The organism is Promicromonospora sp. NPDC019610, from assembly GCF_044389365.1.
In the GTDB taxonomy this organism is placed as follows: domain Bacteria; phylum Actinomycetota; class Actinomycetes; order Actinomycetales; family Cellulomonadaceae; genus Promicromonospora.
The window spans coordinates 557,709-615,379 of the sequence record NZ_JBIRXX010000003.1; the positions used below are offsets into that span (position 1 = coordinate 557,709).

The 57,671-nt window shown below is 74.7% G+C and carries 40 protein-coding genes (1 of these 40 only partly in view); 20 read left to right on the top strand and 20 right to left on the bottom strand.

The window, feature by feature from the left end:
• Window positions 1–295: 295 nt before the first annotated feature.
• Entirely contained in the window at window positions 296–1,633 is a 1,338-nt protein-coding gene (locus tag ACH45N_RS23695; protein ID WP_397398412.1) for an MFS transporter, read from the bottom strand.
• Between the two features lie 72 nt (window positions 1,634–1,705).
• On the opposite strand from ACH45N_RS23695, the gene ACH45N_RS23700 reads away from it, so the two are divergent.
• The 3 genes from ACH45N_RS23700 to hemQ all read left to right on the top strand — a co-directional run bounded on the left by ACH45N_RS23700 (window position 1,706) and on the right by hemQ (window position 4,624).
• Window positions 1,706–2,584: a LysR family transcriptional regulator gene (locus tag ACH45N_RS23700; RefSeq protein ID WP_397398413.1), complete on the top strand. Its 879-nt coding sequence runs from the start codon at window positions 1,706–1,708 to the stop codon at window positions 2,582–2,584.
• 93 nt (window positions 2,585–2,677) lie between these two features.
• Window positions 2,678–3,832 carry a ferrochelatase gene (locus ACH45N_RS23705; protein ID WP_397398414.1) on the top strand — a complete coding sequence of 385 codons (1,155 nt, stop codon included), beginning with the start codon at window positions 2,678–2,680 and terminating at the stop codon, window positions 3,830–3,832.
• A 42-nt stretch (window positions 3,833–3,874) separates the two neighbouring features.
• On the top strand, window positions 3,875–4,624 hold the full coding sequence (gene hemQ, locus ACH45N_RS23710; protein WP_397398415.1) for a hydrogen peroxide-dependent heme synthase: 750 nt from the start codon (window positions 3,875–3,877) through the stop codon (window positions 4,622–4,624).
• Window positions 4,625–4,765: 141 nt separating this feature from the next.
• On the opposite strand, the gene ACH45N_RS23715 is transcribed toward hemQ, so the two are convergent.
• The 3 genes from ACH45N_RS23715 to ACH45N_RS23725 form a co-directional block, all read right to left on the bottom strand.
• Window positions 4,766–5,785: a putative protein N(5)-glutamine methyltransferase gene (locus ACH45N_RS23715; RefSeq protein WP_397398416.1), complete on the bottom strand. Its 1,020-nt coding sequence runs from the start codon at window positions 5,783–5,785 to the stop codon at window positions 4,766–4,768.
• 84 nt (window positions 5,786–5,869) lie between these two features.
• The gene (locus ACH45N_RS23720; RefSeq protein ID WP_397398417.1) at window positions 5,870–7,177 is read right to left on the bottom strand and encodes a Glu/Leu/Phe/Val dehydrogenase; all 1,308 of its coding nucleotides are present in this window, start codon (window positions 7,175–7,177) and stop codon (window positions 5,870–5,872) included.
• A 458-nt stretch (window positions 7,178–7,635) separates the two neighbouring features.
• On the bottom strand, window positions 7,636–8,406 hold the full coding sequence (locus ACH45N_RS23725; protein WP_397398418.1) for an AraC family transcriptional regulator: 771 nt from the start codon (window positions 8,404–8,406) through the stop codon (window positions 7,636–7,638).
• Between the two features lie 121 nt (window positions 8,407–8,527).
• On the opposite strand from ACH45N_RS23725, the gene ACH45N_RS23730 reads away from it, so the two are divergent.
• Window positions 8,528–12,076 (top strand): bifunctional proline dehydrogenase/L-glutamate gamma-semialdehyde dehydrogenase, encoded by a 3,549-nt coding sequence (locus tag ACH45N_RS23730; RefSeq protein WP_397398419.1) that lies wholly within the window; start codon window positions 8,528–8,530, stop codon window positions 12,074–12,076.
• A gap of 86 nt (window positions 12,077–12,162) precedes the next feature.
• On the opposite strand, the gene ACH45N_RS23735 is transcribed toward ACH45N_RS23730, so the two are convergent.
• The 7 genes from ACH45N_RS23735 to ACH45N_RS23765 all read right to left on the bottom strand — a co-directional run bounded on the left by ACH45N_RS23735 (window position 12,163) and on the right by ACH45N_RS23765 (window position 20,575).
• Complete coding sequence (locus ACH45N_RS23735) at window positions 12,163–13,155, bottom strand: LacI family DNA-binding transcriptional regulator (RefSeq protein ID WP_397398420.1); 993 nt, start codon at window positions 13,153–13,155, stop codon at window positions 12,163–12,165.
• Between the two features lie 29 nt (window positions 13,156–13,184).
• Window positions 13,185–14,783 (bottom strand): GH1 family beta-glucosidase, encoded by a 1,599-nt coding sequence (locus ACH45N_RS23740; protein WP_397398632.1) that lies wholly within the window; start codon window positions 14,781–14,783, stop codon window positions 13,185–13,187.
• A 5-nt stretch (window positions 14,784–14,788) separates the two neighbouring features.
• Window positions 14,789–15,706 (bottom strand): carbohydrate ABC transporter permease, encoded by a 918-nt coding sequence (locus ACH45N_RS23745; RefSeq protein WP_357486326.1) that lies wholly within the window; start codon window positions 15,704–15,706, stop codon window positions 14,789–14,791.
• A complete protein-coding gene (locus ACH45N_RS23750) occupies window positions 15,703–16,719 on the bottom strand; it encodes a carbohydrate ABC transporter permease (protein ID WP_397398421.1) in 1,017 nt (338 codons plus the stop codon). The genes ACH45N_RS23745 and ACH45N_RS23750 overlap by 4 nt, the downstream gene beginning before the upstream one ends.
• A gap of 168 nt (window positions 16,720–16,887) precedes the next feature.
• A complete protein-coding gene (locus ACH45N_RS23755; RefSeq protein ID WP_397398422.1) occupies window positions 16,888–18,210 on the bottom strand; it encodes an ABC transporter substrate-binding protein in 1,323 nt (440 codons plus the stop codon).
• A 203-nt stretch (window positions 18,211–18,413) separates the two neighbouring features.
• On the bottom strand, window positions 18,414–19,757 hold the full coding sequence (locus ACH45N_RS23760; RefSeq protein ID WP_397398423.1) for an ABC transporter substrate-binding protein: 1,344 nt from the start codon (window positions 19,755–19,757) through the stop codon (window positions 18,414–18,416).
• A gap of 293 nt (window positions 19,758–20,050) precedes the next feature.
• Window positions 20,051–20,575: a DUF2505 domain-containing protein gene (locus ACH45N_RS23765; protein WP_397398424.1), complete on the bottom strand. Its 525-nt coding sequence runs from the start codon at window positions 20,573–20,575 to the stop codon at window positions 20,051–20,053.
• Between the two features lie 160 nt (window positions 20,576–20,735).
• On the opposite strand from ACH45N_RS23765, the gene ACH45N_RS23770 reads away from it, so the two are divergent.
• Window positions 20,736–22,217, top strand: a complete 1,482-nt coding sequence (locus ACH45N_RS23770; protein ID WP_397398633.1) for a sensor histidine kinase — start codon at window positions 20,736–20,738, stop codon at window positions 22,215–22,217.
• Between the two features lie 97 nt (window positions 22,218–22,314).
• On the opposite strand, the gene ACH45N_RS23775 is transcribed toward ACH45N_RS23770, so the two are convergent.
• Window positions 22,315–22,563: a WhiB family transcriptional regulator gene (locus ACH45N_RS23775; protein WP_026365970.1), complete on the bottom strand. Its 249-nt coding sequence runs from the start codon at window positions 22,561–22,563 to the stop codon at window positions 22,315–22,317.
• Between the two features lie 287 nt (window positions 22,564–22,850).
• Between ACH45N_RS23775 and ACH45N_RS23780 the strand changes: the two genes are divergently transcribed.
• Window positions 22,851–23,273: a hypothetical protein gene (locus ACH45N_RS23780; RefSeq protein ID WP_397398425.1), complete on the top strand. Its 423-nt coding sequence runs from the start codon at window positions 22,851–22,853 to the stop codon at window positions 23,271–23,273.
• On the opposite strand, the gene ACH45N_RS23785 is transcribed toward ACH45N_RS23780, so the two are convergent.
• Window positions 23,221–26,388, bottom strand: coding sequence for an FtsK/SpoIIIE domain-containing protein (locus ACH45N_RS23785; RefSeq protein ID WP_397398426.1), 3,168 nt, complete (start codon window positions 26,386–26,388; stop codon window positions 23,221–23,223). The two genes, ACH45N_RS23780 and ACH45N_RS23785, sit on opposite strands and share 53 nt — an antisense overlap.
• A 402-nt stretch (window positions 26,389–26,790) precedes the next feature.
• Between ACH45N_RS23785 and ACH45N_RS23790 the strand changes: the two genes are divergently transcribed.
• The 3 genes from ACH45N_RS23790 to ACH45N_RS23800 are packed head-to-tail and all read left to right on the top strand — an operon-like array spanning window position 26,791 to window position 32,970.
• A complete protein-coding gene (locus ACH45N_RS23790) occupies window positions 26,791–27,603 on the top strand; it encodes an ABC transporter ATP-binding protein (protein WP_397398427.1) in 813 nt (270 codons plus the stop codon).
• Between the two features lie 41 nt (window positions 27,604–27,644).
• The gene (locus tag ACH45N_RS23795) at window positions 27,645–30,218 is read left to right on the top strand and encodes an ABC transporter permease (protein WP_397398428.1); all 2,574 of its coding nucleotides are present in this window, start codon (window positions 27,645–27,647) and stop codon (window positions 30,216–30,218) included.
• Window positions 30,219–30,273: 55 nt separating this feature from the next.
• Entirely contained in the window at window positions 30,274–32,970 is a 2,697-nt protein-coding gene (locus ACH45N_RS23800) for an FtsX-like permease family protein (protein WP_397398429.1), read from the top strand.
• Between the two features lie 5 nt (window positions 32,971–32,975).
• On the opposite strand, the gene ACH45N_RS23805 is transcribed toward ACH45N_RS23800, so the two are convergent.
• Entirely contained in the window at window positions 32,976–33,671 is a 696-nt protein-coding gene (locus tag ACH45N_RS23805) for a response regulator (protein ID WP_377227852.1), read from the bottom strand.
• Window positions 33,664–35,124: a sensor histidine kinase gene (locus ACH45N_RS23810; protein ID WP_397398430.1), complete on the bottom strand. Its 1,461-nt coding sequence runs from the start codon at window positions 35,122–35,124 to the stop codon at window positions 33,664–33,666. Before ACH45N_RS23810 ends, ACH45N_RS23805 begins: the two co-directional genes overlap by 8 nt.
• 153 nt (window positions 35,125–35,277) lie before the next feature.
• Between ACH45N_RS23810 and ACH45N_RS23815 the strand changes: the two genes are divergently transcribed.
• The 4 genes from ACH45N_RS23815 to purE are packed head-to-tail and all read left to right on the top strand — an operon-like array spanning window position 35,278 to window position 39,122.
• Complete coding sequence (locus ACH45N_RS23815; RefSeq protein WP_026366105.1) at window positions 35,278–35,961, top strand: response regulator transcription factor; 684 nt, start codon at window positions 35,278–35,280, stop codon at window positions 35,959–35,961.
• A gap of 4 nt (window positions 35,962–35,965) precedes the next feature.
• Entirely contained in the window at window positions 35,966–37,321 is a 1,356-nt protein-coding gene (locus tag ACH45N_RS23820; RefSeq protein WP_397398431.1) for a sensor histidine kinase, read from the top strand.
• Between the two features lie 11 nt (window positions 37,322–37,332).
• Window positions 37,333–38,616, top strand: a complete 1,284-nt coding sequence (locus ACH45N_RS23825) for a 5-(carboxyamino)imidazole ribonucleotide synthase (RefSeq protein WP_397398432.1) — start codon at window positions 37,333–37,335, stop codon at window positions 38,614–38,616.
• On the top strand, window positions 38,613–39,122 hold the full coding sequence (purE, locus tag ACH45N_RS23830; RefSeq protein ID WP_397398433.1) for a 5-(carboxyamino)imidazole ribonucleotide mutase: 510 nt from the start codon (window positions 38,613–38,615) through the stop codon (window positions 39,120–39,122). The genes ACH45N_RS23825 and purE overlap by 4 nt, the downstream gene beginning before the upstream one ends.
• Before the next feature lie 81 nt (window positions 39,123–39,203).
• Here the strand turns inward: purE and ACH45N_RS23835 are convergent, their stop codons facing one another.
• From ACH45N_RS23835 to ACH45N_RS23845, 3 genes are all read right to left on the bottom strand, one after another.
• Window positions 39,204–40,793 (bottom strand): LCP family protein, encoded by a 1,590-nt coding sequence (locus tag ACH45N_RS23835; RefSeq protein WP_397398434.1) that lies wholly within the window; start codon window positions 40,791–40,793, stop codon window positions 39,204–39,206.
• A gap of 4 nt (window positions 40,794–40,797) precedes the next feature.
• Entirely contained in the window at window positions 40,798–42,126 is a 1,329-nt protein-coding gene (locus tag ACH45N_RS23840; RefSeq protein ID WP_397398435.1) for an LCP family protein, read from the bottom strand.
• 162 nt (window positions 42,127–42,288) lie between these two features.
• Complete coding sequence (locus tag ACH45N_RS23845; RefSeq protein WP_397398436.1) at window positions 42,289–43,023, bottom strand: TIGR03089 family protein; 735 nt, start codon at window positions 43,021–43,023, stop codon at window positions 42,289–42,291.
• Between the two features lie 476 nt (window positions 43,024–43,499).
• Between ACH45N_RS23845 and ACH45N_RS23850 the strand changes: the two genes are divergently transcribed.
• The 3 genes from ACH45N_RS23850 to ACH45N_RS23860 all read left to right on the top strand — a co-directional run bounded on the left by ACH45N_RS23850 (window position 43,500) and on the right by ACH45N_RS23860 (window position 49,153).
• A complete protein-coding gene (locus tag ACH45N_RS23850) occupies window positions 43,500–43,841 on the top strand; it encodes a WhiB family transcriptional regulator (protein ID WP_397398634.1) in 342 nt (113 codons plus the stop codon).
• Window positions 43,842–44,030: 189 nt separating this feature from the next.
• The gene (locus ACH45N_RS23855) at window positions 44,031–47,504 is read left to right on the top strand and encodes a glycosyltransferase (RefSeq protein ID WP_397398437.1); all 3,474 of its coding nucleotides are present in this window, start codon (window positions 44,031–44,033) and stop codon (window positions 47,502–47,504) included.
• Entirely contained in the window at window positions 47,501–49,153 is a 1,653-nt protein-coding gene (locus tag ACH45N_RS23860) for a DUF5719 family protein (protein ID WP_397398438.1), read from the top strand. Before ACH45N_RS23855 ends, ACH45N_RS23860 begins: the two co-directional genes overlap by 4 nt.
• Before the next feature lie 21 nt (window positions 49,154–49,174).
• On the opposite strand, the gene ACH45N_RS23865 is transcribed toward ACH45N_RS23860, so the two are convergent.
• Window positions 49,175–49,822, bottom strand: a complete 648-nt coding sequence (locus ACH45N_RS23865; protein ID WP_397398439.1) for a metallopeptidase family protein — start codon at window positions 49,820–49,822, stop codon at window positions 49,175–49,177.
• Between the two features lie 86 nt (window positions 49,823–49,908).
• Between ACH45N_RS23865 and ACH45N_RS23870 the strand changes: the two genes are divergently transcribed.
• Window positions 49,909–51,546, top strand: coding sequence for a DUF2142 domain-containing protein (locus ACH45N_RS23870; protein WP_397398440.1), 1,638 nt, complete (start codon window positions 49,909–49,911; stop codon window positions 51,544–51,546).
• 1,414 nt (window positions 51,547–52,960) lie between these two features.
• Here ACH45N_RS23870 and ACH45N_RS23875 read toward each other — a convergent pair.
• Entirely contained in the window at window positions 52,961–54,607 is a 1,647-nt protein-coding gene (locus ACH45N_RS23875) for a phospholipid carrier-dependent glycosyltransferase (protein WP_397398441.1), read from the bottom strand.
• 166 nt (window positions 54,608–54,773) lie between these two features.
• On the opposite strand from ACH45N_RS23875, the gene ACH45N_RS23880 reads away from it, so the two are divergent.
• The 3 genes in view from ACH45N_RS23880 to ACH45N_RS23890 are tightly spaced (each overlapping or abutting the next) and all read left to right on the top strand, a layout consistent with a single transcriptional unit that may run on beyond the window.
• Window positions 54,774–55,784, top strand: a complete 1,011-nt coding sequence (locus tag ACH45N_RS23880) for a glycosyltransferase family 2 protein (RefSeq protein WP_397398442.1) — start codon at window positions 54,774–54,776, stop codon at window positions 55,782–55,784.
• Entirely contained in the window at window positions 55,781–56,959 is a 1,179-nt protein-coding gene (locus ACH45N_RS23885; RefSeq protein WP_397398443.1) for a glycosyltransferase, read from the top strand. Before ACH45N_RS23880 ends, ACH45N_RS23885 begins: the two co-directional genes overlap by 4 nt.
• A protein-coding gene (locus ACH45N_RS23890; protein ID WP_397398444.1) for a lysylphosphatidylglycerol synthase domain-containing protein crosses the window boundary here: on the top strand, window positions 56,956–57,671 show its 5' portion. Its footprint extends 370 nt past the window's final position; 716 of the gene's 1,086 nt are visible here — the first part of the coding sequence; it begins with the start codon at window positions 56,956–56,958; its stop codon lies off the right edge, out of view. Before ACH45N_RS23885 ends, ACH45N_RS23890 begins: the two co-directional genes overlap by 4 nt.

Below are 57,671 nucleotides of genomic sequence, written 5' to 3' on the forward strand. Positions count from 1 at the left end.
GGCCAAGCTGCCGACCCTGCGGCCAAGTCGTTGACCCTGCGGCTCAGTTGCTGCGCCTGCGGCCAAGCTGCCGACCCTGCGGCCGACCCTGCGGCCGATCCTGCGGCCCCTGCGGCCAAGTCGTTGACCCTGCGGCTCAGTTGCTGCGCCTGCGGCCAAGCTGCCGACCCTGCGGCCAAGCTGCCGACCTGCGGCCAAGCTGCCGCCCCTGCGTCAGTTGCCGATCCTGTGGCCCAGTTGCCGATCCTGTGGCCCAGCCGCCGACCCCATGGGTGGGCCGTCGACGCCGCCGGCCTCAGGTCAGCAGGTCGCTCGCCTGCGCCGGTGCGGGCGTGCGGGCCGGCGACCGGCGGGCGCGCAGCCAGAGCACGGCCGCGACCGAGGCGAGCACCTGGAACGCGCCGGTCACGACCAGGACCGGCCCGGCCCCGAACGCGCCGATCAGCGCCCCGCCCGCGAGCAGCCCGGCCGAGGCGCCGCCGGCGTGCAGCACGGTCTCCGCGGTGAACGCCGTGCGGCGCGCGGCGCCCGTCGTGCTGTCCACGATGAGCGCGTTGAGCGCGGCGATGCCGAACGGCATGGCCAGACCACCCAGCGCCGACACCACGCCGACGGCGAGCAGGTTCGGCGCGGCCGCGGGCAGCGCCAGGTACGCCAGGCCGAACACCACCCACGACGCCACGATCGCCGGGATGCGCGGCACCCGGTGCACCACGAGCGGCACCACGAACGAGACACCCACGGTCGCGACGCCGTACCCCGCCATCCCGGCCGCGATGAGCTCGCCCGGCCGGTCCAGCTCGACGCCGAGCAGGGCCAGGCCCAGCGCGAACGCGAACCAGGTGACACCGCCGACGCCCGCCAGGGCCAGGCCGACGGCCAGCTCCGGGTTGCCGCGCAGCACGGTACGCAGGGAAGGGGCGGGCTCGGGCTCGGGAGCGGCGCCGAGAGCTGCGTCGGGAGCGGCGCCCCCGGAGGCCGGGGCCGCGCCCGCCGTGCCCTGGTGCGCCGCCGTGCCCGAGCCCGCCGCCGTGCCGGAGCCCGCCGCCGTGCCCGGGTGCGCCGCCGGGACGGTGAGCATCGCGACGGCGGCCAGCGCCACGGCGGCCGCCTCCCACCACAGCAGCGGCTCGGCTCCCCAGGCGACCAGCAGCCACGCCCCGAGCGCGGGCGCGAAGATCATGGATACCCGGTGCGCCAGGTCCTGCCAGGCCAGCGCCTTCGCGCCGACACCGGGCGCGTTGCCGGGCAGCTCGGCCAGGTCCGCGGTCAGCGCCCGCTGCGCCGGCGACAGCAGGGCCGACGTCGCGCCCGTGACCAGGCCTGTCGCGCACAGCACCACCGCGCCGACGCCCACGGTCGCCGCGGCGACCGGCACCAGCGCGAGCCCGAGCACCTGGACCGCGAGCAGCAGCGCGAGCGCGCGTCCCGACACCAGGTGCGCGCGCAGGCGCCGCCCCCACCACCCGGAGGTGAGCAGCGGCAGGCCGGCGAACCCGCCGACCAGGCCGGTGGTCCAGGCGTCGCCGGTCTGGTCGAGCGCGACCAGCGGCAGCGCGACGGCGGTGATGCGCTGGCCGGTCCAGGTGATGAACGTGGTGGCGGTCAGCGTGACGAGGTGTGGGTGGCGCACGCCGCCATCCTGCGGCCGCCGCGGCAGTCCCGGTAGACGGCTGCCGGACATGGCGGACCATAGGCTGTCCCTATGACCACATACCCCACGGTCGAGGACCTGCGGCTGGTCGACGCCGTCGCGCGGCACGGGTCGCTCGGCGCCGCGGCCCGCGAGCTGCTGGTGAGCCAGCCGTCGGCGAGCCAGCGGCTGGCCGCGCTGGAGCGGCGCGTGGGGACGAGCCTGTTCGACCGCGACACCACCGGCGCCCGGCCGACGGCGGCGGGGCGGGAGTTCTGCGACCAGGCCGCCCACGTCCTGGACCACCTGGGCACCATCGTCGAGCGCGCCCTGGCGGCGGCGCAGTCGCGCACCGTCTCGGTCGGCGCCTTCCCGAGCATCGCGGGAACGCTGTTCGCGGCGCTCGACGTGCTGCTCGACGACGTCGTGGTGCAGCCGGAGGTGGACCACGGCCCGCGGCTGCTGGAGTGGGTCGAGCGGGGCACCCTCGACGCCGCGTTCACGGGCATCGCCAAGCAGGTCCCGATCGCGCGCGGCCTGGTGGTCACCGAGGTGGGGCGGCACGACCTGGTCACGCTGCTGCCCGCCGGCGCCCCCGCGCCGGCACCGGGCCGGCGTCCGTACGAGGGGCAGACCGTCGTGTACTGCCCGCTCGACCTGACGGGCGACGTCCTGCACCGGCGGCTCACGGAGCTGGGCGCGCACGCGCGGCCGGGGGCGACGGCGGAGGCCGCCGTCCGGACGGCCCGGGAGCGGCGGTGCGCCGCCGTCGTGCCCGACATGGTGGCCCGCTGGTACGCCGCGCCCGGCGACCGCACCGTGCCGGCGCCGTTCCGCGGGCGTGTCACGCTGTCCATGGTGACGCGGAGCCCCGTGCCGCCCGCCCTGCTGGACACCCTCCCGGGCCTGCGCGAACGGCTGCGGGAGGGCAACGCGCACGCCCGTGCCTGAGCGGCTGGTTCTGACAGGGCGTCGGTTCGATGTCACGTCCCGTTCGCGCCTCTCCGGTCGGTCCCGCGCGCCCGACGGTGGAAGGATGTGCCCATGCCCGCGATTTCCCCCCAGCCTGCGGCGCACGACGCCGCGCCGTATGACGCCCTCCTGCTCTACTCCTTCGGTGGCCCGAACCAGCCCGAGGACGTGGTGCCCTTCCTCCGCAACGTCACCGCGGGCAAGGGCATCCCGGACGAGCGGCTCGAGGAGGTGGGCGAGCACTACTACGGGTTCGGCGGCAAGAGCCCCATCAACGAGCAGAACCTCGCGCTGAAGGCGGCGCTCGAGGCCGAGCTCGCCGCCCGCGGCCTCGACCTTCCGGTCGTGTGGGGCAACCGCAACTGGGCCCCGTACACGAACGACGCGGTCGACGAGCTGGAGGAGCTGGGCGCCATGCGCGCCGTCGCGCTCGTCACCAGCGCCTTCTCCTCGTACTCCGGCTGCCGCCAGTACCGTGAGGACCTCGCCGTCACGCTGGACAAGCGCGGGCAGCTCGGCCCCGACGGGTCCACGGGTGTGCAGTTCGACAAGATCCGCTCGTACTTCAACCACCCGGGCTTCGCGCAGGCCAACGCCGAGGCCGTCGTCGAGGCGTACGCCGCGCTCGCAGCCGACGGCGGGTCGCCGGCGGCCGCGCGGCTGGTCTTCGTCACGCACTCCATCCCGGACACCATGGAGGCGGCGTCGCGGGTCTCGCACGCCACGTACTCCGCGCAGCACCTGGACCTGGCCGCCGTCGTGGCGGCGCAGGTGGCCGAGCGCCTCGGGCACGAGGTCCCGTGGGACCTCGCCTACTGCTCGCGCTCCGGCCCGCCCAGCCAGCCGTGGCTGGAGCCGGACGTCAACGACCACCTGGAGTCGCTCGCCGCCGACGGCGTCCGCGACGTGGTCCTGTCCCCGATCGGCTTCATCTCCGACCACATGGAGGTCGCCTACGACCTCGACACCGAGGCGCTCGCCACGGCGAAGGACCTCGGCATCACCGCCGTGCGAGCCGGTACCGTCGGCGTGCGGCAGCCGTTCGTGAGCGGGCTGGTGGACCTGCTGCTGGAGCGCGCCGCACTGGCTCGCGACGAGCCGGTCACCGAGGCGACCGTGGGGTCGCTCCCGCCCTTCCGCTCGGTCTGCGCGCCGGGCTGCTGCCTGCGACGGGACGGCGAGCCGAGCGGCATCCCGGCGCTGTGCAGCCAGGACGTGAACTCCTGAGGCCCGCCCGGCGCCGCGACCGCCCATGACAGAGAGGCAGACATGAACGACACGCACGTGCACGGGGACACCGGGCACGAGATCGACACGACCGCGATCAACGAGGGCATCCGCTACACGATGTTCTCGGTCTTCTCGCTGACGGAGACGCTCCCGGCGGACGAGAACGAGCGCAAGGCCGTCGTGGCCGACGCCGAGGCCGCCGTCGGCGGCGCCGTCGACCCGGCCGCCACCTCCGGCGACCTCGTGGTCCGCGGCTGGTACGACGTGGGCGGCCTGCGCTCGGACGCCGACCTCATGCTCTGGACCCACGGCCCGACGATCGAGGCCGTGCAGGGCGCCTACCAGCGCCTGCGCGCGTCCGAGCTCGGCCGCTCCCTGGAGCCGGTGTGGTCGGTCGCCGCCCTGCACCGTCCGGCCGAGTTCAACCGCGGGCACGTGCCCGCGTTCCTCGCCGGCGAGGCGCCGCGCGACTACCTGTCCGTGTACCCGTTCGTCCGGTCCTACGACTGGTACCTGCTGCCCGACGAGGAGCGCCGCACCATGCTGCGCGACCACGGCATGGCGGCGGCCCCCTACAAGGACGTCCGGGCCAACACCGTCTCGGCGTTCGCCCTGGGCGACTACGAGTGGATCCTCGCGTTCGAGGCCGACGAGCTGCACCGCATCGTCGACCTCATGCGCGACCTGCGCGCCACCGAGGCCCGCCGGCACGTGCGCGAGGAGGTCCCGTTCTTCACGGGCCCGCGCACCCTGCTGGCCGACTGGGCGGACCGCCAGCCCCTGAGCTGACGCGGCGGAGCCTCCGGCCCGGCTCCGGCCGGCCCGCGGCTCCGGGAGTCACTCACCTCACCTTTGAGGCCCGGGTTTCTTCGCTTTCGACCGGTCGAAAGCGAAGAAACCCGGGCCTCTAAGGGCATCTTGGCCGCGGCCTCAGGCGAGCGGGCGGGTTCCGGCCAGGGCCGTGGCGCCCAGGTCGTCGTCCGACAGGACGGTGGGGAGCAGCCCGGCCGCCTCCAGGTGCCCGACGGCGGCGCTCACCTGGGCCTCGCCCGTCTCGACAAGCAGGTGGCCGCCCGGGCGCAGCAGCGCCGGCGCGAGGTCGATCACGCGGCGCAGGATCGCCAGGCCGTCGCCCCCGCCGTCGAGCGCGGTGTGCGGCTCGTGCTCGCGGGCCTCCGGCGGCATCATCCCGATCGCCTCCGTGGGCACGTAGGGCGCGTTCGCGACGAGGACGTCGACGCGGCCCCACAGCTCGGCGGGGAACGGGTCGGCCAGGTCGCCGGCGGAGGTGTACGCGGTGAGCAGCCCGGGCGCGACGTCGTCCGGCGGCAGGCCCGTCCTGCGGGCGCGCGCGGGCAGGCCCGTCCCCCCGGCGTGTCCGGGCAGGTCCGTCCCCGCGGCGCGGGCGGCGAAGGCCTCGGCGGCCAGCGCCTCCAGGTTCTCGTGCGCGCAGGCCACGGCGACGGGGTCGACGTCGGCGGCGTGCAGCTCGACGTCGTGTCCCGCCGCCAGCAGCCGCGCCGCGACGGCTCCGCCGAGCGCGCCGCAGCCGCAGCACAGGTCGACCACCAGGACGGGGCCGGCCGCCACACCGGCCGCGACGGCGCCGACGGCGTCGGCAGCACCGACGGCGTCGGCGTCGGCGCCGCCGACACCGACAGCGGCGTGGGCGGCATCCGACAGGGCGCGCGCCGCCGCCTCCCGGATCAGCAGCTCGGACCGCTGCCGCGGGACGAACACCCCGGGCGCCACGACCCAGCGGCGGCCGTCGAGCTCGGCCCAGCCCACCAGGTGCTCCAGGGGGAGCCCGTCGACCCGCGCCGCGACGAGGGACTCCAGCCGGACGGGATCGGTCGCGCCGTCCGACGTCGCGGCCTCCAGCAGGATCCGGGCCTCGTCCTCGGCGAACACACAGCCGGCGGCGCGCAGGCGCGCGACAAGTTCATCCACGCCGCAAGCGTAGGTGTACGTGTCAGACCCCCAGGTCACCCGCGGGACCTGGGGGTCTGACACGTGCACGGGCCGGAGGCCGGATCAGGGGTAGAGGCCCCGGATCTGGTGCGCCTCGGCGACGCGCTTGACGCCGATCACCAGGGCGGCGTCGCGCAGGGACAGCGCCTCGCGCCGGGCCAGCGCCGACACCTCGGCGTACGCCGTGGTCATGCGGTACTCGAGCTTGTCGGCGATCTCCTGCTCGGTCCACCAGTAGGTCTGGTTGGCCTGGACCCACTCGAAGTACGAGACGACCACGCCGCCCGCGTTCGCGAGGACGTCGGGGACCACGGTGACGCCGTTCTTCGCGAGGATCGCGTCGCCGGCCGCCGTCGTCGGGCCGTTGGCGCCCTCGACCACCCAGCGCGCCTTGACGGAACCCGCGGTGGTCTCGTCGAGCACGCCCTCGATCGCGGCCGGGACCAGCACGTCGACGGGGAGCGCGAGCAGCTCGGTGTTGGTGACCGGGTCGGCGGCGTCGAACCCGACGACCGAGCCGGTGCGGCGCACGTGCTCCATGAGCAGGGGCACGTCGAGGCCGGCGTCGTTCCGGATGCCGCCGTACTGGTCGCTGACGGCGACGACGCGCGAGCCGCGTGCCGCGAAGATCTCCGCGGCGTGCGAGCCCACCTTGCCGAAGCCCTGGACGGCGACGGACACGTCGCCCAGGTCGACGCCGGCCTCCGCGAGCGCGGCACCCGTGACGTGCACGATGCCGGCCGACGTCGCGGTGCCGCGGCCCAGCGACCCCCCGACCGCCAGCGGCTTGCCCGTGACGACCGCGGGGATCGTGTACCCGCGGTTGACCGAGTAGGTGTCCATCACCCAGGCCATCGTCTGGGCGTCGGTGCCCATGTCGGGCGCCATGATGTCGGTGTCGGGGCCGATCATGGGCATGATCTCCGACGTGTACCGCCGGGTCACCCGCTCCAGCTCGGCCTGCGAGTAGCCGCGGGGGTCGATGGCGACGCCGCCCTTGGCGCCGCCGTACGGCAGGTTGACCACCGCACACTTCCAGGTCATCCACATGGCCAGCGCCCGCACCTCGTCGACGTCGACGGAGGGGTGGTAGCGCAGGCCGCCCTTGCCCGGGCCGAGGCTCACGTTGTGCTGCACGCGGAAGCCGTGGAACAGCACGGTCTCGCCCGTGTCCCGCCGCAGCGGCACCGCGACGTGGATCTCGCGGCGCGGCGTCGCCAGCATGCGGTGCAGGCCCTCGTCGTAGCCGAGGATCTCGGCAGCGGTGGCGAGCTGCGCGTGCGCGGTCGCGAGCGCGGAGCCCTCCGCGGGTGCGTCGGACGGGGCGAAGGCGGGCGGTGCGGTAGTGGTGGACGTCGTTGTCGTCGTCACGTGGGTCCTCCGTGGAGAACGGCGTCTCCCGCTTCGTGGGGGCGGGGGCGCGGGTTGCGCGGCGCGGGGTTTGCGCCTCGGTCTCACCGTATCGCTTCGATGGGCGAATGTGCTCGGCCGTGGGGTGTTGGCCGATGATTTTCCGGTGTCGGTGCCATTGCTTGGGAATCAGCGTTCCGTGACCCGCCAAGCGCAGGGGAGAAGGGCGTCCGTGAGGGCGGCCTTGAACGCGTCACAGGTTACGCCGGTCGCGTGGCCGGTCGCTCCACCGGTGCCGTCAGCCCGCGGCGGCGCCGACCCGCCCGGCGAGCGGGTACTCGCGGCCTGACATCACCACGCCCAGCTCGTCGGCGTTCGCCGCCCACCAGGAGGCTCTGCTTTTCTGTCGCCCGAGCCTGCGGTTCCGCTCCGGGCGGGTGCCTCGTTCCTCGGCCCCCACCCTGCGCTGCACCTCCGGCTCAGGCGCCCAACCGCCGCGACCGCCTCCGGAACGACGACGGCGTCTCGCCCGTCAGCCGCGCGAACGTGCGCGTGAACGAGGGCTGGTCGTAGAAGCCCGCGGCGGTCGCGACGTCGGCGAGCGGCACCGTGGTCGACGTCAGCAGGTGGGCCGCGCGGTCCACGCGCAGCCGGAGCACGAGCTGGCGCGGCGAGAGGCCGAAGACCCGGCGCACCCGGCGGTCCAGGGACGCGGGGGCGCACCCGGCGAGCACGGCGAGGTCCGCCACGGACGGTACCTCGCCGTGCTCCAGGAGATCCTCGACCTGGCCGCGCAGGCGGGCCATGGCCTGGATCGTCGCGTCGTCGGCGTCGCCCGAGCGCAGGTCCTGCGAGACGGAGACGAGGCCCACGTAGGCGCCGGACTCGTCGTGCAGCGGCAGCTTGGACGTGAGGAACCAGCCGGGCGCCCCGCCGACGTGCCGGATCAGCTCCAGCTCGCCCCGCAGCGGCTTGTCGGTGGTGCGGACCAGCTCGTCCTGGCTCTCGTAGCGCTCGGCCAGCTCGGGGACGAACAGGTCGACGGCGCGCTTGCCGATCACGTCGCGCCGCGACCGCTCGCGCGTGCGCCCCACGAAGACCTGGTTGACGAGCACGTACCGGCCGTCGGCGTCCTTGGCGCAGAACATGACGCCGGACAGCTCGTCCATCAGGGCGACCATGGCGGGGTGCAGTGCGGCCAGCAGGGCCCGCGCCTCGGGCCGAGCGGCGCCGTTCGGCGGGTTGCTCATCGGGTCCCGATCGTACGCGGCCCGGCGCTCCGACCCGCGGCCGAACCCTTGGCCGAAACCGGCGCGGATCGCGAGTGATCCTGCCAATACACGCGAGCCGCACCGGGTGCACCCTGGTGTCATGAAGACCTCTGCCCGGCGCGGGAGCGCCGACACCGCCGACGTCCCGACCGGGGGCGCAGGCGCACCGGACAGCGCGACGCCGCAGGCTCCGACCGAGCCGCCCGCGAAGCCCGCCGCCGACACCCTCGTCGAGGACGCCGTAGCCCTCGCCCGGACCTGGATCGGCACCGCCACGGGAGCCGCCGCTGGCACCACCGGCGGAACCACGACCGGCTCGAAGACCGACAAGGCCGTCGCCCGCGCCTCCGCCGCCCTCGGCGCGCTCGTCTCCGACCCCGCGGGCCTGGAGCTCGCCGTCGGCTTCGTCGACGACGTCGCCCGCCCGCAGGACGTCCACGTCGCGGCCAAGGCCCTGGCCCGGCTCGGCAAGAAGGCCGGCAGCGCCACGTTCCTCAGCGCGAGCGACCGCGCGCTGTTCCGCGTCGGTGCGCTGACCGCCCCGGTGCTCCCGGGCATCGTGGTCCCCGCCGCCCGTGCGCGCCTCCGTCAGCTCGTGGGCCACCTCGTGGCCGACGCCGGCAACGGCCTCACCGCGCACCTCGCCCGCACCCGGGCCGAGGGCTACACCCTCAACGTGAACCTCCTGGGCGAGGCCGTGCTCGGCAAGGACGAGGCCGCCGGCCGCCTGGCCCGCACCGTCGCGCTCGTGGAGCGCCCGGACGTCGACTACGTGTCGATCAAGGTCTCCAGCGTCGCCGCGCAGCTCGTCACGTGGGACCTCGACGGCTCCCGCGACCGTGTCGTCGAGCAGCTCCTGCCGCTCTACCGCGCCGCGCGCGACCACGGCGTCTTCCTCAACCTCGACATGGAGGAGTACCGCGACCTGGCCCTGACCACCGCGGTCTTCACCGACATCCTGGGCCGCGACGAGTTCCGCGACCTGGAGGCAGGCATCGTGCTCCAGGCCTACCTCCCGGACGCGCTCGGCGCGCTGGACGGCCTCACCGAGTTCGCCGCGAAGCGCGTCGCGGACGGCGGCGCGCGCATCAAGGTGCGCATCGTCAAGGGCGCCAACCTCGCGATGGAGCACGTCGAGGCCGCCCTGCACGACTGGGCGCAGGCGCCGTACCCCACCAAGCCCGACGTCGACGCCAACTACGTGCGCATGCTCGACCACGCCCTGCGCCCCGAGCGCGCGCACGCCGTCCGCATCGGCGCGGCGTCGCACAACCTGTTCCACGTGGCGCTCGCGATCCTGCTCGGCCGGGCGCGCGGCGTCTCCGAGGCGCTCGACATCGAGATGCTCCAGGGCATGGCGCCCACCGAGGCCGCCGCCGTCCGCGACGAGGTCGCCAAGGACAACGGCCGCGTGGTGCTCTACACGCCGGTCGTGCGCGACGAGGACTTCGACGTCGCGATCTCCTACCTGGTGCGCCGCCTGGAGGAGAACGCCACGGAGCAGAACTTCCTGCACGCGGCGTTCGCGCCGGAGAGCGAGGGGGCCGCCGCGGAGCCGACGTCCGCGATGGACCGGCAGGAGGCCGCGTTCCGCGCCTCCGTCGAGCTCGGCGTGCACTACGGGCCCGACGACGTCGCCCCGCGCCGACGTCCGCGCCCCGCGCCGGAGCCGGTGACCGGGCCGTTCCACAACGCCGCCGACACCGACCCCGCGGTCGCCGAGCACCGCGCCTGGGCCCGCCAGGTCACCGGCCCGCGCTCGGGGTACGTCCCGGCGCTCGCCGAGCCGCTGGCGACGTCCGCCCAGGTGGACGACGTCGTGGCGCTCGCCCGCCGCGCGGGCGCGGCCTGGGCCAAGGTGGCCCCGGCGGACCGCGGCCGCGTGCTCCGCTCCGCGGCACAGCACCTGGAGGCCGCGCGCACCGACCTGGTCGCCGCCATGGTGCACGAGGCCGGCAAGACCGTCGCCGAGGCGGACCCCGAGGTCAGCGAGGCGGTGGACTTCGCCGCCTACTACGCGCAGGCGGCCGAGGCCCTCGACCCGGCGTCGGAGGCCTGGCCGGGCGCCCGGTACACGCCGGACGGCGTCACGCTGGTCACGCCGCCCTGGAACTTCCCCGTCGCCATCCCGATCGGCGGCGTGCTCGCCGGCCTCGCGTCCGGCTCCTCCGTGATCGCCAAGCCGGCGCCGCCCACGCCGCGCTGCCTGGAGATCGCCGTCGAGGCCGTGCACGCGGCGCTCGACGAGGTGGCGCCCGAGATCGGGCTGGACCCGGCGATCGCCCGCGACGTCGCACAGTTCGTCCGCGTGCCGGACGGAGACCTCGGCCGCCGCCTCGTGACGCACGACGGCGTGTCCCGCGTGATCCTCACGGGCGCGATCGAGACCGCGGAGATGTTCGCGTCCTGGCGCCCCGAGCTCCCGGTGCTCGCGGAGACCTCCGGCAAGAACGCGATCGTCGTGACGCCGTCGGCGGACCTCGACCTGGCCGTCGCCGACGTGGTGCGCTCGGCGTTCGGGCACGCGGGGCAGAAGTGCTCCGCCGCGTCGCTCGTGATCCTCGTCGGCTCAGTGGGCGATCCGCGCACGGTGACGGGGGAGCGGTTCCGCCGCCAGCTCGTCGACGCCGTGTCGTCGCTCGCCGTCGGTCCTGCGACCGACCTGGCCACCGTGATGGGCCCGCTCACCGAGCCCGCGCAGGGCAAGCTGCTGCGCGCCCTGACCACGCTGGAGCAGGGCGAGAGCTGGCTCGTGCGGCCGCGTCGGCTGGACGCGGTGGCGCAGGAGGCCGGCCTCGGCAAGGGCCGCCTGTGGACCCCGGGTGTGCGCGACGGCGTGCGGCCCGGCTCGTTCTTCCACCTCACCGAGGCCTTCGGGCCGGTGCTGGGCATCATGACCGCCCGCACGCTGGACGAGGCGCTCACGCTCCAGAACGCCGTGTCGTTCGGTCTCACGGGTGGCATCCACTCGCTGGACGACGCCGAGGTGGAGCACTGGCTCGACCGCGTCGAGGTCGGCAACGCGTACGTGAACCGGCATATCACGGGCGCGATCGTGCAGCGCCAGTCGTTCGGCGGCTGGAAGGCCTCCGTGGTGGGCTCCGGCGCCAAGGCCGGCGGCCCCAACTACGTGGCGCAGCTCGGCCGGTGGGCCGACGCGCCCGACGTGCCGTCACGCACCGAGGACCCGGCGGGCTGGCTCGCCTGGGCCCGGGCCGACGACGCCCGCGTCTGGCTCACCGAGTTCTCGCAGGCGCACGACCCGTCCGGGCTGGGCGTCGAGTCGAACGTGTTCCGGTACCGGCCCGTCCCCGGCATCACGGTGCGCGTCGGGGCGGGCGCGCCGGACGCCGAGGTGCAGCGCGTGCTGGCCGCGGCCGCACGGGCGGGGGTCGACGCGACCGTCGTCGGGCAGGAGGTCACGGACGAGGCGTTCGCCGAGTCCGTCGCCGACGGGGTGGTGACCGGCCGGATCCGCGTGGTGGGCGAGGCACCGGGGCTGCGCGACGCCGCGGCGAGCCGGCTGGGCTCGGTGACGGTGCTGGACGGCCCGGTGCTGGCGAGCGGCCGCCGCGAGCTGCTCACGATGCTCCGCGAGCAGGCGGTCAGCCGCACGATGCACCGCTACGGCCACCAGCGCACGGCCTGACTCCCCCCCGGGACCTCGTTGAGTGCTGGCTATTTGTTGCCGAAACGCCATTTCGGCAACAAATAGCCAGCACTCAACGAAGGGGGTCAGGCGGAGTCGCCCTCGACCAGGCGCGGGGCGAAGACGCGGCGCTCGTCGCGGACCGGCCGGCCCGCGACCAGGTCGACCAGCATGCTCGTGGCGGCGCCGACCATCTGCACCACCGGGTTGTGCACGGTCGTCAGCCGGGGTGACGTCGTCTCGGCGATGCCGAGGTCGTCGAACCCGACCACCGAGACGTCGCCCGGCACGGACCGACCCCGCTCGGCGAGCACGCGCAGCGTGGCCTCCGCCATGAGGTCCGAGGCCGCGAAGATGCCGTCCAGGTCGGGGTGCTGGTCCAGGAGCCGCGCGGCCGCGACGTGCGCGCCGGCGACGGTGAAGTCGCCCTCGACGAGCGCGTCGTCGGGCAGGCCGGCGTCGCGCAGGGCGTCCCGCCAGCCGGTCATCCGGTCCACGCCGGCGGGCATGTCGAGCGGTCCCGTGATGGTGCCGATGCGCCGGCGGCCCCGGTCGATCATCCGCTGGGTGGCGATGCGCCCGCCCGCGACGTTGTCGACGTCGACGTAGCGCAGGCCGCGCGAGAAGAACGGGTCGGGCTCGAACAGCCGCCCCACGAAGACGGCCGGCAGCGCCGCCGGCCCGAGCTCCGTCTCGAGCTGGTCGCCCTTGTGGTGCGACGCCACGATGACGCCGTCGACGTGGCCGCTGCGCAGGTAGCGGCCCACCCGCCCGCGCTGCTCGCCCGGGCGGGCGAGCAGCAGCACGAGCTGGAGGTCCGTCCCGGCCAGCCCCTCGCTGACACCCGCGAGGGTGCCGGAGAGGAACGGGTCGGTGAGGATGCGCTGGTCCGGCTCGGGCACCACGAGGGCGATCGAGTCGGTGCGCCGGGTCACGAGGGACCGGGCGGCTCGGTTCGGTGCGTACCCGAGGCGGGCGACGGCGTCGTCGACCGCCGCCTGCGCCTCGGGGGAGACTCGCAGGCCGCCGTTGATGGCGCGCGACGCGGTCGACCGGGACACCCCGGCCGCCTGGGCCACGTCATCGAGGGTGGGTGGGCCTGAGGTCGTCACGCCGTCGGAACCGCCTTGTCTCCGCCGTCGTCGCCGGTCGGGTACGGCACGGGTGCGACACTTCGCTCCGGAACGGCATTGGCCCGTGCGACCTGACCGTACCAGCGGCCGGACGCCTTGACCGTACGTTCCTGCGTCTCGAAGTCCACGCGGACGAGGCCGAAGCGCTTTCCGTAGCCCCATGCCCACTCGTAGTTGTCGAGCAGGGACCAGCCGAAGTAGCCGCGCACGTCCGCGCCCTCGTCGATCGCGTCCTTGACGGCGCGCAGGTGCACGTCGACGAAGTCGAGGCGCTCCTGGTCGTCCACGAACCCGTCCGGGCCCACGACGTCGTCGTACGCGCTGCCGTTCTCCGTGACGTAGAGGGCGATGCCGCGCGGGCCCGTGTAGTCCTGCTGCAGGCGCAGCAGGAGGCGGGTGAGGCCCTCGGGCTGCACCTCCCAGTTCTGGGTGGTCACGGGCAGCCCGCGCGGGTGCGTGTACGCGCCGTCGCCGCCCGGGAACGGGGACGACGACGGCCGGGTCACCGGGGCGCCGCCGTCCAGCGGGTGCTCGGCCGGCACCGCGGCCACGGCGTTGCCGTGGTAGTAGTTCACGCCGAGCGAGTCGATGGGCGTCGAGATGATCTCGAGGTCGCCCTCCTGGATGTGCTGCTCCAGGCCGTACTCGCGCACGTCCTCCAGCACGTCCAGCGGGTACGCGCCGCGCAAGATCGGGTCGGCGAAGATCCGGGTGAACCCGCCGTCGAGCCGGCGCGCGGCGTCGACGTCGGCCGGGTCGTCCGGGTTCAGCGGGTCCTCGACCTCGAAGTTGAGCGTGATGCCGAGGTTCGCCTCGGGCGCCCGCTCGCGCAGCGCCTGCACGGCCAGGCCGTGGGCCAGCATGAGGTGGTGCGCGGCGGCCAGGCCGTCCTCGCGGGACTGCCGGCCCGGCGCATGCTGGCCGCCCGTGTAGCCCAGGAAGGCGGCGCACCACGGCTCGTTGAGCGTGGTCCACACGTCGACGCGGTCGCCGATCGCCTCGTGCATCGTCACGGCGTAGTCGCGGAACCGGTAGGCGGTGTCGCGGTTGACCCAGCCGTTCGACTCCGCCTCGATCGCCTGCGGCAGGTCCCAGTGGTAGAGCGTGAGCCACGGCAGGATGCCCGCGCCCAGCAGCTCGTCCACGAGCCGGTCGTAGTAGGCCAGGCCGGCCGGGTTGACCTCGCGCCCACCGGGGATCACCCGGGACCACGACGTCGAGAACCGGTACGCCTTGATGCCGAGGTCCTTCATGAGCGCGACGTCGGCGGGGTAGCGGTGGTACTGGTCGCAGGCGACCTCGCCGTCCTCCTGGTTGAGGACGGCGCCCGGGACGTGCGCGAACACGTCCCACACGGAGTCCTCGCGGCCGTCCTCGTGGGCGGCGCCCTCGACCTGGTAGGCGGCGGTGGCCGCGCCCCAGAGGAAGCCGTCCGGGAAGGGCACGCTCCCGGTCGCGTTCGACGACGGCGCGGTGCGCGGCGCGCTCGGCGTGTACGGCAGCGCAATCCCGGGGGCGGGCACGCGCGGCGCCGTCGGGTCGGTCTTGAAGCTCTGCGTGAGCTCGCGGGTCATCTGGGTCATCCCTTCACGGCTCCCTGCATGATTCCTGCGACGAGCTGCTTGCCGACGAAGGCGAAGATCACCAGCAGCGGAAGCGTCACGAGGAACACACCGCCCATGACCAACGAGTAGTCCACGAAGTAGTTCGACTGCAGCGACTTTACGACGAGCGGCAGCGTCGGGTTCTCCGAGCTGAGCACGATCGACGGCCAGAAGAAGTTGGTCCACTGCTGCACGAACGTGAACAGGCCGAGCATGGCCGCGGCCGGGCGGGCCGCGGGCAGCGCGATGCTCCAGAAGGTGCGGATCATCGAGGCGCCGTCCACGCGGGCGGCCTCGATCAGCTCGTAGGGCAGCGACTCCGACAGGTACTGCGTCATCCAGAAGACGCCGAACGCGCTGACCAGCACCGGGACGATGACGGCCTGGAGCTTGCCGATCCAGTGCAGGTCCGACATGAGGATGTACATCGGGATCACACCGAGCTGGGTCGGCACGGCCATCGTGGCGATGACGAACACGAGCAGGGGCCCGCGGCCGCGGAAGCGCAGCTTCGCGAACGAGTAGCCGGCGAGCGTCGAGAACAGCACGACGGCGGCGGACACGACGACGGCGATGATCACCGAGTTGGTCAGCGCCTTCCAGAAGTTGATCTGGGTCGACTCGATGACCGTGCGGAACTGTGTGAACAGGGACAGGTCCGGGTACCACTGCGGCACCGCGTTGCGCGAGATCTCCACCGGGTCGGACGAGCCCAGCAGCAGCGTGTAGTAGAGCGGGAAGATCGAGATCAGCAGCACGATCCCGAGCAGTGCGTAGACGATCCAGCTCGCGCGGCGGGTGGCGCTGCCGGCGGCCTTGCGGTCCCTGCGGCGGGCGGCGGCCCGGGCCGCGCGCTCGCCGGCGGTCTGGGCGGTGACGGCGACGGAGCTCATGCGTTCCCCCTGGTGATGCGCTTGCGCTTGGGCTTCTTGTCGGTGCCCGACGTCGAGATCTGGCGGGTGACCAGGAAGTTGACGAAGCCGATGAGGATGATCAGGAGGAACAGCATCCAGGCGACGGCCGAGGCGCGGCCGAGGCTGTGCTGGTTGCCCCACGCGACGTCGTACAGGAACAGGACGGTGGTCATCCAGTTCTTGTCCGGACCGCCGAGCCCGGTGGCGTCGTACATGCGGACCTCGTCGAAGATCTGCAGGCCACCGATGGTCGAGGTGATCACGACGAAGATGATCGTGGCGCGGATCTGCGGCACGGTGATGGAGAAGAACTGGCGCACGCGGCCCGCGCCGTCGATGACGGCGGCCTCGTAGAGGTCGCGCGGCACGGCCTGCATGGCGGCCAGGAAGATCAGCGCGTTGTAGCCGATCCAGCGGTAGTTCACGATGCTCGCGATGGCGACGTGGCTGGCGAGCCGGTCGCCGTGCCAGGCGATCGGGTCGAGCCCGACCAGGCCGAGCAGCGAGTTGATCAGGCCGTACTGGTCGGCGAACAGGCGGCCGAAGATCATCGACACGGCCACGGGGGCGACCACGTAGGGGATGAGCACGCCCATGCGCCAGAACGTCGCGGACCGGAGGTTCTGGTCCAGCAGCGCGGCGATGGTGATCGCGATGATCACCTGCGGCACGGAGGACAGCACGAAGATCGACAGCGTGTTGCCCAGCGACTTCCAGAACGTCGGCTGGTTCAGCACGTCCACGAAGTTCTGCAGGCCCACGAAGTCGCCCTGGCCGCCCAGGAGGCTCCACTCGTGCACCGACACGTAGGCCGTGTACGCGAGGGGGAACAGGCCGGTCACCGCGAACAGGATGAAGAACGGCGAGATGTACAGGTACGGGGAGAGCTTCACGTCCCAGCGGCCGAGCCGCTGGGAGAAGCCGAGTCTGCGCGACTCGCGCTGTGGTGCACCGGACCCCGGTGCCGATCGTTGAGGTGTCAGGACGGCCATGTCATCTTCCGGTCATCTTCCGCTGTGTCATCGTCGTGTCGTCGCTTCGGTGCGACGCCCGCGTGGCGCGACCGGTGGCCGGGCTCGCCGAGACGGGTGTCTCGACGAGCCCGACCACCGGTCGCGGCCAGCAGTTCGGGCCCAGGGCCCGGTTCAGGCAGAGCCTGCTCAGCCGAGCGCGGCAGCCTTCTCGACGGCCTCGTCCCAGGACTCGTCGGCGTCCTGCGACTTGGTGATGTCGACGCGGTTGAGCGCGTTGGTGACCTCGTCACGGATGGCGAAGTAGTGCGCGCCCTTGTACGGGGCACCCTCGATCGCCTGGGCGCGGGTGGAGAAGATCTGACCCACCGGGGCGTCGTTGAAGAACTCGTTGGTGAAGCTCTGGACAGCCTCGGACTCCTGCGCCTCGATCTGCGACGGGAACGTACCCGAGGTCTCGAACGCCTTGGTCTGCTGCTCCGGGGCGGTCAGCCACGCGGCGAGCTCCTTGGCGGCCTCGGTGTGCGCGCCGGAGGCCGGGACGGTCAGGAACGAGCCGCCCCAGTTACCGCCGCCACCGGGGAAGACGTCGGCGACGTCCCAGCCCTCGATGCCACCGGAGTTCTGCTCGATGGGGCCGGTCATCCAGGCCGGGCAGAGCATCGTCGCGAAGGCGTCGTTCTGGAAGCCGGCGACCCAGTCGTCGCCCCACTGCTCCAGGCCGGCCGACAGGTCGTCGTCGACCGAGCCGACGATCTCGTCGTAGATCGCCTTGACCTCGGCGTTGTCGCCCAGGTCCTTGGCCTCGCCCGTCTCCGGGTCCTCGAACGCGGCGGGCAGCTGGTTGATCATGCCCTGGAACGTGCCGGCGGAGCTGTCGTACCAGGCGGCGTCGGACTTCTTGACGAACTTGCGGCCCGCGGCGAAGTAGTCCTCCCACGTGGAGTCCTCGCCACCCAGCAGCTCGGCGACCTCCTCGCGGTCGGTCGGCAGGCCGGCCTTCTCGAACAGGTCGGCGCGGTAGCAGATGGCCTCGGGGCCGATGTCGGTGCCGTAGCCGATGATCTTGCCGTCGGGCGTGGTGGCCTGCTGGACCTTCCAGTCCACCCAGCGGCCGTCGAGCTCCGGGTCGGCCAGGTCGGTGAACAGGTCGGGGTACTGCGTGAGCTCGGGCAGCCAGTCGACCTCGATGGCCTCGATGTCGGCCAGGCCCTCGCCGCCGGCGGCGAGCTTGGTGGTCATGTTGCTGCGGGCGTCGTCCGTCGTGGCGGCCTTGACGTGCTCCACGGTGACGTTCGGGTGCTCCTTGGTGTACTCGGCGAGCATCTCGTCCGTGTAGCCGAAGTCGTTGAACGTCGCGACCTTCAGGGTGATCGGACCGTCCTCCTCGCCGGATCCTTCGTCGGATCCGCCGCCGCAGGCGGTGAGGGCCAGGGCGACAGCGGCCACGCCGGCGGTCGCCTGGAGGGTACGGGCGGCTGCGCGCCGCGTGGGTCGGGTACTGCTCAGCACTGGGGACTCCCTTGTCGTGCGGTCTGGTCCTACGGGTTCTGCGGGTTCCTGCGGGTCGCGCTCTGGTGCCGGGCTCGGCACATCCGCGTACCGGCATTGGGAGCGCTCCCACTCCTGGGGTGTGGGAGCGCTACCACGCGACCTGATCGTTGCGTTCTGTGCCCCGCCGTGTCAAGGCGGGGAGTGGGCGAAGCCTGGTTCGCCTACTCCTTGACCCGGAAGCCGGAGACGGTCTGGACCGCCTGGTTCCAGGCGATCTCGGGGCTGTTGGTCCCGGCGTCCACGGCGGCCAGCGCGTTGTTGACCTCGTCACGGATGGCGAAGTAGTACTGGCCCTTGTGCGGGGCGCCGTCGATGGACTGGGCTCGCGCGGTGAAGATCTTGCCCACCGGCGCGTTGTTGAAGAACGGGTTCACGTAGCCCTGCACGGCCTCGGAGTCCTGGGCCTCGATCTGCGACGGGAACGCACCCGCCGTCGTGAAGGCCTCCGTCTGCTGCTCCGGCGCCGTGAGCCAGGCGGCCAGCTCCTTGGCTTCGTCCGTGTGCAGGCCGGCCGACGGCACGGTCAGGAACGAGCCGCCCCAGTTACCGCCGCCACCAGGGAAGACGTTGGCGACGTCCCAGCCCTTGACCCCCTGGGAGTAGGACTCGATCGGGCCCATCATCCAGCCCGGGCACAGCATCGTGGCGAACGCGTTCTGCTGGAACCCGGCCGTCCACTGCGGGGTCCACTGCTCCAGGCCGGCCGAGAGGCCGTCGTTGATGCCGGAGGTGATCTGGTCGTAGATCGCGCGGACCTCGCTGTTGGTCGCCAGGTCGGTCGGCTTCTGCGTCGCCGGGTCCTCGAACGCGGCGGGCAGCTGGTTGACCATGCCCTGGAACATGCCGGTGGTGCCGTCGAACCAGGCGGCGTCGGACTGCGCCGTGAACTGACGGCCCACCTCGAAGTAGCGCTCCCACGTGGCGTCCTTGCCGCCGAGCAGCTGGGCGACCTCGTCGCGGCCGGTCGGCAGTCCTGCCGCCTCGAACAGGTCGGCGCGGTAGCAGATCGCCTCCGGGCCGATGTCGGTGCCGTAGCCCAGGAGCTCGCCGTCCGTGGTCGTCGCCTGCGCGACCTTCCAGTCCACCCAGCGCTTGGTGACCTCGGGATCCGTCAGGTCCTCGAAGAGCTCCGAGTGCTCCATCAGCTCCGGCAGCCAGTCGACCTCGGCCGCGACCACGTCGGCGAGCTCGGAGCCGTCACCCGTGGTGAACGCCTTGAGCATCTGCAGGCGGGCCTCGTCGGACGTCGGCGCCACGATGTGCTCGACGGTCACGTTCGGGTGCTCCTCGGTGTACCGGGCGAGCAGCTCGTCGGTGTACCCGAAGTCGTTGAACGTGGACACGGTCAGGGTGATCGGAGCGTCGTCGTCGCCGGAGCCCGCGGTGTCCTCACCCAGGAGCGAACCGCATCCGGTGAGGGGCAGGACGAAGGCCGCGAGCGTAGCGACAGCCGCGCGGCGGGTGGCGACGGTCCGGCTTCGGACCGGTCCGTGTTTGGTGGGCACTGATACTCCTCGGGTTCGGTACGCGTGTGGATGCGTGAAAGCGATATCAGAGCACAAACTCGCCTACATCCGACACGAATGTTCGCTCAGGTTCCAGCACCTCGCCGTCGGGAAACGAACGAGGTGGAACGAACGTAAAGTACCAATTAGCAAACGATGTCTGAAATGCCGCAGTCGTGCCTGGAAGGGAAAAAACTCGTCAGGATCTGAGCCGGACCGCACCGTCCGGCGCGGTCCGCAGGGGCATCCTGGCAGGGGCCTCCCCCTCAGGGGAAGTCCCGTCTCGGGACGGCTCAGGCCGTTCCGGTGCGCTTGCCGGCCAGCCAGTCGCGCCCGGCCGCGGCCTCGGTCTCGAGGGTGGTGCGCACGGCGCTGACCGCCGCCTCCTCGATCACGGTGCCGAACAGCGGCACCGTCGCCCGGACGTCACCGGCGTACGTGAGGCGGGTGCCGCCGTCGGGCAGGGCGGTCAGGGCGGCGGTGGCCGTCACCCGTACCGGCGCGCCCAGGATCTCGACCGCCACGGTGCCTGTCCGGCGGCCGTCGGACGCCGCCTCCCAGGCCTCGGCCTGGCGGATCTCGAGGTGCGCACCCACGAACGGGCGGGCCTGCACGGGGATGATGTCGGTCGGCAGGGTGCGGCGCACCACCACGGTGAAACCGGTGACCGCGCTCCCCGTGACGTCGGCCTGCTCGACCACGCCGTTCACCGAGCCGGTGGAGCGCTGGGCGCGCCACCGCACGAACGACTCGTCGGCGAGCATCGCGGAGACGTCGTCGATGTCTGCGGGGAACGTCAGGTCCACTGTCAGGTGCACGGGCTCTCCTCCTCGCGCCGACGGGGCATGCCGGTGGTCGAACTCTAACCGACGCGTTGCGCACGTCCGATCCGAGGGAGCCGTGGGCGGGCCCCGGGTACGCGCCGCGCCCTCATCGGGCCACGAGCCGGTTCCGACATAGGCTGGGCGCGTGTCCGCGATGAGTGACCTGATCCTTGAGCACGCCGACCTCGAGCCGGCCGACGTGGAGTGGCTGCATCTCCTGGTCGGCGACTGGCAGGTGGTCTCGGACCTCGCGTTCGCGGACCTCGTCCTGTGGCTGCCGACCGACGACGGACGGTTCGTCGCGATCGCGCAGTGTCGTCCCTCGACCGGCGCGACCGTGCACTACGACGACGTCGTCGGCTCGTTCGCGCCCGAGGGGCAGCGCCCGCAGCTCGCCAGGGCGATGGCCGAGGCGAAGGCGCAGCGCGCCCGCGAGCCGCGCTGGTTCGGCGCGTACGCCGTGCGGGAGGAGGCGATCCCCGTCGTCCACAAGGACACGGCGGTCGCCGTGATCGCGCGGCAGACCAACCTCGGTTCGGGTCGCACGCCGTCGCGCCTGGAGCTGAACTACGTCGAGGCGGCCGACGACCTCGTGGCGATGATCCCGCGGGGCGAGTTCCCGCTGCCGAACGCCGCGACCGGGTCGCGCCGCGGCGCACCGCGCGTCGGCGACGGCCTGATCCGCCTCAACTCCGAGGGCGAGGTGCTGTACGCCAGCCCCAACGCGCTGTCGTGCTTCCACCGGCTCGGCGTGATCGGCCCGCTCGTGGGGCAGTCCCTCGTCGAGGTGACGGCGGACATGGTGGAGCAGCTCCAGCCCGTGGACGAGTCGCTCCCGCTCGTCGTGATGGGGCGTGCCCCCTGGCGCACGGACATCGAGGCGCACGGGGTGTCCCTGTCGCTGCGGGCGATGCCGCTGACCGACCGCGGCCAGCGCATCGGCGCCGTGCTGCTGTGCCGCGACGTGTCCGAGCTGCGCCGGCGCGAGCGCGAGCTGATCACCAAGGACGCGACGATCCGTGAGATCCACCACCGCGTGAAGAACAACCTGCAGACCGTGGCCGCGCTGCTGCGGCTCCAGGCCCGGCGCATGGACGTTCCGGCCGCCAAGGAGGCGCTCGAGGAGGCGATGCGGCGCGTCTCCACGATCGCGCTGGTGCACGAGAGCCTCTCCCAGACGCTCGACGAGCAGGTCGAGCTCGACGACATGGTCGGCAGGGCGCTGCGGCTCACCGCCGACGTCGCCTCGGCGGACACCTCGGTGCGGACCGTGCGCACCGGCTCGTTCGGCATGGTGCCGGCGCAGGACGCGACGCCGCTCGCCCTGGTGCTGACGGAGCTGGTCACCAACGCGGTCGAGCACGGGTTCGTCGGGCGTTCCGCGGGCACGGTGGAGATCGCCGTGGAGCGCGAGAACTCCGACCTGCGGGTGGTCGTGGCCGACGACGGCGTGGGGCTGCCCGAGAACGGCGGTGCCGGCGGGCGGGGCCCCGGCAGCGGCCTGGGCACGCAGATCGTGCGCACGCTCGTCACCAACGAGCTCGGCGGGACCATCGAGTGGTCGGCGCGGCCCGGCGGTGGCACCGAGGTGGTGCTGCAGCTCGTGCTCCGGGTGGCGGAGCCGGCCCGCTCCTGACGGCGTCAGGAAAGACGCGAGCCACGCCTGGGCGGAGGGGGCGTGCTCAGGCGTGGCTCGCGGAGATCGTGGTGCGGGGTGGTGCTGTGCTGTCGGTTCAGCCTGCGCGACGAGCGCGCGCGGTGCGGCGCTTGAGCGCACGGCGCTCGTCCTCGCTCATGCCGCCCCAGACGCCGGCATCCTGGCCGGACTCGATCGCCCACTTGAGGCAGGTGTCGACTACGTCGCAGCGACGGCACACGGCCTTGGCCTCCTCGATCTGCAGCAGGGCGGGGCCCGTGTTGCCGATGGGGAAGAACAGCTCGGGGTCCTCTTCGAGGCATGCTGCGCGGTGGCGCCAGTCCATGGTCACGTACTCCTTGGAAGGAACTTCCCACCGTCCGGCTCGCCACGAGGGAGCATCGTCGTCGTGCGTCTGGGGCGCGCAGGTCTGGTTGTGGATCGTTTTCCGATCCCTGAACGCCAGGCGGCGACCGACGGGGGTGTGTTCGGGGGTGTGTGGGATTGCTGCATCTAGGTTCACACGCTCGTGAACGCTCGCACAAGGGGTTACGGCGAAGTTTCTGGGCCATGAACCCTGAGGTATCCGTCACACTATTGTGAATACCCGTCCCGCAAGTATCCTAGTCCGTCGTGCCCGTACTGGAAGCCTTTTTCGCGCCTCGTGTCCCGCCGTTTCTTCGTGCCCTCGTGATCGGCGTCGTGGCCGAGGTGATCGGCCTCGTTGCGTTCGCTCTGGTGCTCCTTGGCGAACTCATTACGGGCGGTTCCATGTCGGTCGGAGTGAGCCTCTTTCTGGTTTTGTTCCTCCTGGGAGTCGCCTGGGTTCTCGTGGTGTGCTGCCGTGCACTTCTCGCGGGTCGTCGGTCCGGTCGCGGACCCGTCGTGACCTGGCAGCTCTTTCAGATCATCGGGTCGATCGCGGCGATCGGGAGCGGTAGCGGACCCTCCGTCCCGGGCGGGTGGGCGGCCCTCGTGATCGCGGTGGGCGTGGCCGTGCTGCTCATGACGCCTTCCGTCGTCGCGGCGACGTCCGGGACCCGCTCGGAGGACTGATCACCCTCGGCCGGTCCGGTCCGGTCTGATCCGGTGGCGCGGCCTCCGGCTCCAGCACCTGGCACAGCACCGGATCGCCCCGGCCGCACCAGGCGGCCCGGCCCGGCGGCCCACCCGCACCCGCGAGCGTCGCCGGCGCCCCGAGCACGACGTCGGCCGCGCGGTCGGCGCTCAGCAGCACCAGGTGCGGTCCGAAGCGCGCGGCCAGGCCGCCCACGGACGGGCCGTCGGCCGTGACGGCGAACGTCACGCCCGACCGCAGCGCCGCGACGGGCAGGGTGGCGCGCACGTCCTCGACGCCGTCGATCAGCACCAGCGTGCGGGGTGCCGTGGGCTCGCCGGACAGCAGGCGGCCCAGTGCCTCGGCGTCGTCCGGGTGGCTGGTGCCGGCGTAGCCGGGACGGTCCCGGAGCGCTCCCAGCCCGGCGGCGTCGCGGGTGACCCCGTGGACCCGCCAGCCCTGGCGCAGCGCCGCCAGGGCCACCGTGACCAGGGCTGTCGTGCGGCCCGACCGGGCCCGGCCGAGCACCGCGAGGTGGCCGTCCCCGGGGCGCCAGGCGATCGTCGTGCGGCGCTGCCGTTCCGGGTCGTCGCCCAGGGCGAACGTGAGGCCGTCCCGGTCGCGCCGGGTGCGCGGGGGCAGGTCGGCGGCCCCCGCGGACCGGGGGAGCGGCGGCAGCCAGGGTGGCGCGCCCGGGCGATGGCCCAGCGTCGTGGCGGCACGGCGGACGGCGTCGACGACCAGCGTGGCGACGTCCGGTCCTGGGGTGTCCGGGACGGCGGCGCGTCGTACCGCCGCACGGCCTGCCGTGTGCGCGGGTGCGCGGCGCACCAGGGGCGGTCGTGCCTCGGGCGGCATCGTGACGTGTGCGCACTGGAGCAGGACGGGTGGCGTCGATCCGATGCGCAGCACGGCCCGTCCCGGCGTCGTGCCCGGGAGGTACGCGGCGGCGGGATCGTCGATCACATCGCGCGACTCCAGCGGATCGGTGACCCGGAGCGCCAGCCGGGCGCTGACGTTGGCCCGCAGATCCGGTCCGACGGCACCGCCCGGCCGCTGGGTGGCGAGCACCAGGTGCACGCCGAGCGACCGGCCCTGCGCCGCGATGCGCAGCAGCGCCGGCAGGAACGCGGGCAGGTCGTCGGCCAGGGCGCGGAACTCGTCGATCACGACGACCAGCCGGGGCAGCACGCCCGGCGGGAGGGCGACGACGTCGGCCGCGCCGTGCTCGGCGAGGATCCTTTCCCGGCGCCGCAGCTCCGCGCGCAGCCCGGCGAGCGCCCGTGCGGCCAGGCCGGGTTCGAGGTCGGTCACCTGCCCCACCACGTGCGGCAGCCGGCCGCAGGCGCCGAGGCTCGCGCCGCCCTTGAAGTCGACCAGCACGAGCGCGACGTCGGCGGGCGACCGGGCCAGCGCCAGCCCGAGCACCAGGGTCTGGAGCAGCTCGGACTTGCCCGACCCGGTGGTGCCCGCGACGAGCAGGTGCGGTCCGTCCCGGACCAGGTCCAGAGGCACGGGCGCGCCGTCCGCGCCGAGACCGAGCGGCACGGACCAGGCGTCGGCGCGCGCCCAGCGAGCGGCGACCTGGTCCGGCCCCGGGATCTCGTCGAGACCGTGCGCCCTGGTCAGGGGCACGGCGGCGGGCAGGCGCGGGTCGTCGGCGTGTGCCGTCGCGAGGCTCCGCCGGGCATCGGGGGTCCCGGGGAGGGCACTGCCGGTGCCGCCGTCGACGAGCGCGTGGCCGGTCTCGCTGCCGCTGCCGGCGGTCGAGCCCCGCAGCGTGCCTGCCGTCCGGCCGAGCCAGGCGGCGCCCGCCAGCAGCCGGGCCAGGTGGTCCGCCCACTCGGCGCTGACGCCGACCAGCGGCACGGTCCGCGCGGCGCCGTCCGGCCCCGTGATCCGGACCCGACGCGCGTCGAGCACCTGGATCACCGCCCGGCAGCCGGGCGGCACGGCCCCGACGGTCACCACCAGGTGGGCGGACGGCGGCGCGGGCCCGCCCGCGGCACCGCCTGCCACGCCGCCCGACCCGCCGTCGACCACCTGCACCGACGCTTCGCCGTCGGGGAGCCAGCGGACCCAGGACCAGCCCGGGGCGTCGCCGTCGACCCGCACGGCCGTGCCCCGGGCGGCGAGCCCGGCGACCAGCGCGCGGGCGACCGACCGGGCGAGGTCCGCGGGGCCGAGCACGGCGACCGCGCCGTCCCGCAGCAGCGCGGCCCACGGGCCGTCCGGTGCTGACGGGAGGTCCACCGGTCCGGGCAGCGCGCCGGAGGACAGCGCGCCGGAGAACAGGACGCCGGAGAACAGGACGCCGGAGGGTCCCGCACGACTTGCCCGGACGGCCGCCCCGGCCGCCCGCGCCGCCGTCCAGGCGCCCGGCGAGACGTGGAGCGCGGCGTGCGCGAACGCGAGGAACCGTGCCGGCCCGGGCAGCTCGCGCGCCCCGCCCAGCGCGGCGGTCCGGCCCGCCGTCCGCTGCCGGGCGGCGCGCAGCTGCGGGACGGCCACCACCAGGCCTACCAGGGCGAACACGGCCAGGACCGGCTGGCGCAGGACCGCCGCGAGCACCAGCGACGCGATCGCGGGGAGCAGCACGAGCGGCCACGCGACGCCGCCGGGCGCGGCGGACGCCGGCCGGGGCGCGAGCAGGTCGGCCGGATCCCGGGACCGGCGGATCGCGAGCCGTCCGCCCCGGCGCAGGCGGGCCGCTGCGCGCAGGGCCGCCCATGGTCCGTCGACGCGCACGACCGTCCCGGCGTCGGGTCCGGTCACCCGGACGACCAGCCAGGCCCCACCAGGACCGGCGACGCCGAGCCGGGCCCCCGCATCCGCCCGGAACCCCGCCCCGGCCCCCGGATCCGCCCCGGCGTCCTCCGGCCGCCGCACCCGCAGCACCGCGCCGGGCAGCAGTGGGCGCGCGCCGACCTTCTGGTCGTCGGTCAGGCGCACACCGTCGACCGTCAGCGGCGCCCACCGCAGCTCGGGGCGGCGGACGAGCGCGGCCAGCGGCGCGCGTACGGCGCCGAGGCGCGTGCCCGGTCGCAGGAGCACGTCCTCGCCCGGGTGCAGGGTCAGGCGTACGGCGCCGTCGGACGCCGAGGTTGCGGTCATGCCCCCCAGCCTGGCCACGGGTTGGCGCGTCCAGGGCCCTGACCAGGGTTTCTGTGCACGACCCCGGTTTCCACAGGCTCTTCGTCGCGCTCCCTGGGGCACAACCCCTGGGGGACTGCCCCTACCCGGGGCTGACGAGATGTACGACCAAGGGATGACATGACCAGGGAAGGATCAGGCCGACGCCCGATGTCCAGACCGGCCCCGGCTCCGTAGGTTCGTAGCTGCCGGCCGAACCGGGGTCCTCCCCGGGAAGGCCGGACCACTTCCGGGCCGCGGACGGGACAGGTTCCCGCAGGCGACGCCCGGCGCGTGCCGCCACCGGCGACCCGTGCAGCACGCAGCAGCGCCAGCATCCGGCAGCGCCAGCATCCAGCAGCGTCGATCACCGAGGAGAATCTCGTGGACACCACCGTGTACGTCCCGGCGGACCAGCCGGCTCCGGGTTCGGGCAGGGCCGCCCGTGCCGTCCGAGCCAGGAACCTGACCAAGACGTACGGCAAGGGTGAGGCGATCGTGCGCGCCCTGGACGGCGTGGACGTGGACTTCGAGCAGGGCCGGTTCACCGCGATCATGGGCCCCTCGGGTTCGGGTAAGTCGACCCTGATGCACCTGCTGGCCGGTCTGGACTCCGCCACCGGCGGGCAGGCCTTCCTCGGCGAGACCGAGATCACCGGCCTGAACGACAAGGCCCTCACGCGTCTGCGGCGCGACCGGATCGGGTTCGTGTTCCAGCAGTTCAACCTGTTGCCGATGTTCACCGCCGAGCAGAACATCACGCTGCCCGTCGAGCTGGCCGGGGCGACCCTGGACCGGGCGTGGCTGAACACCCTGGTGGAGACCCTGGGTCTGACCGGGCGGCTGACCCACCGCCCGGGTGAGCTCTCGGGTGGGCAGCAGCAGCGTGTCGCGATCGCGCGTGCGTTGATCGCGCAGCCGGACGTGGTGTTCGCCGACGAGCCCACGGGTAATCTCGACTCCCGGTCCGGTGCGGAGGTCCTGTCGTTCCTGCGTCGTTCGGTGCGGGAGCTGGGTCGCACGATCATCATGGTCACCCATGACCCGTCCGCGGCCGCGTATGCGGACCGGGTGGTGCTGATCGCCGACGGCCGGATCGCGGGTGACATCAGCGACCCCACGCCGGAGTCCGCGATGGCCGGGCTGGACGCCCTGCGCACCCTGGAGCCCGCCGTCACCACCGGGGCCGGCGCCTGATGGCCGGGACCGCACCGGCGGCACGCCTCACCCTCGCGCAGATGCGCCGCAGCCTCGGACGCCTCGCGTCCGCGGGCATCGCGATCACCATCGGCACCGCGTTCGTCGCGGCGACCCTGCTGGCCGGCAACGTCATCACGCGCACGACCTACGACCAGGTCGCGGCGGGCCTCGCCGACTCCGACCTGGTGGTCTTCGACGACAACGAGTCCCTGACGGACGCCGACGTCGAGGCTGTCCGGGGCGTCGAGGGCGTCGTCGCCGCCGACCCCCAGGCGATGTCCTACACCGAGCTCAACCACGCCGGCACCTCGATCTTCCAGGGCATCGTCGGCACGGCCTCGGACGAGCGGCTCACCCCGCTCGAGCTGTCCGACGGCGCCTGGCCCGCCACGGCCGCCGAGATCGCGCTCCCCGCCGACGTCGCCGACCGCCTCGGCGTCGGCCTCGGCGACGAGGTCGCGTCGTCCCGGTGGGTCGCGGGCGAGCCGGTCGTCGCGGACGACGGCAGCGAGACGTACGAGGGCGGGGAGGTCGTCGACAAGCTGACGGTCACCGGCCTCGTCGACGACCCGTACGCCGCCTACGGCGCGATGGGCGGTGCCGCCGTGGTGGCGCAGCAGACCCTCGCGCGGTGGCTCGCGGACGAGGCGGGGCCCGACACCGAGCCGACCGCCGGCGCCGTGGTCGTCGCGCTCGACCCGTCGGCCGACGCCGACGCCGTCGACGAGGTGCGTGCCGCCCTGGCCGCCGCCGTCCCCGCGGCCACCGACGTCACCACGACCGAGGAGTACGCCGAGAAGTCGGTCGCCTCCATGTCGGGCGGCCAGGACATCATCTTCCTGGTCTTCGTCATGACGTTCGCCGCCGTGGCCCTCGTGGTCGCCGGCCTGGTCATCGCCAACACGTTCCAGGTGCTCGTCGCCCAGCGCGCCCGCACCCTCGCGCTGCTGCGCTGCGTCGGTGCGACGACGGGGCAGCTCTACCGCAGCGTGCTCCTGGAGGCGGCGATCCTCGGCACCGTCGCGTCCGTGACCGGGATCGTCCTCGGCTCGGCGCTGGTCCAGGCGGGGCTCATGATCGCGCCGGCCTTCGACCTCGGCGTGCCGCTGCCCCAGGCCATCACCCTGAGCTGGCCCGTGTTCGTCGCGCCGCTCGCCGTCGGCATCGTCGTGACCCTCGTCGCCGCCCTGACCCCCGCCCTCGCGGCAGCCCGGGTCGCGCCGCTGGCCGCGCTCCGGCCGAGCGACGCGCCGACCCTGCAGAAGGGCGCCGGGCGCCTGCGCGCCGTCTTCGCCGTCCTCGCGACGGTCGGCGGCCTCGCCGTGCTCGGCCTGGGCGTCGCGCTCGGGCTGTCGGGCACCATCGACCTCGGTCTGCTGGCCGCCGTCGGCGGGGGCACGGTGTCGCTGATCGGCGTGATCGTCGGCTCGGTGTTCTGGCTGCCCAAGGTCGCCGCGGGCATCGGCCGGCTGGTCGGCGCGGCGGGCCCGTCGGCCCGCCTCGCGGCGGCGAACACCCTGCGCAACCCGCGGCGGACGGCGGCGACGTCGACCGCGCTGCTCATCGGCGTCACCCTCGTCGGCATGATGACGACGGGCGCGGCCAGTGCCCGCGTCTCCATGGACAACGAGCTCGACGCACGGTACCCGGTCGATCTCGAGGTCGCGTCCACCACGTACGACGACGACGGCCAGCAGGCCGCCATGCCGTCGGTCGTCACGAACGCCGTCGACGGCGTCCCCGGCCTGCGGGGCGTCACCGAGGTCACCTCGGTCACCGCGACGACCGACGACGAGAACGGGTCGGTGGTGCCCGCGATCGCCGTGGCGCCCGACGCGCTGCGCGCCGTGGTGAACACCCCCGACGCGCTCGGGGACCTGCGGCCGGGCACGCTCGTGGTCCCCGACCAGGTCGCCACCAGCTACGGGCTCGAGGGCCTCGACGAGATCGAGCTGACGGGTCCCGGCGGCACGACGACGCTCGACGTGGTCGGCAGCGACGTGCAGTACGCGTGGGCGTTCATGGTGCCGGAGGACCTGGCGGCCATCTACCCCGACCTGCGGCCGAACCTGGTCTGGGCCGGTGTGGCGGACGGCGAGGACGTGGCCGCCACCGTCGCGGCGGTGCAGGACGCGGTGTCCACCACCGACGAGGTCGTGGAGGTGACCGGCGCGGTCGTCGAGCGGAACACGTTCCAGCAGGTGATCGACGTGATCCTCGGGATCGTCGTCGGACTGCTCGCCGTCGCGGTGCTCATCGCGCTGATCGGCGTGGCCAACACCCTGTCGCTGTCCGTCATCGAGCGGACCCGCGAGAGCGCCATGCTCCGGGCGATCGGCCTCTCGAAGGGGCAGCTCCGGGCCACCCTCGCCATCGAGGGGATGCTCATCGCCGGGGTCGGCGCCGTGCTCGGCGTCCTGCTCGGCCTGCTGTACGGCTGGGCCGGCGCCGCGACCGCGCTGTCCGTGATGGGCGAGGTGCCGCTCGTGGTCCCGTGGACCGACATCGCGCTGGTGCTCGGCGTCGCCCTGGTCGCGGGGCTGGTCGCCTCGGTCGTACCCGCGCGGGCCGCCGTGCGCACCCACCCCGTGGCGGCGCTCGCCGCGGAGTAGCGCCCGGCACGGACGGTCAGCACGCAGCAGCCGCGACGACCCGAGGAGAGATCCCGTGGACCCCCATCGTGTACCTCCCGTCGGGCCGGCCAGGCCGCGCGTGCTGACCGTCGGCCCCACGGTCCGCCTCACGTTCGCGCAGATGCGGCGCAGCCTCGGCCGGCTCGCGGCCGCGGGGCTCGCGGTGCTCATCAGCACCGCGTTCGTCGCGGCGACGCTGCAGGCCGGGACGGTCGTCACCCGCACCACGTACGACCAGGTGGCCGCGCAGTACGCGGACGCGGACCTCGTCGTCTTCGACCGGGCGGGCACGATGACGCCGGCGGACGTCGACGCGGTGCGCGCCGTCGAGGGTGTCGCGGCCGCCGACGGGTTCCGCGGCACCTACGTGGAGCTCGCCCACGGCGGCCGGACGGTCCGCCAGTCGCTCGTCGCCGCGCCGTCCGACCCTCGGCTGACGCCGCTGGTGCTGGCCGACGGCACCTGGCCGGACGGCCCGGACCGCATCACCCTCCCCGTGGACGTCGCGGAGCTGTTCGGCGTCGGCGTGGGCGACACCGTCTCGTCGACCCGCTGCCTCCGGGCCGGCAAGGCCGGCGCGGGCAGGCCCGGCGCGGGCGGGCCGGGCCTCGGCGAGCGCGGCGCCGAGTGCTACGGCGGCCAGGAGGCCGTCGAGACGCTCACGGTCTCGGGCCTGGTCGACGACCCCGTCTCGGCGTACGCCGCGGGCGGCGGGGTCGCCGTCGTCACCCCGGCGGCACTGGGACGGCAGCTCGCCGGGTCGGCGGCCGGGGCGGCGTCCGGCCAAGCGTCCGGCATGCGCACCGTCGTCGTCGCCCTCGACCGGCCGGGCGACGAGGCCGCCGTCGCGGACGTCCGGGCCGCCCTCGCCGCGGCCGTCCCGTCCGCGACCGGCGTCACCACCCCCGAGGAGTACGCCGAGGACGTGGTGGCGGGGATCTCCGGCGGCCAGAACATCGTCTACCTCGTGTTCGTCCTGGCCCTCGCCGCCGTGTCCCTGGTGGTGGCGGGCCTGGTCATCGCCAACACGTTCCAGGTGCTGGTGGCGCAGCGGTCGCACACCCTCGCGCTGCTGCGCTGCGTGGGGGCGGGCACCGGGCAGGTCCACCGGAGCGTCCTGCTCGAGGCGGTGGTGCTCGGTTCGGTCGCCTCGGTCGCGGGGATCGTCGTCGGCTCGCTGTTCGTGCAGGCCGGGCTGCTGGTCGCGCCGGCCTTCGACCTCGGGGTGGCCCTGCCGCGGGCCGTGCCGCTGACCCCGACGGCGTTCCTCGTGCCGCTCGCGGCCGGGCTGCTGGTCACCCTCGCCGCCGCGGTCGCCCCGGCGCGCGCCGCGTCGCGGGTCGCCCCGCTCGCCGCGCTGCGCCCGGCCGCCGGCCTCGACCCGGCCGGGACCGGCCGGGCCCGCGCGGTGTTCGCGGCGTTCGCCACCCTGGGCGGGCTCGCGGTGATGGCCGCCGGTGTCGCCCTCGGCCGGTCCGGCAGCATCGACACCGGGCTGTTCGCCGCGGTCCTGGGCGGCTCCGTGTCGCTCGTCGGGATCATCGTGGGATCCGTCTTCTGGCTGCCCCGCGTCGCCGCGCTGTTCGGACGCCTGGCCGGCGCCGGGGGCGCCACGGCCCGGCTGGCCTCCGCCAACGCGCTGCGCAACCCCCGGCGGACGGCGGCGACCTCCACCGCCCTGCTCATCGGCGTCACCCTGGTCTCGATGATGACCACGGGCGCCGCCAGCGCGCGGCTCACGATGAACGACCAGCTCGACGCCCGGTTCCCCGTCGACCTGCGCCTCACCAGCACCGCGCACGCCGCCGCCGGCGCCGCGGCCGCCGTGCCCGCCGTGGTCACCGACGCCCTGGCCGGCGTCCACGGGCTGGGCGCCGTCGTCCCCGTGACGAACGCGTCGGCCCGCCGGGCGGACGGGGGCACGCCCGTGCAGGTCGCCGCCGTCGACCCGGCGGACCTGCGGTCCGTCGCCAACACCCCCGCCGACGCCGACCGGCTGCGGCCGGGCACGATCGTCGTGCCGCAGCGGGCCGCCACGCTGTACGACCTGGTGGGCGTCGACACGCTCGTGCTCACCGGTCCGGGCGGCCGCGTGACCCTCGACGTCGTGCACAGCGGCTCCCGCTCCGACCGCGCCTACCTGACGCCCCAGGACCTCGCGGCCTTCGCCCCGGGCCTGGCCGCCGGCGAGCTGTGGGCGCAGGTCGACGACGACCGCGACGCCGCCGACGTCGTCTCCGCCGTGCAGGCGGCGGTCTCGACCACGGGGGAGACGGTCGGCGTCACCGGGACGGTCGTCGAACGGTCCGCCTACCAGCGGATGGTCGACGTGATCCTCTCCATCGTGGTGGGGCTGCTCACCGTCGCCGTGCTCATCGCGCTGGTCGGCGTGGCCAACACACTGTCGCTGTCCGTCATCGAACGCACACGCGAGAACGCGATGCTGCGGGCCATCGGGCTCTCCCGCGGCCAGCTCCGGGCCACGCTCGCCGTCGAGGGCATGGTCATCGCGGGCGTCGGTGCCGTGCTCGGCATCGTGCTGGGCCTGGTCTACGGCTGGGTGGGCGCCACCACGGCCCTGTCCGTGCTCGGCCAGGTGCCGCTGGTCGTCCCGTGGACCGAGGTGGGGGTGGTGCTCGCCGTCGCGCTCGTCGCGGGGCTGCTCGCCTCCGTGGTGCCCGCCCGCGCCGCCGTCCGCACGCACCCGGTCGCGGCGCTCGCCGCCGAGTGACCGGGTCAGGCGCCCGGGCGGACCAGGCCCGTCTCGTACGCCGTCACCACGGCCTGGACGCGGTCGCGCGCGTCGAGCTTCGCGAGGATGCGGCCCACGTGCGTCTTGACGGTCGCCTCCGCGACGAACAGGTCCGACGCGATCTCCGTGTTGGACCGCCCGCGCGCCATGAGCACCAGGACCTCGCGCTCGCGGCCCGTGAGGCCGGCCAGCGCCTCCTGGGGGCCCGCCGCCTCCTCGGGCGGCAGCGCCGTGACCAGGCGCTCCATCAGCCGCCGCGTGGACGACGGCGCGATCACCGCGTCGCCCTGGTGCACCGTGCGGATCGCCGTGAGCAGCTCCTCCGGCTGGGCGTCCTTGAGGAGGAACCCGCTGGCACCGGCCCGGATCGCGTCGAGCACGTACTCGTCCAGGTCGAACGTGGTGAGCACGACGACGCGGGGGTCGCCCGCCGCCACCCCGCCCTCGCCCAGCAGCGCCCGCGTCGCGGACAGCCCGTCCATGCCCGGCATGCGCACGTCCATCAGCACCACGTCGGACGCCGTCGCGGCGAGCAGGCGCAGCGCGTCGCGGCCGTCGTCGGCCTCGACCACCACCCGCAGGTCGGGCTGGGAGTCGATCACCATCCGCAGCCCGGCGCGGACCAGCGGCTGGTCGTCGACCAGGGCGACCCGTACGGGTGTGTCGAGGGCGTCAGTCATCGTTCTCCTTCGGCGTGGTGCTCGGTTCGGTGGTGGGTGCGCCGGGCGCGACGGGTTCGGCGGGCTCCGCGGGGGTGGCCGGCTCGGGAGCCTCGGCCCGTGGGATCGGTACGACGAACCGCACCGAGAACCCGCCGCCGCCGCGCGGCCCGGCCGTCAGCGTCCCGCCGAACATCTCGGCGCGCTCCCGCATCCCCAGCAGGCCGAAGCCGGCCGCGGGCTGCGGCTCGGCCGCGTCGGCGGACCCGGCCGCGGCCAGCCCACGGCCGTCGTCGTCCACGCGGAGCTCCACCTCGTCCTCGCCCCAGCGCAGCAGCAGGGTGACGGCGGGCCGGGGGCCGGCGTGCTTGCGCACGTTGGTGAGCGCCTCCTGGCACACCCGGAACAGCGTGAGCCCGACGCCGGGCGGCAGCCGCCGCTCCACGCCCACCCGGGCCCAGGAGACCCGCAGGCCGTCGGCCCGGGCCTGGTCGACGAGGTCGCGCAGGTCCGTGACGTCGGGCTGGGGGCGCAGGGGCGCCCCGCCCTCCGGGACCGCGACGGCGGCCCCCGCGCCCCCGGCCCGGTCGGCGTCCGGACCGAGCGCCGCGCCGCCGCCGCCCGTGCCGGACGCCGACCGGGGGCGGCGCGACGACGCACCGTCCGGCGCCACCAGGCCCAGCGGGATGCCGCCGTCGTCCGGGCCCTCGCGGAGCACGCCGAGCAGCCGGCGCATGTCGGCCAGCGCCGCGCGGCCGGTCTCGGCGATGGTGCCGAGCGAGCGCTGGGCGGCGGCCGGGTCGGCGGCCGCGGCGTACCGTCCGCCGTCGGCCTGCGCGATGACCACGGACAGGGAGTGCGCCACGATGTCGTGCATCTCGCGGGCGATGCGGGCCCGCTCGGCGGCGGTGGCGATCTGCGCCTGCTGGTCACGCTCGATCTCGAGACGCTCGGCGCGGTCGCGCAGCGCCTCCATCATGAGGCGGCGCGACCTGCGCACCAGGCCCAGGGCGAAGGCGGTGGCCAGCAGCGAGCCGGCCCCGATCATCGTGGGGATCCCGTGCGCGAGGCTGCTGCCGAAGTTGATCCAGCCCGAGATGCCCAGCGTCAGCACCCCGACGACCGCGGCACCGCCGGCCGCCAGGTACGACCACCGGGGCCCGTACACGGTGACGCAGTACAGCGACACGAGCACGACGAGGTCCGCGGGCAGGACGACCGGCACCCCGAGGAACGTCATGTGCACCATGCAGGCGACGAAGACGAGCGCGCAGGAGATCACCGGACGGGTGCGGCACCACGGCATCGGGGCCAGCACGGTGGCGGAGATGATGATGGCTTGTGTCGTCGGTCCGGACGAGTAGAGGTCGGTCGAGGTGACCAGCGCGAGGAGCCCGAACAGGACGGTCCACGTGAGGTCCACGAGGAACCTGTGCCGCTCCGTCCACCCCTGCCACCGCTCGTACCAACCCATGCAGGTCAGAGTAGGTGGAACCGTTGCGCCGGCGCGTCATACCGTGGTAGCACTTGCGCCATGGCGGTGTCAGCCGAAAGGATTCGGTATGACGGCTGTCAAGAGCCGTGACCGGGTAGCGCCAGAGCGTCGGTTATGCCCTACGATGGCGAAATGACTCACGTACTCCTAGCCGAGGACGACCCGGCCATTGCCGAGCCGTTGGCACGAGCGCTCTCCCGTGAGGGATACGACGTCGTCGTGCAAGGAACCGGCAAAGGTGCGATCGAGAGCTCGACCGGTGCGGACATCGTCGTTCTGGACCTGGGCCTTCCCGACATGGACGGGCTCGATGTCGCGCGCGAGATCAGGGCCAACGGCCTCACCGTGCCCGTGCTGGTGCTGACCGCCCGTGCCGACGAGGTCGACCTCGTCGTGGGCCTCGACGCCGGTGCCGACGACTACGTCACCAAGCCCTTCCGCCTGGCCGAGCTGCTCGCCCGTGTGCGGGCGCTGCTGCGCCGCTCGCACGGCGAGACGGGCGAGGAGGAGGAGCTGCACGCGCAGGACGTCCGTGTCGACGTCTCCGCGCACCGCGCCTTCCAGGGCGACCGCGAGCTGCACCTGACCACCAAGGAGTTCGACCTGCTGCGCGTCCTCGTGCAGAACGCCGGCTCCGTGGTCGTCCGGGACACGCTGATGCGCGACGTGTGGGGCTCCGACCCGGTCGGTTCCACCAAGACGCTGGACATGCACGTGTCGTGGCTGCGCCGCAAGCTCGGTGACGACGCGAACGCCCCGCGCTACGTCTCCACCGTGCGCGGCCTCGGCTTCCGTTTCGAGATCGGGGCGAGCTAGCCAGATGCGCGCCCGCGTACTGCAGGCGACGATCGCCGCGGTTGCGGTCGCGGTCCTGCTCCTGGGCATCCCGCTCGCGATCTTCGGTGCCCGCTACATCTACGGCCAGGAAGAACAGCGGGTCGAGACCCGGGTGCAGGACCTCCTGGCTTCCTCCGTCAACTCCTACGAGCGCAACCGCTCCGCCGCCGAGGCCGGGTTCGTGGACCAGTCGGTCCTGGACCGGGCGGTGCAGCCCCAGGCCAACGACATCGTCGCCTACGTCACGGTGAACCAGCCGAACGGCGTGCAGCTCACCTCGGGCGAGCCCATCGCCGGCGCGACGATCGAGCGGGGCCTCATCTCCGAGGAGCAGCCCGTGATGGGCGTGCTGGTCTCGGTCTCGGCCTGGCCCGCGTACATCAAGGCGATCAACGTCGTGGTGCTCGTCGTGTTCGGCAGCGTGGGTGCGTTCGCCGCCGGCGCCGTCACGGCGGCGTGGCAGGCCAACCGGCTGGCGCAGCCCTTCGTGTACCTCGCGGCGTCGGCGGAGCAGCTCGGCGCGGGACAGGTGCGCCCGCGGCTGGACCCCTCCGGGGTGGAGGAGATCGACCTGGTGGCGGCCGAGCTGGCCCGCAGCTCGGACCGGCTCGCGGCGCGGCTCGCGGTGGAGCGGCAGTTCACGTCCGACGCCTCGCACCAGCTCCGCACCCCGCTCACGGCCCTGACGATGCGCCTGGAGGAGATCACGCTCACCTCCAGCGAGCCCGAGGTGCAGGAGGAGGCCCGGATCTCGCTCGAACAGGTGGAACGCCTGGTCGGCGTGGTCGACGACCTGCTCGCCCGCTCCCGGCGCGCGCAGGGCGGCACCACCGAGTCGGTGGACGTCGCCGTCGTCTTCCTCCAGCAGGAGGAGGAGTGGCGCGAGTCCTTCGAGCGGGCCGGCCGCCACCTGAACGTCGAGGACTCCGGCGGCGCCCGCGTGCTGGCGACCCCGGGTGCGCTCGCCCAGGTGCTGTCCACGCTGCTGGAGAACTCGCTCAAGCACGGCGACGGCACCACCACGCTCCGGATCCGCGAGGGCCAGCGTGGTGCGATGGCCATCGAGGTGACGGACGAGGGCGACGGCGTGCCCGAGGACATGCAGGGCAAGATCTTCGAGCGCGGCGTCACGTCCGGCGCGGGGACCGGCCTGGGGCTCGCCCTCGCGCGCGACCTCGTCGCGGCGGACGGTGGCAACCTGCAGCTCACGCAGCGCACCCCGCCGGTGTTCTCCGTGTTCCTGTCGGGCGTGCCGAAGACCCTCGACCCGCACCAGGTGCTGCCGGTGGGGTCGAAGATCTCCACCCTCGGTCAGAAGAAGGTGCGCGGCCGCCGGTAGGCTTCACCGACGTGAGTGCAACAGAGTTCCGTCAGTCCGGCCCACCCGTCGTAGCAGTCGTCGGCGGCGGGCAGCTCGCCCGCATGATGGCCCCCGCCGCCGGCGAGCTGGGCATCCGGCTGCGCGTCCTGGTCGAGGACCCGGCGTCGTCCGCGGCGCAGGTCGTCACCGACGCCCCGGTCGGCGTCGCGTCGGACGAGGCCGCGATCCGCTCGCTCATCGCGCCGGACGGCGACCGCGCCGCCGCCGTGCTGACGTTCGAGCACGAGCACGTGCCGAACGCGCTGCTCACGGACCTGATCGAGCACGGGACGCCCGTGCGGCCCGGCCCGCACGCGCTGGTGCAGGCGCAGGACAAGATCGTGATGCGGCAGCGCCTGACCGAGCTCGGCGTGCCGTGCCCGCGGTGGGCGCCGCTCCCGGCGTCGTCTCCCGAGGAGGGGCGGGCCGTCCTGGCGGCCTTCCTCGACGAGGTGGGCGGCAGCGCCGTGGTGAAGACCTCCCGCGGCGGGTACGACGGCAAGGGCGTGCGCGTGGTCACGTCGCCGGACGACGTCGCCGACTGGTTCGCGGCCGTGGCCGACGGCGGCCCGCAGCTCCTGGTCGAGGAGAAGGTGCCGTTCACGCGCGAGCTGGCCGCGCTGGTGGCCCGGCGTCCCTCCGGCGAGGTGCGGCCCTGGCCCGTCGTGGAGTCGATCCAGCGGGACGGCGTCTGCTCCGAGGTGATCGCCCCCGCGCCCGGCCTGTCCGCCGGCCTCGACGCGCAGGCCCGGCAGATCGCGGCGACCGTGGCCGAGGGTCTCGACGTGACCGGCGTGCTGGCCGTCGAGCTGTTCGAGGTGCCCGGGCCGGACGGGGCGCCGACGGTGCTGGTCAACGAGCTCGCGATGCGCCCGCACAACAGCGGGCACTGGACCATCGACGGCGCCGTGACCAGCCAGTTCGAGCAGCACCTGCGCGCCGTCCTGGACCTGCCCCTGGGTGCCGCCGAGCCGACGGCCACCTGGACCGTCATGGCGAACGTGCTGGGCTCCACGCTGGACGAGCTCACCGACGCGCTGCCGGACGTGCTCGCCGCGTTCCCCGAGGCGCGCGTCAACCTGTACGGCAAGGGCATCCGCCCGGGCCGCAAGCTGGGTCACGTGAACGTGAGCGGCGACGACCTGGACGAGGTGCGGCGCCGGGCCGTCGCGGCCGCGGCGCTGCTGCGCGGCGAGACGCCGGCCGACGCCGTGCCCGCGGACGCCGTGCCCGCCGTCGTAGCCGTGACCACCGAGGAAGAGGCGAACGCATGAGCACCACCCCCCAGGTCGGCATCGTGATGGGGTCCGACTCCGACTGGCCCGTCATGCAGGCGGCGGCCGAGGCGCTGGGCGAGTTCGGCGTGCCCGTCGAGGTCGACGTGGTCTCCGCGCACCGCATGCCCACCGAGATGATCGACTACGGGCGGCAGGCCGCCGGCCGGGGGCTGCGCGTGATCATCGCGGGCGCGGGCGGGGCCGCGCACCTGCCCGGCATGCTGGCGTCGGTGACGCCGCTGCCCGTGATCGGGGTGCCGGTACCGCTGAAGTACCTCGACGGCATGGACTCCCTGCTCTCCATCGTGCAGATGCCGGCGGGCGTGCCGGTCGCGACGGTGTCGATCGGCGGGGCGCGGAACGCGGGTCTGCTCGCGGCGCGGATCCTCGCGTCCGGCGGGGGCGACGAGGCCGCGGCGCTGCGCGCGCGCATGGAGGCGTTCCAGGAGGAGCTGAGCAAGGTGGCGCACGCCAAGGGCGAGAAGCTGCGCGCCCAGCTCTGATCCAGTCCGCTCCCGCAACGTGTCAGACGCCCAGGTCCCCCGAGGGACCTGGGCGTCTGACACGTCCGGGGCGGGTGCGGGTCAGGAGCCCGGCACGCCACCGATCTTCTCGCCCGCCGCGTACTTGCCGTCGCGGACCTTGGCCCAGAACTCGCCGGTCTGGTTCTCGTCCAGCAGCACCGCCGAGGCGCCCGACGGCGTCCGGTAGTTGATCGTCGCGATCGGCGGGGTGCCGGTCACGCCGTCGTCGCCGTTCGCGGACCGGAAGGCCAGCCCGAGCATCGCGATGTCGATGATCCCCGTGTCGGTGTCGGTCACCACGGCCGCCAGGCCGGCGTCCGCGAGCCCCACCTGGGAGGCCGGGTTGAGCAGCACGCCCGGGTCGGCGACCTTCTTGCCGATCTGCGCGATGACCTGCTGCTGACGCTCCGCGCGGCCGATGTCGCCCTTCGGGTCGGAGTAGCGCATGCGGGAGAACGCGAGGGCGGTCTTGCCGTCCGCGACGTGGCAGCCCTTCTCCCACTTGAGCTTCGACTTCACGTCGTGCACGTCGTCGGGGTAGCACAGCCGCACGCCGCCGACGGCGTCCACGACGCCCGAGACGCCGCCGAAGCCGACCTCGACGTAGTGGTCGACGGTCAGGCCGCTGAGCTGCTCCACGGCCTGGACCAGCATCGGCGCGCCGCCGTAGGAGTACGCGGCGTTGATCTTGTTGCTACCCGAGCCGTCGGGCATCTCCGCGAACGTGTCGCGGGGGATCGAGATGAGCGCCACCGGACCCGACCGCGGCTTGTGCAGCAGCATGATCGTGTCCGTGCGGGCACCGCTCGTGGAGTCGTCGATGCCGCCGCTGCCGCGGGCGTCCGAGCCCGCGAGCAGGTAGGTGGTGCCCGGGGTGTTGTCCGCGCCGGAGAGCGCCTCGACGTGCTGGATCTTGCCGTTGGCCCAGATCAGCAGACCGATCGGCCACGCGAGGACCGCGAGGAGCACCAGCACCGCGATGACGCCGGCCACGCGGCCCTTGCGGATGCGGATATTGCTGCCGCCGCGCCCGCCGGAGGCGAGGGCGCCCTGCTGCGGGTAGCCGCCGCCCCGGCCGTTGCCGCCGGGTGCGGGACGGGGCGCGCTGCGCACCGGCGTCGGGCGCACGGGCCCGGCGCTCGCCCGGACCGGGCGGCCCGGCGGGATGGCCTGCGGCGGCTGGCCGCCGGTGCCCGGCGGCGCCAACCGCGGTGGGATGGACCTCGGCACCTGCCCGGCGGACTCGCTGCGCGCGGGCAGCCCCGACCTTCGTGGTGGAACGGGCGGGGGATTCGTCCCCCTGCGCTCGCCGGACACCGGTACCTCCCGTGAAGACTGTCGACGGATACGTGGTTCGTAGCGCGCCTCGTCGGAGCCTTCCGGCCGTCCGATGCGGTGGGCGCCACCGACGCCGGGAACCCCGACGCCGGGCGTCTCCGCATTAGCGGGTCCGCCCTGCTGCTGCTTGCTCGACGCCGCGCCGGGGACGGTCCGCGGGCGCTCGCCCGTGTCACCGACCGGGATCGCGTCGTCGGCGCCCGGACGCCCGCTCCTCGCGCCCTGGGGCGTGAAGCTGGGCGGGATCCGGACACGCGTGACGTCGTCGTCGGCCTGCGGGGCCGAACGGTTCGACGTTCTGGGATCTGACATGGGCTCAGCCGCAGACCTTGGTGGTGTCGGCGCCGGTGAAGGCCTCTTCACCGGCCTGCTTGATCTCGGTCGACTCCGGCGTGGGCTCCGTCCCGGAGCCGTCGCCGGCCTCTGTTCCGGCGTCGGTCCCGGTCCCGGTGCCCGCGTCGGTCTCCGTGCTCTCCTCGTCCGTCGCCGTACCGTCGTCCGTCGCGGAGCCCGAGGGGCCCGCCGACGGGGCGTCCGGGTCGCTGTCGATCGGCCGGTCGTGCTTGACGTTGTCCCACAGCTGTACGGCGTCGTCCGTCCATACGACGTTAGCCGCGTTGTTCGGGTCGTACTCGTTGGGGACGGTCATGAACGTGATCGTGTCAGGCCGCACGTTCCGCATGGAGTAGGCCAACCCGGCGAGTCCGTCGATGCTGGCCAGCTCCTCGTTCATGGTGAGCGAGCCGGTGACCGCCTTGAGGAACTTGAGCGTCTTGGACGGGTTGGTCAGCACGTCCTGGCTGAGCACCTTGCGCGAGAGGGAGGCCATGACCTCCTGCTGGCGACCGATGCGGCCGAGGTCGGAACCGTCCCCGAGTCCTTCACCCTTGCGCGCCCGGGCGTAGTCGAGGGCCTTCTGCCCCTGGAGCGTGTGGGTGCCGGGCGAGAGCGAGAGGTGGTTCGCGTCGGCGGAGTAGATCTCCTCCTCGACGCAGACCTCGACACCGCCCACGGCGTCGACCATCGCGGAGAAGCCGGCGAAGTCCGCGACGATGAACCCGTCCATGTAGACGCCGGTGAGCTCCTCGATCGTCTTGACGGTGCACAGGGCGCCGTCGGCGACCGTCCCGCCGACCTGCACGCCCTGCGAGAACGCGGCGTTGAACTTGGTGCCGTACAGCTCGGCCGTGGTCGCGCCGTCGGCCGTGGTGCAGCTCGGCACGTCCACCGTGGAGTCGCGGGGGACGGAGATCATCTCGATCCGCGACCGGTCGCCCGAGATGTGCATGACGATGGTCGTGTCCGAGCGGGCGCCGATCTCGCCGCCGCCCGCCAGCGCGTCGTTGTCCCCGCTGCGCGAGTCGCTGCCCATGACCACGATGTTCAGCGGGATGCCCGCGTTCGGGTCCTTCGGGAGTACCTGCTTGGGCCGGTTCGTGCCGAGCGCCGCCATGTCGGCGGTCTCGATGTTCCCGGTCAGCTGGGTCACCGCGGTGGCACCGCCGGCGACGGCCAGCGAGAGGACCGCGACGACCACCATGGCGATCGCGCGGGACGCGCTGCTCAGCTGTCCCAGCGCCCGGGCATGGGACGGCCCCCGGGAGGGGTTCGTCGCACCAGAGGCGCTGAAGTCGGGAAATGTCACGGCCACCGATCCTAGAGGCTGCATGTTGCACGGCGGCGCACCGCCCGGGGGCGGACCGTAGAGGGTTCGTGGAGAAGCCCTGGCCCGATCGGCCTGGGCCCTTTTCGACCGGTCCGTACCCGGTGGTGACCGGGAAGTCCTGTGGTCCGGGCTTTGCCCGGTTCAGTCGATGCGTTCGCTGCCGCGCAGCCGCGCGAGCCGGTCGGCGTCCGCCTCCAGCGCGGTGGCCGTGGCGGACGACGTGAGGACCACCGACCCGCCGCCGGCCCAGATGCCGAGCAGGTCGCGCAGCACCTCGGCGACGGGCCCGCGTCCGTCGACGAGCACGCGCGCCCCGTCGCCGGGCTCCGGGACCAGCACCTTGTGCCCGACGGCGCCCGCGGCGGTCACCAGCGCGTCCTGGTCGGGGTCCACCTCGGGCACCCAGGCGATCGCGTCGCCGTAGGTCATCACCGCGGACGCCGCGTCGATGGCGCCGGCCGGCAGGTCGCCGTCGTACTTCCGGGCGAGCGCGGGCAGGGAGACGACGACGAGGTCCGCCCCGCCGTCCGCCCACCGCTCCGGGGTGTCGGTGACCACGACGTCCGGCCGTGCTACGGCGGCGTCGGGCAGGGCGACCGTCGCGCCCGTGCGCCAGGCGGCCAGCGCCCAGACGGCGGTGCGCCAGTGCACGGGCAGGTCGACGACGACGGTGGTGCCGGGCGCGGCGTCGAACTCCTCCACCAGCAGGTTGACCGTCTTGCTGGCCCAGTTGGCGAGGACGGCGCCGGAGAGCTCGACCCGCTCGCCGTCGTCGCCGTACCAGGTGAGGCGCGGCCGGCCGCCGTCGGCGGCGAGGCGGGCCAGGAGCGAGGCGACGTCGGGCACGGAGCCGCCGGTGCGGGGCGCGATCTGCATGCCGTCAGCCTAGGTGTGAACCCGGGGGGAGGACGTGGCGCGACCCCGTGCGCGGGGTGGCGGGTGTGTGCGCGTGCTGCGTGCGTGGCACGCCCTGACGGCATGTCGGGCACGTGCCCCATATCGCGACCGGGTCGTGCTCGTCGTCGCCGGCCATTGTCTGCGGGGCCGGGAAGGACACTCCGGCGTGTCGGCGCGCCGGGGGTTTCGCAGGCCGGAAAAGCGACCGGCGAGTGAGACGTGCGCCACGACCTGCGGAAGGACTCGTGAATTACCCGTGGAACCAGTGGGCGATAGCACATTTCCGCTTGACGACTCCAGGCGACACGCGTGTAATTCCATGTATGCAGTTTTCGTAGCGAATACGCAACGGGGCCTGAAACTGCAGGTCTGGCCAGACAGGCTTGATGGGTCGGTGGATCACATGATCTACCGGCCAGGCCTCGGGGCACGGACACGGCATGGAGGGGCACGTCATGTGGAACATGCTGGAATCGGACGTGGAGTTCCCGACTGACGCGGAGAGCGAGGTCGCACCGGTGGCACCGGTCCTGCCCCTCTTCGGCGAGCTGTATGTGCTGACCGAGCCGGACGACTCCCTGCTCGGCTGGCAGGAGCGCGCCCTGTGCGCGCAGACCGACCCGGAGGCCTTCTTCCCGGAGAAGGGCGGGTCCACCCGCGAGGCCAAGAAGGTCTGCTCCGGCTGCGAGGTGCGGGCGGAGTGCCTGGACTACGCGCTGGAGAACGACGAGCGGTTCGGCATCTGGGGCGGCCTGTCGGAGCGGGAGCGCCGCAAGCTCAAGCGCCGCGCCGTCTGAGCCGGAGGTGCAGCGCAGGGTGCGGGCCGAGGAGCGAGGCACGCGCCCGTAGCGGAGCCGCAGGCTCAGACGGCAAAGAGCAGGGTCTGAGCACGTGACGCGAACGCGAGACCGGGCCCACGCAACCAGCGCGCCGTTCGGCGCGTCTGCGGCGTGTCGGCGAGGACGCGCCGCATGATGTGAAGCGAGATGAGCGCTCCACGTACCGACAGCCTGTCGGCCCCCAGCCCGGACCGGGGCTCCCATGCCGCCCCGGCAGGTCCGGTGTGGGCCAAGGTCCCGGCCCAGCCCTCCGTGCAGCCGCCCGTGGCGGTCACGGTGACCGCCGTCGTGGTGACCCGCGGCAGCAGCCCCTATCTCGCCGCGACGCTCGCCGCGCTGCGCGCCCAGTCGCGCACCCCGGACGACGTGGTCGTGGTCGACGTCGACACCGCCCCGGCGACGTCCGGCCACCAGGACCTGCAGCTCGGCGGCGCCCGGTACGTGGCCGGTGCGGGCGCCCGCACGTTCGGCGAGGCGGTCCAGGCCATGCTGGCCGCGACGGGGGTCCCGGAGCGCGGCTGGCTCTGGTTCCTGCACGACGACTCCGCCCCCGCGCCCGGCGCGCTGGCCGCGCTGGCGCGGGCGGTGGAGCACTCGAACGCCGTGGCGGTGGCCGGGGCGAAGCAGCGGCACTGGGCGTCGGGCCCGGACGGGCTGCCGCTCGACCCGGACGCGGCCGACCGGGGCGTGCTGGTCGAGGTGGGGCACACCGTGTCGCCCCTGGGCCGGCGCATGACCGGTGTCGACGACACCGAGATCGACCAGGGGCAGCACGACTCGCGCGAGGACGTGCTCGCCGTCGGGCTCGCCGGGGCGCTGGTGCGCGCGTCGGTGTGGCGCGAGGTGGGCGGCACCGACCCGGCGTACGGCCAGTTCGGCGACTCGACCGACTTCTGCCGGCGCGTGCGGCTCGCGGGCCATCGCGTCGTGGTGGTGCCCGACGCCGTGGTGCGGCACGCGCAGGTCGCCCTGCACGCGCCGGGCTCGGCGGGCGCACGCCGCCGCAGCCAGCTCTACCTGCGCCTGACGTCCGTCGCGCCGTGGGTCCTGCCGTTCGCGATGCTCGCCATGGTGGCGTGGGCGCCGTTCGCCGCGAGCTACCGGCTCGCGATGAAGCACCCCGACCGGGCCCGCGACGAGCTGGTCGCGCCGCTATGGGCCGTGTTCCGGCTGGGTCCGCTGCTGCGGGCCCGACGCCGGATCGCGCGCACGTCGACCGTGCCGCGCAGCGTGCTGCGGCCGCTCCTGGGCACCTGGCGCGAGGTCGCCGCGGAGCGGCGCGACAAGCGGCTCGCGCGCGGCGAGGCCCACCCGGTCGACGCCGCGCCGTCCGAGCTGGAGCAGGCCGAGCTGCAGGTCCTGGCCGTGCGGCGCCGCTCGGCGCTCGCCGTGGTCGTGGTCGGCGCCGTGGGCCTCGCGGCCGCGCTGTTCGGCCCCGGGCTGGGCGCCCTCGCCTCCGGCGGGCGACTGGTCGGCGGGGCCCTGCTCCCGGCCGGCGGCACGACGGCGACCACCTGGTCGGCCGCGACGTCCGGCTGGGTGCGCGACGGGCTCGGCACGGCCGCGCCGGCCGACCCCCTCCTCCTCGTGCTCTCCGGGCTCTCGGTGCTCGCGGGCGGCACCCTGCAGCACGCGGTGAACGCGCTGCTCCTGCTGGCGCTGCCGCTGGCCGCCGTCGGCGCCTGGGCCGCCGCGGGCACGGTGACGCGCTCCGTGTGGCTGCGCACGCTCGCCGCGCTCGCGTGGACCGTCGCCCCCGCGTTCCTCGGCGCCCTGGACGGCGGCCTGCTCGGCGGCGTGCTCGTGCATGCCCTGCTGCCCTGGACCGCCGTGGCGCTCGTCCGCGCGGTGGGCGCCCAGGCCGTCGACCGGGTGGCGCACGCCGACGGCGGCCCGGCCGGCGCGCCGGACACCGGCGCCGACGGCGCGTGGGACACCGGCGCTGACGGCGCGTGGGCGTACGCCGCCCGGACCGGCACCGGCTCGCTCGGTGCGGCCGGCGCGGGCGGGCTGCTGCTGGCGTGCGTGATCGCGGGCGCGCCCGTGCTGCTCCCCGCCGCCGTGCTCGTGCTGGCCGGGGCGATGCTCGTCGCCCCGCGCCGCCGCGTGCACCTGGCGCTCGCGCTCGCGCCGGCCCTCGTGGTCGGCGCCCCGCTCTGGTGGACGGCGGTGCGGGACCGCGACCTCGGCCTCCTGACCGCCGAACCCCTCGCGGGCTCAGGCGTCCCGGACCCCGGCACGGCCTCCGGTCTGGAGCTGCTGCTCAGCCTGCCCGCCGCTCCCGCCGCCTGGTTCGACGTGCCCGACGGCGGGCCCCTCCTCACCGCCGCCGGCGCCGTCGTCGCGGCTGCGCCCTGGGTGCTCGGCGGGCTGGTGCTCGCGCTCGCGGTGGTCGGGCTGGTGGGCGCGCTCGCCGGGATCGGCCGGAGGGGCGGTACCGACGCCGCACGGCACGTCACGGCGACGGCGCTGGTCGGCTGGCTGGTCGCCGCCGCGGGCCTCGCCGCGGCGGTGCTCGCGCAGGACGACGGGCGCTGGGTGGGTCCCGGGCTGTCCCTCCTGCTGCTCGGCCTGGGTGCCGCGGCGGTCGCGGGCGTCGGGGTGCTCACCGGGCACGGGGCGTCCCTCGGCGGCTTCCTGGGCTCGGCGCGCACGGTCGCCGTCGTCGGCCTGACCGTCGTCGCGGTGCTGCTCCCCGCGACCCAGGCCGTGGTGTGGCTGGCCGGCTCCGGCAGCGTCGCGCACGGCGGCCGGGCCGGGATGCTGCACGTGACGACCGACCCGGTCGTGCCCGCCGTCGGGCAGCAGATGCAGGCGCCGCCCCGGCAGGCCCGCGTGCTGGAGGTCGGCTTCTCGGCCGACGGGACGGTGCGGTACACGCTGCTGCGGGCCGACGGCTCGCAGCTCGCCGACGCCTCGGTGGCGCCACGGGTCGCGGCCCGTCTCGCCGGCGACCAGGTGGCTGACTCGGCGGCGGACCCGGCGACCGACCCGGCCGCCGCGCTCGACGTGGTCGTGGCCGCGCTGACGGCCGGCACGACCGAGGGGGTGCCGCAGCAGCTCGCCGACCTGGGGATCGGGGCGGTGCAGGTCCGGTCCGCGGGTGCGGCGACGGATCCGGTGACCGACTCGGCGACGGACCAGGTGGCTGACTCGGCTGCGGGGTCCGCCGTCGGCGACCTCGTGGCCACCCTCGACATGGTGCCGGGCATGAGCCGCGTGACCGAGGGCCAGGCGGTCTCGGTGTGGCGCGTGGCGCCCGCCGAGGAGCCGGCGCCCGGCTGGGCCCGGATCGAGGAGGACGGCGCCACGCGCCAGGTGCTGCCCTCGGGCGGCACGGCCGTGCACACCGAGGTCGAGGCCGGCGGCGCGGACCGCGTCGTCGTGCTGGCGGAGTCCGCGGGCCGGGGCTGGCAGGCGTCGCTCGACGGCCGGCGGCTGGAGCCTGTCCCCGCGGACGAGGCGGCCGGGCTGCAGGCCTTCACGCTCGGGGCCGACGCCGGGCACCTGGTGGTCCGCTACGAGGCGCCCCACCGCACGGCCTGGCTCGTGCTGACGACGTTCACGCTGGTGGTCTTCGCCCTGCTGGCGCTGCCGGTGGGACGCAGGAGGGGTCGATGAAGCGCAAGAACCTGGCGGCCGGGTCCGCGGTCCGGCGGGCCGCGGCCACGGTGGGCGCCCTGCTGTGCGCGCTCGCGGTCGGCGCCCTGGCCACGACGGGCACGGCCGAACCGGGCGGCGCCGCGCGCGACGCGGCCCCGGCGGTCGACGACGCGCGCACCGTCCCCGTGGCGGCCACCGGGACGGGGCTGGTCTGCCCCACGCCGGCGCAGCTCGAACAGCCCGACGTCGGGGACGACGCGTTCAGCGCGGCCCCCGTCGCGACGACCACGTCGCTGACCGCCGCCGTGCTCGACGGGGCCGACGGCGAGGAGCCGGCGGTCACGACGCTGGACGGCGAGGAGGAGGCGGAGCTCACCGGGCCGCTGGAGCAGGGCGCCGACGCGGCCGTGCTCGACGGCAGGCTGCCGGGCGCGCGCGTGCTGCGCCTGACGCCGGGCACCGCGACGTACGCCGCCGGGACCGTGGCGTCCGTGACCACCGAGGGCGACCTGCGCGGCCTGGTCGCCGGGCCGTGCGTGGAGCCCGCCGTCGAGCACTGGCTGGTGGGCGGCAGCACCTCGGTGGGGTCGAGCGGCCGCCTCGTGCTGCAGAACCCGGGCCGCACCGCGGCCACCGTGACCCTGCAGGCCTGGGGCGCGTCCGGCCCGGTGGTGCTGGGGAGCCAGTCGCTCGTCGTCGTGCCCCCGGGCGAGCAGGTGGTCACCATGCTGGAGGCCGTCGCGCCCGACCAGGGCCGGCTCGCCCTGCACGTCACCGCCGAGGGCGGCCGGGTGGGCGCCTACGTGCAGCACCACCGGATCGAGGGGCTCGTGCCCGCGGGCGCTGACCTCGTCGTGTCGGGTGCCGCGCCGTCGGCCACGACGGCGGTGTCCGGCGTGACCAGCACGGGCGAGACGGTGGACGACCCGCACGCCCCGCGCCTCGACGTCCTGACGCCGGGCACGCGGGCCGGCACGGCGCGGCTCGCCGTGCTCGGGCCCGACGGCCCGGTGCGGCTGCGCGGCGGCGAGGAGCTGCCGCTCGAACCGGGGCAGGTCACGACCCTCCCGCTGGGCGGCCTGCCCGCCGGGAGCTACACCGTGGTGGTGGACGCCGACGTGCCGGTGGTCGCCGGCGCGGCCGTGGACCGCAAGGGCGCCGCCGCGGAGGGTGACGGGATGGCCGCAGTGATCGACGACGACCCCTACGACCGGGCCTGGCTGGCCGGTCAGGCGGTGGCCGGTCAGGCGGGGGCGGGGCAGACGGGCACCGGGACCGCCGACGGCGCCGTCGCCGTGCCGGAGGACGTCGTGTACGGCGTGACGCTGAGCGGCGTGCCCGACGAGCGCGGGCCCGACGAGATCGAGGACGCGACCGGCAGCACCGAGGTGACGCTGCGCGGCGTCGGGCCGGACGGCGAGGTGGCCTGGACGCACCCGGTCGACGTGCCCGCCGGGCAGACCGTCGAGGTGGGCTGGTCCGAGCTGTCGGAGCTCGGCGACGCCGTGGCGGTGGTCGCCGAGCAGCCTGCCGACCAGCCCGAGGTGGTCTGGTCGGTGCGGCTGGTCCAGGCCGACGACGCGAGCCTGTTCTCGGTGCTGGCCCCGACGCCGCCGCTCGCGGCGGACGGCGACGTGCGCGTGCGCCGGGTCGACGCCGCGGGCTGACGCCGCGCCCCGCCGTCCGGACTAGGAACGCTCGCCGAAGTTCGGGTCGATCTCCTCGGGCGTGCGGGCCAGCAGGTGCGCCACCTGCTCCACGACCACGTCGCGCACCAGGTCGGCGAGGTCGTCCAGGTCGACGGCCCGCACCTCCACGGGGCGGCGGTAGACCACCACGCGGCCGGGGCGGCCGGCCTCGGCGGGGAAGAACCGGCCGAGCAGCACGCCGCCGTCCTCCCAGGGCGCGGGGTCTGACGGCGGCACGTCCTCCACGGCGAACTCGGTGCCCTGCAGGTGTGTGGCCCACGTCCGGTCGAGGTCCTCGACGACGTCGAGCACGAGCTCGTCGAACCGCTGCGCCCGGGTGCGGTGCGCGGGGGTGCCCGGCGGGAACATCGGGCCGCGCAGCCCGCGTCCGCGCCGGTCCCGCCGCCGCGGCCCCGCATCCTCCCCGGTGGACTGCCCGCCGGCCTCGCCGGGCGAGCCGGGGCGGGCGGCGGCGAGCCGGAGGAGGTCGGCCTGCGAGGCCTGGGAGACCCCGCTGGGGCCGGGTGAGCCGCCGGCGGAGCCGGTACCGGAGGAGCCGTTGCCGGAGGAGCCGCTGGACGAGCTGCCGGCGGGGCCGGAGCCACGGCCCGACCGCCGGTTCCGGCCGCGAGGAGAAAACGGAGGCACCTCCTGACGATACGTCGGATCGGGGGTGCGGTCGGTCATCGCCACGACGCGGCGCCCGCTTCACCTCGCACCCCTATCCTGTGGCCGTGCGCGACGATCCCGCCGAGGCGGCGTACCGCAGAGCCCTGGCGCTGGTCACCGCGCTCGTCGTCCTGGTCGGCGGGCTGTGGGCGGTGCTGACCCCGGCGTTCCGCGCCCCGGACGAGCCGCAGCACGTCAACAGCGTGCTCCGCCTCGCGTACGGCGGCGGCTGGCCGCCCGCGGGCGAGGCGCTGGTGGGCCCCGCCGTCGACGCGGCGCGGGAGCAGGCGGCGCTGGACACCGACGTGCCCGGGCGGCACCTGGACCGCGAGGGCATCCCGGCGTACGTCGGCGTGCCGCCCACCCCGGACACCGAACGCGCCAGGGTGACCGGCGCGAACGCCCTGGCCGACCCGCTGCCGCCGGGCACCGCCACGCGGCACCTCGACACCGAGGCCGTGGACCAGATGACCCAGCACCCGCCGCTGTACTACGCGGTGGCGGCAGGCGTGCTGCACGCCACGGGCCTGGCCGAGGCGCGGTGGGACCGCCAGCTGCTGGCGCTGCGGCTGTTCGACGTCGTCCTGCTGGCGCCCCTGCCGCTGCTGGCGGCGGCGGCCGCTCGCCGGCTGTCGGGGTCGCGGGCGGCGGCGCTGGTGGCGGCGTCGTTCACGCTGTTCGTGCCGCAGGTGGCGCACATCCTGGGCAGCGTCACCAACGACGCCCTCGTCACGCTGACCGGCGCGGCGACCGCGTACCTCGCCGTCCGCGTGCTCACGGGCGGCCTGGGGGCGCGGACGGCGGTCGCGCTCGGCGCGGCGGTGGGCCTGGGGCTGCTCACCAAGGTGATGGCGGCGTTCGCGCTGCCCGTGGTCGGGGCCGCGTACCTGCTGGCGTCCGGCCCGCGCGGCCGGCGGGTGGCCGGTGCCCTGCTGGCGGGCGGCACGGCGTTCGTCGTCGGCGGCTGGTGGTGGCTGCGCAACCTGCTGGTGCTGGGCACGGTGCAGCCCGTGGGCATCCCGGACCGATTCCCCGAGGCGGAGTCCCGGGGCCTCTGGTACTTCCTGCGGACCGTGGTGACGAGCCTGACCAGGTCGTTCTTCGGCAACTTCGGCTGGCTGGAGGTCCGCCTGCCCGACGCCGTGTTCTGGACGGCGGCCGTCGTGGTCGCCGCGCTGTGCGCGCTGGCCGTGGTGCGCGGTCCCGCGCGGCGCGCCACGGCGGTGCTCCTGCTGCAGCCGGCGGCGCTGTGGTGCGGCGTGCTGGTCAACGCCTGGCCCGACTACGCGGCCCACGGCTGGATCTCCGCGGTGCAGGGCCGCTACCTGTTCGCGGGCCTCCTCGCCCTGAGCGCGGGGGTGGCGCTGGGCCTGCTCGCCCTGCTCGGAGCGCGCCTGCGCCGCGCGACCCCGTGGGTGGTCGCCGCGGCGGGCCTGGCCGCGGCGAGCGGCCTCGCCTACGGGTTCTGGGGTTTCTACCAGGGCCCGGGCGAGTCGGTGGCCGACGCCGCGGCCCGCTGGGCCGGGTGGAGCCCGCTGACGGGCCCTCAGCTCGTGCTGGTCGGCCTCGCGGTCGTGGCCGGCGGGACCGCCGCCGTGATGGCCACGGCCCGGTTCGCCCGCAGCGCGAGCGCCGCGGACGCGGCGACCGCCCCGGCCGCGAGCACGCCCGCGGCGGCGGCCGGCAGCGGCAGCTCGGCGTAGTACCCCGGCGGCGCGGGCGTGGTCAGCTCGACCGTGAGCCAGACCGCCAGGTCGAGCAGCGTCACGGCGGTCCAGGCGGGGACGAGCCGCCGTGGCCGCACCGCCAGGCCGGCGGCGACCGCGAGGCACAGCGGGAGCGAGACCACGAGCAGGTAGCGCGGGTAGACGCCGCCGCTGCTGGCGGCGTACGTGACCTGCACGGTCACCGAGACGGCGACGGCGACGGCGGGCAGGGCGCGCAGCAGCAGCCGGTCCGTGCGGTGGGCGGGTGCGCCGCCGTGCTGGTCGCGGCAGCCCGGCGGCGCGGGGGCGGTGAGGCCCCGTGCGCCCGCCCGCCGCCGTCGGACCGCTGTCACCAGCGCGAGCACCAGGGGTGTCCACACGAGCAGCGCGGCGGTGACGATCATCGTGGTGAGCGTGAGCGCCGTGTTCGGGGGCAGGCGCCCGGCCCACCAGAACAGGTCGGGCAGGCGGGTCCAGGTCTCCGGGTCGGCGAGCACCGCCCACACGGGACGCTCCTGCCGGTTCTGGTGGGCCAGCGCCCAGTCGAAGTGCGAGCCGGTGACGGTGCCGGTCAGCTCCAGGTTGCGCAGGTAGAACCAGCCGCTGCCGGCCAGCACGGCGCCGGGGCCGGCCAGCGCCAGCGCGACGACGTGCGCCCACCGGCCCCGGCCCTGCGCGGCCCGCACCGCCCCGGCGGCGAGGGCGACGCCCGCGACCACGGCGGCGGTCAGCGCGGCGGACAGCCGGGTCAGCGCGCACGCCGCCGCGACCAAGGACAGCCACGTGATCAGCCGGCCGTCCAGCCCGCGGCGGACCGCCGTCGCGGCCAGCCCGAACAGGAGGGTCACGCCGGTGGCGGCCAGCAGGTCGTTGTACGCGCTGCCGCCGACGTGCGCGGCGGCCGGCATGGCCCCCGCGAGGAACGCCACGAGCGGGGGCAGCGCGCTGCCCGGCCGGGTCAGCCGGCGCGCGCTCCACCACGCCGCGAGCACGAGGACGCCGCTGAGCAGCACGTTCACGCCGCGGGCCGCGTAGACGGCGGCGACCGGGTGGCCGGCGTCCGCCAGGGGGCCCACGAGCGGGGCGATCAGGAAGTAGTACAGGGGCGGATGCTGGGCGGTCCACTGCACGGGGGCGAGCCAGGCGCCGTCGGGCCGCAGGACGAGGCCGTCCTCGAAGACCGGCAGCCCGCCGTGCCACACCTGGTAGGCGTAGTCCACGTGCGGGGGCTCGTCGCCGGTGGCGTAGGGCGCGTCGGCCAGCGCGACGGTGAGGGACAGGAGCATCCCGGAGAGCACCGCGAGCAGCAGGGCCAGGCGTTCGGCCCGCTCGGTACCCGTCAGCCCGGTCCGCGTCCGCCCGGTCCTCCGCCCGGTACGCAGCCCGGCTCGAAGCCCGGTTCGAAGCCCGGTCATGCGGCCGGCACCGGGTCGGCGTCGGCGCGGGGGCTCCGGGCGGCGTCGTCCGGCGGCCCGGGGGCGACGGCGGTCCGCACCACCGAGACCGTGACGGCGAGGGCGAGCCCCACCCCGGCGGCCACCACGGCGCCGAGCACCGCGGCGGGGACGGGGTACCAGTGGCCGACGGCGCCCAGAGCGCGGCCCAGCGCGCCGGGGCCGCCGTCCGCGGGCCACCAGTACAGGCACCACACGTCGTACTGGTAGGCCGCGTGCATGCCCACGGCGAGGGCGAGCAGCGCCGCCGGCGTCGCGCGGCGCCACCCGGCCCGCAGCACGGCGGCGCCCGCCAGTGCGACGACCAGCAGCCCGACGAGGCCGGTGTAGAGGTAACGGCCCTGCTGCGCGGCGCCCACGTCGCCGAACGCCGCGAACTGCTCCCACGACCCGCGGGCGACGATCCCGGCCAGGGCGGGCACGGGGAACAGCAGCACGAGCGCGTCGGGCCGGGGGAGCGGCCGGCGCACCAGGGCGGCGGAAATCCCGGCCACCACGAGGACGAGCGCCACGCGGGCCGCCCACCACGACGCGTCGTGCGCGCGGGCGGCGGCGTGGTCCTGGACGAAGAAGAGCGTGACCATGCGCTCGGCGAACCGGCCGAGCCAGGTGACGCCGCCGTCTGACCAGCCGTGCACGGGCGTGAGGTCGGGCGGGGTGACGTGCGTGCCGTGCGGCTGGAGCATGCCGTGGACCACCACGTTGCGCACCCACCACGCGATCCCCGGCACGGTGACGACGGCGACCACCAGCAGCGACGTCGCGGCGGAGCGGAGCTGCCCGGCGCGGCGGTGCCGCCAGGCGGCGACGACGTAGGCCAGGAGGACCCACGCGGGGAACATCAGGGCGAAGCCCTTGGTCAGCAGCGCGAGCGACGAGACCAGCCCGAGCAGCAGGGCCGTGCGGCGGCCCAGGTCACCGGTGAGGACCCGCGCCACCAGCAGCGTGGCGCACGCGCCGAGGACCACCAGCAGGTTGTCGTTGTTCACCGCGGACTCGAGGTGCGTCAGCTCGGGGACCACGAGCGGGGCCAGGGCGGCCGCGACCGGCAGGGGCTCGGGGAGGCGCAGCCGCCGCGCCGTCGCGAACAGGAGCAGCGGCAGCGGGAGCGCGAGCAGCGCGTTCCACCAGCGCAGGAGCAGCCACACCTGGTCCAGCGGGGCATCCTGCCACCCGGGCACCAGGCCCACGACGCCCGCGCCCAGCAGGTAGTACAGCGGCGGGTGCTGCACGAGCTGGTTGAACACCGGTTCCTGCCGCCCGTCGGCCCCCTCCGCCGTCAGGGTGGCGGAGCCACCGGCCGCGCGGTACGACGGGCGCTCGCCGCGCGGCGGGACGTCGTCGCGGTCGGCCAGGTGCTGGGGCCCGTCCAGGCTGTCGGCCCCGACGAAGCCGCCCGCCGTCACGCCCCGCGTGACGTAGGCCGTGCCCGGACCGGGCCACGGCCAGGCGTCGCCCTGCCGCACCTGGAGCACGAGGTCCACGTGCTGGCGCTCGTCGGGCGAGCGGACATTGGGGAAGACCGCGGTCTGGGCGAGCATGACGGCCAGGTGCAGGAGCACGATCAGCCACACCACGCCGGGGACGGTGCGGGGTCGGGACACGCGTGCAGGGTAGCCACGGCAGGTTGCCCCGACCGGGCGCCCTGGTCACGGCCGGGTAACAGTCATTCCTGGGAACGCAGTGTTCACGCTCTGGTCATGTACCGCTCCTACGCTCGTGAAGCCAGTCACTGCTCCTCCGGACACTGCTCATCGAAGGCACAGGGCCATGAAGCTGTTCGTGCAGATTCCCTGCTTGAACGAGGAAGAGACCCTTCCTGACGTGCTTGCCACGATCCCCCGCAGCATCCCGGGGGTCGACGAGATCGAGATCCTGGTCGTCGACGACGGGTCCACGGACAACACCGTGGAGGTCGCGCGCCGCCTCGGCGTGCGCCACTTCGTGCGGCACACCCGGAACATGGGCCTGGCCCGGTCGTTCCGCGACGGCGTGGACTACGCGCTGCGGCACGGCGCGGACGTCGTGGTGAACACCGACGGCGACAACCAGTACCCGCAGGAACGGATCGGCGACCTGGTGCTGCCCGTCGTCCTCGGGAACGCCGACATCGTGATCGCCGACCGGCAGACCGCCACCATCGCGCACTTCTCGCCGCTCAAGAAGCTGCTGCAGCAGGCGGGCAGCGCCGTCGTGAACTTCGCCGCCGGGACCGACCTGCCCGACGCCGCGAGCGGGTTCCGCGCCTACTCGCGCGGTGCGCTGCTGCGGCTCAACGTCGTCACGCAGTTCAGCTACTGCATGGAGACGATCATCCAGGCCGGGCACAAGCGGATGCGCATCGCGAGCCTGCCGGTCACCACCAACCCGAAGACCCGCGAGTCCCGGCTCTTCACGAGCATGTGGCAGCACATCGCCAAGTCGGCCCAGGCCATCAGCCGGTCCTACGTGATGTTCAAGCCGCACACGGTGTTCGTCACGCTCGGCCTGCTGTTCGCGTTCGGCGCGCTGGTGCCGTTCGGCCGGTACGCCGTCCTCCTGGCGACGGGCACCGCCGGGCAGCACCTCCAGTCGATCGTGCTCGGGGCGACGTCGATGGTCGGCGCGCTGCTGAGCTTCGCCCTGCTCGTGCTGGCCGACCTCCAGCGCACCAACCGCGTGCTGCTGGAGGAGACGCTGGAGCGCCTCAAGGAGGTGCAGTACGGCACGACGACGGGTCCCGCCGCGCCGGGCGGGGCGCAGAACGGCGGGTTCGCGGACGTCCCCGCGGGCGCCCAGTGATCACCTTCGGCACCTACGACGCCGCGCGGCACCCCCGCACCGCCGTCCTCGTCGCCGGGCTGCGCGCCCACGGGATCAAGGTCACCGAGCTGAACCGCCCCCTCGGCCTGTCCACCGCCGAACGGGTCCGGATGCTGCAGCAGCCCTGGCGGCTGCCCGTCCTCGCCGCCCGACTGCTGCGGTGCTGGGCCGCGCTGGTGGGCGACGCCGCGCGGCACCGGCAGGCCGAGGGCCGGCCCGCGGCGGTGCTCGTGGGGTACCTGGGCCACTTCGACGTGCTCCTGGCCCGGCTGCTGTACCCCCGCTCCACGGTGGTGCTCGACCACCTCGTCTTCGCCGGGGACACGGCCGCCGACCGCGGGGCCGCCGGCCTGCGCGTCCGGCTGCTGACCGGGCTGGACCGGCTGGCCGTTGCGTGCGCCGACGTGGTGGTCACCGACACCGACGAGCACCGGCGGATGCTCCCCGACCCCGGCAAGGGCGTGGTCGTGCTGGTCGGTGCCCCGGACGAGTGGCGGACGGCGAGCGAGACCCTGGCCCCGCCGGCGGGGTCGCGGCCGGACGGCGGGGCCGGCTCGTCCGACGGGGCCGGCGCGTCCGACGGGGCCGGCGCGGCCGACGCGTCCGACGGGCACCACCTGTCCGTCGTCTTCTACGGGCTGTACACCCCGCTCCAGGGCGCACCCGTGATCGCCGAGGCGGTGCGCGACGCCGTCGCGGCGGGCGCGCCCCTGCGCGTCACGATGGTCGGCGCCGGCCAGGACCTGCCGCGCACGCGCGAGATCCTGGCGGACACCCCGGGCGTGACCTGGCACGACTGGGTCGAGCCCGGCGCGCTGCCCGCCCTGGTCGCCGCGCACGACGTCTGCCTCGGCATCTTCAGCGACACCCCGAAGGGCCTGCGGGTGGTGCCCAACAAGGTGTACCAGGGCCTCGCGGCCGGCTGCGTCGTGATCACCGCGGACACCCCGCCGCAGCGCCGCGCGCTCGGGGAGCACGTCGAGCTGGTCCCGGCGGCCGACGCCGCGGCGCTCGCGGCCGAGCTCGTCCGGCTGGGCACCCCTGGGGCGCTGGCGGACGCCCGGGAGCGGGCCGCGCGCGGGCGCGACCGGATCCGGCCCCCGGCGGTCGCCGAGCCGCTGGTCGCCGAGCTGCGGCGCCGGGGCGTCTCGTGAGCGAGCCCCGCACAGCGCCGGCCGGCGTCGAGGTCCCGGCGGAGGGGGCGGCCGGCTCGCCCGCGGCGGACGGCGCCGGCCCCGGGTCGCGGTCCGGGGCCCGTCGTCCGCTGCCGGCCCGTCGTCCGATGTCGGTGCGCGTGCTCGCGGCGCTCCGGTCGCGCTGGGTGCGGTGGGGCTCTCTCGGCGTCGCCCTGACGCTCGCGCTCTGGTACGTGGTCGCCCACCGCGAGGCGCTGGTGCGGGCCGCGGCCGGGCTGTCCGGGGGCGAGGTGGCGCTCGTCGTCGTCCTCGGTGTGCTGTACGTGTGGTGCACGCTGCTGGCGTGGCGCGCCGTCCTGGCCGACCTGGGCTCGCCGCTGCCGCTGCGCGGCGCAGTCGCGGTCTTCGGCACCAGCCAGCTCGGCAAGTACGTGCCGGGCGGGGTGTGGAACGTCGTGGCCGCCGCCGAGGTCGGGGCGGGGCACGGCGTGCCGCGTGCCCGGTCGGCGGCGGCGATGCTGGTGGCCGTCGCGGTCTCCGTCGCCTCCGGCGCGGCGGTGGGCGCGGTGGCGCTGCCGCTCGTGTCCGCGGGCGCGCTCGGCGCGTGGTCCTGGGTGGTGTGGGCGGCGCCGGTGGTCGTGGTGGTCCTCGCGCCGCCCGTGCTGAACCGGCTGATCACGGTGGCCCTGCGGCTCGCCCGGCGCGGCACGCCGGAACCCTCGATGACCTG

What these genes read in the sequence shown, in the direction of transcription:
- ACH45N_RS23775 (WP_026365970.1), bottom strand. Translation starts at nt 22,563, where the DNA reads ATGGACTGGCGCCACCGCGCAGCATGCCTCGAAGAGGACCCCGAGCTG.
- ACH45N_RS23855 (WP_397398437.1), top strand. Translation starts at nt 44,031, where the DNA reads ATGAGCGCTCCACGTACCGACAGCCTGTCGGCCCCCAGCCCGGACCGG.
- purE (WP_397398433.1), top strand. Translation starts at nt 38,613, where the DNA reads ATGAGCACCACCCCCCAGGTCGGCATCGTGATGGGGTCCGACTCCGAC.
- ACH45N_RS23785 (WP_397398426.1), bottom strand. Translation starts at nt 26,388, where the DNA reads ATGACCGCAACCTCGGCGTCCGACGGCGCCGTACGCCTGACCCTGCAC.
- ACH45N_RS23810 (WP_397398430.1), bottom strand. Translation starts at nt 35,124, where the DNA reads ATGGGTTGGTACGAGCGGTGGCAGGGGTGGACGGAGCGGCACAGGTTC.
- ACH45N_RS23740 (WP_397398632.1), bottom strand. Translation starts at nt 14,783, where the DNA reads ATGACCCGCGAGCTCACGCAGAGCTTCAAGACCGACCCGACGGCGCCG.
- ACH45N_RS23795 (WP_397398428.1), top strand. Translation starts at nt 27,645, where the DNA reads ATGCGCCGCAGCCTCGGACGCCTCGCGTCCGCGGGCATCGCGATCACC.
- ACH45N_RS23845 (WP_397398436.1), bottom strand. Translation starts at nt 43,023, where the DNA reads ATGCAGATCGCGCCCCGCACCGGCGGCTCCGTGCCCGACGTCGCCTCG.
- ACH45N_RS23820 (WP_397398431.1), top strand. Translation starts at nt 35,966, where the DNA reads ATGCGCGCCCGCGTACTGCAGGCGACGATCGCCGCGGTTGCGGTCGCG.
- ACH45N_RS23725 (WP_397398418.1), bottom strand. Translation starts at nt 8,406, where the DNA reads ATGAGCAACCCGCCGAACGGCGCCGCTCGGCCCGAGGCGCGGGCCCTG.
- ACH45N_RS23805 (WP_377227852.1), bottom strand. Translation starts at nt 33,671, where the DNA reads ATGACTGACGCCCTCGACACACCCGTACGGGTCGCCCTGGTCGACGAC.
- ACH45N_RS23705 (WP_397398414.1), top strand. Translation starts at nt 2,678, where the DNA reads ATGCCCGCGATTTCCCCCCAGCCTGCGGCGCACGACGCCGCGCCGTAT.
- hemQ (WP_397398415.1), top strand. Translation starts at nt 3,875, where the DNA reads ATGAACGACACGCACGTGCACGGGGACACCGGGCACGAGATCGACACG.
- ACH45N_RS23880 (WP_397398442.1), top strand. Translation starts at nt 54,774, where the DNA reads ATGAAGCTGTTCGTGCAGATTCCCTGCTTGAACGAGGAAGAGACCCTT.
- ACH45N_RS23700 (WP_397398413.1), top strand. Translation starts at nt 1,706, where the DNA reads ATGACCACATACCCCACGGTCGAGGACCTGCGGCTGGTCGACGCCGTC.
- ACH45N_RS23850 (WP_397398634.1), top strand. Translation starts at nt 43,500, where the DNA reads ATGTGGAACATGCTGGAATCGGACGTGGAGTTCCCGACTGACGCGGAG.
- ACH45N_RS23730 (WP_397398419.1), top strand. Translation starts at nt 8,528, where the DNA reads ATGAAGACCTCTGCCCGGCGCGGGAGCGCCGACACCGCCGACGTCCCG.
- ACH45N_RS23835 (WP_397398434.1), bottom strand. Translation starts at nt 40,793, where the DNA reads ATGTCAGATCCCAGAACGTCGAACCGTTCGGCCCCGCAGGCCGACGAC.
- ACH45N_RS23745 (WP_357486326.1), bottom strand. Translation starts at nt 15,706, where the DNA reads ATGAGCTCCGTCGCCGTCACCGCCCAGACCGCCGGCGAGCGCGCGGCC.
- ACH45N_RS23860 (WP_397398438.1), top strand. Translation starts at nt 47,501, where the DNA reads ATGAAGCGCAAGAACCTGGCGGCCGGGTCCGCGGTCCGGCGGGCCGCG.
- ACH45N_RS23815 (WP_026366105.1), top strand. Translation starts at nt 35,278, where the DNA reads ATGACTCACGTACTCCTAGCCGAGGACGACCCGGCCATTGCCGAGCCG.
- ACH45N_RS23770 (WP_397398633.1), top strand. Translation starts at nt 20,736, where the DNA reads ATGAGTGACCTGATCCTTGAGCACGCCGACCTCGAGCCGGCCGACGTG.
- ACH45N_RS23750 (WP_397398421.1), bottom strand. Translation starts at nt 16,719, where the DNA reads ATGGCCGTCCTGACACCTCAACGATCGGCACCGGGGTCCGGTGCACCA.